We start from the raw sequence: 56,996 nt of genomic DNA, 5'->3' as shown, positions 1-56,996 counted from the left end.
GAAGCTAACCTTAACTACATTACCTTCTATAGTCCCATTAGCTTGCCATGTGGAATTAGAATCCCTAAATTTGAATAGTACTTTAGCCGTGTATTGAGATAGATCAGTTTCATTTTTCACGACAAACTCAAATCCAGCATTGTTCTTATCGTGTGAGTAGAATTGAATATTTAAGTCTTTTGTTCCACGTCTACTAGGAGTATTAGTTAAATTTGTTCTGACTAATTTTTTCATCTTCTCTATCTCCTATTTTTTATTGGCAACTTGGCAAATCTATTAAATAAAGTTTCTATCTTACCATTACCACCGATTTCTGCGTAACTCTTATATAAACCACTTAATTCTGATAAATCTTCACTTGTAGTATATCCACGTTCTATTGCCTCGCTAAATTCTTTATGTAACCTGAAAGACATGATGCTTTTATTTGAGTTCCGATTATGTAGTCCTATTTGTGTTACTTCATCGACTTTATCTTGCGTGTTCTTTACTTCCATACTTACCTTATCAAGTTGCTTTTCTGTTTTATCCTGCGTGCTTTTTACTTCGCTACTTAGCTGTTCAAATTGTTTTGTGATTTGTTTGTTGCTATTGTCAAACCATATCTTAACTAAGGGAATAATAGCTACTGTAAAAAGCTGCAATATAAATTGCAAAATATAGTTCGTCATTTAGACTACCCCGTAAAAAAGAACATGCTATAATGCATGCTCTTCTTTTCTTTCTGATTCAGTATTATCTTTTGGTGCTTCGTTAACTGTTGGTATTGGAGTGACTACCTCTTTTGGTACTTCCTCCACTTTAGGTTGTTCACTTACTGGAGCAGAAGCAACAACGACTTCTTTTGGTGCTTCAGTTACAACTTCTTTAGGTGTGGCCACTTCTTCAACTGCCTTAAGTTCTGCTTCTTTTCGCTTGAACTCCTCAACTGCTAACTTAACCATTTCACGTAAGTTTCCAAAGTTAGGAACTTGTTCTAAAGTTTCAACCTCTGTAATAACCATTCTCATATGAGTTTGTACTAAATAATCATCTTGTTTAAATTTTGCACGTTTAAAACTAAATTTCATCTTAATTAACCCCCTCGCTGTGTGATATAGTGTTGCTACTTTCTCCGTTATTTTCATGTTCTTCTTCTCCTTCATCGTTTTGTGATAATTGTTCCATGATTGTTTGAACTACTTTTGTTAATGCTTCATCTAATTGTAATTTAGTGATGTAACGGTTGTTATCATCTGCCAATTGTTCTTTATTCTCAGTACGTTCAAAAGTGATTTCCTTATACTTAGTTGGTTCAGCACTTGGAACCCACTCAGTAACACTTGTATGTTCTGCGATAACTTCATATAGTTTGCCATCAAATTTAAACTTATCACCTACTGAATAATCCGTGTTAACTTCGTAACTATCAAATGCATTGATAATTTTATCTTTATTTGTTGATATCGTCTTAGGATCTAACACGTCTAAAAGTAACGTCATCAGTACTTTATCATTACCTTTATTGACCTTAGCAAATAGTTTAGTTAATGCTTTTTCACGTTCTGTAACGTCTTCTTTATTCCCTGCTAAAATTCCTATTTGTTTATTCAAGTTAGCATATTCAGCAACTAGTGCTGGAGTTGCCTCTCCTGTGTACATTTGAACGGCAATTTGTTTTCTAATTTCTTCTAGTGTCTCTGCGTCACTAGCAGTTGCAAATTTCCCTGGTAATTCAATATTACCGTTGAAATAAATACCTCCTGTATTCATATTAAAATATACGTTCACACTCTTATATCCACCTGCCGTTGGGTTAGGTTGTTTTACTGATATTTCTAGTGCCATATTATTCTACCTCCTCGTGTTTTGGTTCTTCTACTTTAGTTTCTTTTAATTCTTTAAGTTCTTTCTCTTTAGCTTCTAGCTCATTAGTTAAGTTATTGTAAGCTACTTTATAATGAGCTAATTGCATTGTTTTTTCACTTAATTCTTGTGCGATTAAGTCTATTGGTTGTAATTGATTATCCATTGATTAATTCCTCCAATTTGTTTTTTAATTTATTATTTTCTTCTGACAATTCTTGTACTGCTTTAATTAGATAAGGTATGGTGTCATAGTAACTAATTCTCAAATAATCGCTATACGATTGCTTAGAATCCATATCTTTAACAACAAGGCTTTCTTCTACTGATTGAACTTGTTGAGCTATTGCACCGATTTTTTCGAATTTATTATCTTTCTTCCAATTAAACTCAACCATTTCAATTTTATTAAGTAAATCTACTGCTTTAACTTTAGTTGGTTTAATATTAGTTTTAAATCTTTTATCAGATACTGAACTTTTTACTCTGTTAATTTGCGACCACCAAATAACAGTAGTTTTAGCTCCGTTACTATTCGCATCTCCTTGAATATCTTGACCGTGAGTATCAAGTCTGGCATTATACACATGTAATCCACCATAAAATGTAGCTGAATTTTTACAATTCATTCTACCTTGTCCATCAACCCACCATGCATTTGAACCTGCTCGATTCCAATTGTTCCCCCATGCTGCCCAAATTTGAGCACCGCGTGTTCCAATGTTGTGACCTGGGTTTAATCCACAGTTGAAGTTGTTAGAACCTGTAAGCCAAAAGTCTCCAGGTTGGTTCGGGTTCTTACCAATTCTGAATCCTCCTATATCTCCTGTATATGCTGAAAGCCAGTCAGTATCTAGTTGAGTAGCTGATATTTTAACAGTTTGTAAAGATTTGATAAAAGCATCTTGTGCCCAAAGCTTACTGATGAAAGCTTTGTGAGCAACAAACTCTTGAATCATTGCATCATCTACAAGTAAGTTATTAACCTTTACTGCCTTAGCAGCAATAATTTCTGAAGTGATACTGCCTGCCTTGTGGTGACCAGTTTCCAATGTTTCAGTTTTAATTTGTCGCCCTTCGATTGAACCATCGACTATTAGTTCTGCTGATTTCTTCTTGTAGAGTTCTAACCCCTTAATTGTCCAACTTGAAAAATCATTCCACGCTGATTGATGGATACCAAAAGCGTAATGTTTAACTTTTTTCCCAGCGGTCTTTTCAAATTTTAAGGTTGCTGTCCTTTCTTCACTCCATGCATAGCTATTAATTGGGAACATTTCAGTAAATCCCCAACTTTGACTGTTATCTGTATATGTAACATATATATGTATTCCTATTCTTTGCTTACCTCTTCCATTGCTAGAAAATTTTGCTTTGAAGTAAAATTCTGCTCCATCACTTAAATCTTCCTTGATATCATCGGTAATGAAAGTATCACGTTCACTACTTGTTATACTTTCTCGTTGGTTCACTCTTACTAGATTCTCATTAGATGGTGTGATTACTAATTTATCAGTTATAGCGTTAATACTCTCTGGACTAACAGAAAGCATACTTGCAAGATTTCTTCCATCGAACACTTGATTTGAACCAAAATCAATCTTATCAGCACCTACTCTTAGTTGTGAGTGCCTTACAGTATCGTTTAACGTGCTAGTAACTGTATTTAAAGTTTGATTAGCAGTTTGTTTCCATGTGTTTAATTCGTTGACATTTTGTTCTACATCTTCGGGTGCAGGTGTCCAGTCAGTGTAGATATTGCCCACTTCAATTTTGCATTTTTTTGTATGTGCTTTACAACTTCTCGCTCCATCTACTCTAATTTCTAGATTCCAATAGTTATTTTTAACCATTTCTGAATTTAATACTACTTCAAATTTAGCAACTCTATAATTATCTCCAGTTGATAACTCTCCTATATTTTGAAAAAAAGGTACCCCAGTAGCACTCCATTCAGTAACATCTCCTAATCCTTGAAATTTTGCGGTCATAGAATTGTTGTTAAATCTTACTACATTATCAATAGAGTACTCCATGCTAACTAGTAGTTTATCTCCTGCTTTTAAACCATCTGCTAACACTGTATGAAGTGGTATTCTAATATTTGAACCTATTCCCGATTCTACACTTATAAAATCTCCCCAGTCTTTAGTAGTTTTTAAAGCTCTATTTCTCCCACCTACACTAGTTGGAATACTATTTCTAACATTACTAATTTCACGACTAAAACTATTAGCTGTTTCTTGCACTTTGTTTTCAACTACAGAAGTAGTTGCATAACCTTTTTCGTTAACCCAACTTTCAATGCTACGTCTTGCAGCAGTCAGTTGGTTAGCTGTGTTATTTTGTGCCCAAATTTGCAAATTAGCTGTTCTTGCTCCATCTTGATTTTTGTAATTCTCTAACGCTGATAGTTGGTTGGTTATACCTCTGGCACTCTCTGTAAACTTGCTACTAAATTCTGTGTTCTTAACAAAGCCTTTATTATCAATTATTCTATTGATTTCAGTTCTTTCACGGCTTAGTTGACTAGCTGTATCACGTTGAACCCATTGTTTCAAGCTTTCAGTTCGTGTTCCATCTTGATTTTTGTATTCTTCTAAAGAACTAATCTTACTTGTTAAGCCGTTTACTCCTTTAGTAAACTCTGCCTTAACAGCGTTCAATCCATCTTCATTTTTCTTTTTAACGGCTGTAAATTCTCTTGTTATGCTATCTTGCAGTTCTGTAACCTTGCTTGTAGCACCGTTAACAAGTCCTCTAAGTTCTCTAACTGTTTCATTATTAGAAATATCTTGAATGTTGTTAACTCTATCAGTTAGTGCTTGAATTTGCTTTGTTGCTTCAACTCTATTTTTGCTTATCTCTAAGTTTGTAGCTTGGAATTGCCTGTTGTAGTTTTCTACAGTGGTTGATACTTGGTTTCTAAACTGATTGACTTTTTCGTCAAAAGCTTCACCCATTTTTCGGATTTTTTCTTCGCTAGATAACAAGGCTTTTTCATATCCACCTTTTACCTTATCTTCAATAACTTTAGATTTCTCATTAAAGTATCTGTCAAATGCTGCGTCCTGTTCGGCAACTAAAGCATTTATTCTAGCAATTACTGAATCGTTTTGTGCTTGTAGTGTTTCTATTTTAGCTGAAGTACTATCTGTGAAGCTACTTCTACCATCTCCCACTTCTATCTCGTGATTTTCTTCAAGGATAACATCCCAAATTACCTTAACTACTTTCGCATTTTCATTTAATATTCCCAACTCGCTGTAATAAACTTTTAATCTGTCGCATAAATCTATCTGTTCAAGTGCTGGGTTATCAAATACTCCCTCAACTTTTGATAAGTCCTGGTAGTTGATCTTTAAGTTAGTTTTTGGCACTCCTACATTATTATTTTTAATGTAACTTTTGGCTTTGCTTCTTAACTGCTCTACTGTTTTTAAATTTTCATCGCTTGAAAAATCAACTTTTAAAATTCTTCTGTGTGTGAATTTATTTAAGTGTGTGCTATCAAGTAGTATTTCTGGCAATGTTATTAATTGCTCCCTGTTGTTATCATCAGTATATTTTTTAAAAGGAAAAACTGAAGTATAAGTTTCAAGTATTGATTGCTCTTGTTCTAAGTCTAACAAGTTTTTACCATAAGCAATTATCGTTGGGTTATCAATTCCCATGCTTTTATGAAGTGTAATATTTAAGTTATCAAATTCATATTCTCCACCCCAAACATCAAGAATTGAACCTGCTTTACCTCCTAATGCGTCACGGGCGTTTTCAATGTTTTCAACTTTCCATGTAGTAGAATTTAACGTGCCAATATCAGATTGAACGAAGAACTCTTCACGACTATCTAACAAGTTATCTCGCCACGCTGTCAAAGCACCCATAGCACTAACGTTAGTAAGTGTAATATCTGGTCTGATGGCATTCATTGTAGTTTTAACTTGTGAAATATGTTGGCAGTAAATTTTAAATTCATTTTGTGTTTTTGTGATCTTTGAAATTACAAAACGTTGATTTTTAGTTCTGTAACCTGCGTCACTTTTTATATACATTCCCTCTTTGATTTTATCAACATCTTTTCCGTTGACTGGATAATCAAATTCAAGAATGTATATCCCGTTTTTTTCTCTACTAACATGGCATTTAGAAGCGTCAGATAAAACTGACACCCCCAAATGTTCAAAATTAGTTTCATTTGCTTTGTATAAAATAGGATAAGCCATTAAACTAGCGCCTCCCATCTTGGGGTTATTTCAACAACAAATGAGTTGTTATCCCATGAGATTCTGTTATCTCCTATTTCAAGGTGTGGAAATGGATATGTGAACACTTTATCGTACTGCGGTTCCTTGTTGTCCCAATGAGCGGACTGCGTTTCACAGTCGATTACAATGTGTCCACTAACTCCTTTCAACCTAAATATTTGAGAATTAATATTCAAATTAATATCTCCTGTTCCTCTTAATTTAATAAGTGGGTTGGCTCTTCTTCGTTCTGGGTTTCTTAGTATTTGACCGTTAGAAACTGTTATCTTATTAAGTCCTGTTTTCAAGTATTTAATAGGGTGTAATTTAAAATTTAAGATACATTTTTTCTTACTTGTTAATGTTCCCTCAATTTTAAATGTTTCATAAAAGTACGCTTTATAAAGATACTCACTATCCCAACTCAAGCCAAAATCATACCATTTTGGATTAATGTTAATTAGATAGTCATTTAATTTATTGATTATGTTTTGGACGTCAGCTTTTTCATCATAGATTTTAAACGGGAAAGTACGTTCAACTACTTTCAACCTTTTATTATCTTTGATTTTCGCACCGTTTACACCGTCTATTTCAACTAAATCTACAGTTTGAGAAGAAGATTCCAGTTCTATTTCATCTACTAATCTTAATCCTAATTCTTTTGTGTTTAGTTGGTTGTAAAGGATATATTTAGTTATCATAATCTGTCTTTCTCCTCCTTAATTAAGAATTTTATTTGTTCGTATAGTTTACGAACATCTTCTTCAGAATTTGTACTTAAATTCTCTATATGTAGCAACGCTCCAAAGTTGCTTGTTTTGTTGTTAGTAATGTTATTACTACTTCCACCTGCTGTTGCAAATGATGGACCACCTTTGAAACTTAACATGTTCTCAGGCACAAAGTTAGGTTTGAATTTGTCAATTGCACGTTGATAAACGTCGAACGCTTTATCTAATGCTGGCATGTTCTTAACCATACCAGTAGCAACCCCACTTGTTAAGTGGTGACCTGTTCTTTTTTGTGTAAGCCTTGATGGTGAGTGAATTTGAGCCTTAGCTCTCAACGCTCTGTCAACTTCGTTAATAATTGCATTTGCTGCAGCAGTAACCGCTCCTAAAGCTGAATACATACCTTGAGCAACCCCATTACTTACCTGTGCTCCCACATTGTAAGCAACTGGCACTATACTTTGACCTACGCTTTGAACAGTATTTTTGATACTTTCCATAGCTGAACGAACGTTACCCTCGTTACTTCTTAACCCATCAGCAATATTTCTTCCTGCTTCTTCACCTGCTCTACGTCCCTCTTGTGCCATTTGTGAGGCTGTTTGTTGGAGTGTAGATATAAATTGTTGGCATGTACTTTGAATAGATCCTAAGGCACTATTCATAGCTGAAGAAATGGCACCAGCTAACCCGTTCATCGCTCCACTAATGCTTGCAACCATACCAGATACTGTCGCTCCAACTGATGAAATCGAAGTACCAATTTGATTAATCTGACCTGCTACGCTAGTGGCTGTACTTCCAACTTGTGATAATGCACTAGTTAAGCCACTAACTACACCAGTTAATGCTCCAATTGAAGCTGAAGTTGTACCAAAACTTACTGCTAGTGACGAAAGCACAATACCAAATGCGCTAATCGATACAGTAACAGAACTTACTGCTGTTCCTATGCTTGTTATTTGACTATTGAAAGCACTGATTGAACCACTGGCAGTCATAAGTCCAGCTAGTGAAGTAGTAATGTTAGTACTGAATAATTGAACGGCTGTTGAAGTTGTAATCAAGATAGGTGGTAAGGCATTTAATGAAGTAGTTAAGCTTGTTATTAATGTTGGTAAGGCAGTAAATGCTCCTTGAACAGAAGTTGCTGCTTGACCTAACATTGATAATCCACTTGCCATTGTTTGCATACCAGCTCCAGCCGTTGTCATTTCTCCAGCGTGAGCCGTTATTGCACCTACTCCAGTTGCCGTTGCTGTTAATGTAGCAACTAAATCTCCTAAGCTTAAATCAACAAGAGTTTTAACACCCTCAGCAAATAATCTGAATCCGTTACCTGCTTTTTCTGCTGATTCACCAATACTTTGAATCACGTTTGCCACTCCATCAAGTACTGTTCTTATTGAGTTACCTATTGAATCAATAACTTCTTTAATTCCATCACATACAGTTTTAACTGCGTTACCGAATTTTTCAAAAGCTGTTCCAACACCCTCTAATACTGATTTTATTGAATTACCTACTGATTCAATCACGGAACCTACACCCTCAAGAGTTGATTTAATAGCATTACCAACAGAATCAATAATACTTGCAACACCTTGTAAGGCTGATTGAATAGCAGTTCCAACCGAAGTAATTACAGTACCAACTCCCTCAAGAGCCAGTCTTACACCATTTCCAAAACCAGTAAAGGCTGAACCTAACCCCTCAAGCACCGACTTAATGGCAGTACCTACAGATTGAATTACAAATCCAATTCCCTCAAATACTAACCTAATTCCATTACCAACACTTTGAATTGTTGTACCTACTGACTGGATAACCGTTCCTATTCCCTCGAATACCGACTTGATAGCAAGTCCCACCGATTGAATGGCATTACCTAATCCAACAAGAATTTGTGAAATTCCAGTACCTAATGCAAGAATTACTTGAGATACTGCACTTCCTAATGCTTGAAAGACCTTAGCAACTCCATCTCCTTGAGTTCCTAAAAGTGCAAGTCCAGCGCATACCAGAAGAATAGCAGCACCTAATGCAAGCCACGTTGGTGGTGGCACTAGAGCAATTGCACTTGCTAGACCTCTAAAAGCAATTGATAATCCAGTTCCAATACCTTGCGCAGCAGTTGAAATTCCAGTACCTAAAGCAGTAAGAACGGACGGAACACCGCTCAATGCTGTTTTAATTCCAGAACCTATTCCTTTAGCTGCAGTACTTACTCCTCTACCTGCTGATTCTAGCAATTTGCCAAAACCACCAAATATTTTAGACAATGTTCCTTTAGATCCACTCGCTTTTTTTGTGACTTCATCTAAGGATTCAGTAGCGTTTTTCTTGAATAGCTTAAATGGATTAAGACTTTTAATTAAGTCAAGACCTCTCATTGCTAATTTTATTGCTTTGAGAGAGCCTACAATAGCTAACAATGAGTAAGCAATGGCACTAATTACACTTGGAGGAAGTGAAGCTATTAATTTAGCAAAACCACTTACTACCTTAGCAACTACATTGACAATCAATCCTAGAGCATGTGCAAAGGTGCTAATTGCTCCGCTATTTGATAGAGAGTTAACAAGGTTTGTAACTGCATTTTGAACATTTTTAAAAGCACTTATCACTGCACTTATTGCTCCACTATCATTTAATCCTTTCCAAAGTTCTCTAGCGACTGTTACTACATTCTTAATTGAAGTTCCTATCCCGTTAATAATCTCTTCAATATCAATGCTTTCTAGAAAGCTTCCTAACTTATCAGCAAAGCTTCCAAAGTCAATTTTCTCTAAAGCATCTGATATCCCTGTGATAGCTCTTATTCCAAATTTGTTAAACTTCTCAAATGCTGGCTGTAGTTTATTAGCTAAACTTTCTTTAGCCCCATCTATTGCTTGATCAATAGTTTTAAACTCAGTTGCCATTTTAGAAAATTCAGCATTATTCCCAACCTTTTTAATTGCGTTGAAGAAATCTTCTGTTTTAACTGTGCCATCTTGAACACCTTTAACCAGCTCTTCAAGAGACATCCCCATTTCCTTGGCAATTGCAGCCATACCTGCAGGAGTTTGTTCAAGCATAAGCTTAAAATCTTGCCACGCCACTTTTGGCTTTGCAGCCATTTGAGTTGCTTGTTGAGATAGTGTCTTCATGGCTTGCTTAGGATTTTCTGCCGCTGCTGCTAAACCACCAAAACCAGTTACAAGTTTATCAGTTTCTTTTATTCCCACTGCAGCTAACTGCGAATAGGTTTGAGCCATATCTGATGCGCTATATATAGTCTTGGTGGCATAATCTTGTAAGACCGATTTAGCTTGTGCTATCTCTTCTGAAGTCTTACCAATCATTGACATGTTGCCTTCGAAAGTTTTCCACGCTTTAGCTGAGCCGTTTAATTCAGTCACCATTCCTCGTATTCCGTTAGAAATACTACTGATTCCTGCACTTATTCCAGCACTTACTAAATTAGCTCCTAACACACTTTTAAAGACAGATCCTGCTTTATTCCCAGCACTTTCCAGGCCATTCAAAGCACTTTTTAATCGTCCGATACCTGATGTGGCGCCTTTCTCATTTAAGTCAACATCTATTTTAACTTTACCTTCTGCCATATATTAACCTCCTTTCTTTTAAACTAATCATTGATAGGAAGTTCATACTGACGTTGTAGTTTTCGCATGTGCTCCTTATATTCAGAACTATCATGTTTTGACGGTTTGTAAGACCTAATCTTTACAACTTCCATAAATTTAGTATTATCTGGAAGTCCATTTAATAAGGCGTTAAACTTTCTCCAATGCAACTTACCTTGCATTTCAATTAAATCAATATTGTATGCTTGTAAAAAAGAAGCAAAAATATAGTCTGAATCGTATTTCAAACTATATAATTGCTCCTGTTCTTCTTCTGTTTCCTTAACTGGCATAGGGTTGCCAGCTAAATCATATTCTACTGAATTAAATTCTTCATTCTTGATATGCTCTTTTATTACCTCGTCTAAAAATAAAACTACGTCCTCTATTGAGTATTTCTCAAATGATTCACCCGTTAACATTAATAAGGCAAAGTGTGGTTTCTGATAATCTTCAAGATCACTAGAATTAAGCATATCAAACAACCTAATTACATTATCAAAGCTAAGATTAAGCTTATAAACTTCTCTACCAACGATTAATTCATCTTCTAATTTATAAGCTAAATTAAGCATGATTAATATCTAGATACTTGATAAAATTATCGGCTGTGAATGAATTTTCCATTTCATCAGCAATACCTTTAATCGTTTGAACTGCTGCTAAAAATGTAGGAATACATGATCTACCGCATGCATCATAAACACGGTTAAAAGTATCTTCATCAAATAATTTCACCCACAAATCTTTCGCTAAATCTTTAACAATTTTTAAATCGGAAGGAGTTCCACTCAGATTTGATAATTTTTCTTGTAACTTTTTAGCATAATCTTTTAATTCTACTAACTTCTCTACATTTTCATCACTTACCACAAATCTAAGTTCAAATTCTCCAAAATCAACTGGAATTACATTTTCAAATTTCTTAATTACTACCATGCTTATATATCCTCCTAAATTATGCTACCGCAGTTTGTTTCGGTAATGTTGTCCATTTAATCGTACATTCAAAGTTTTCAAAGTCACTTGCGTCACCGTCTCCAGCTTTAATCTTAGATACGATTGCTACTGCTTCCCACGCTGTCTTACCGTCTGAAGAAACAACCTTGAACCACACTTTTCTTTCATCACCAACTTTATATTTAAGGTCAGCAATTAGTTTTTGTGCGTCATCTTCTACATCGAAGTTCCCCTCAAATGAAAAACCAGCTTTAACTGATTTTACAGTTTCTTCTGGTGTACCGTCTCCATCGTACCATGCTACATCGTCAGTATCTTCGTCTGTTTCATCGTTAACAGTTTTAATGTATTTTGCTAACAGTTTATACTGTTCTTTTGTTGGTGCTGTTGTAGCGTTTGCCTTATCAAAAGGTGCTACAAAATGTTTTCTCAATGCGTTCTTTTGTCTAGCCATTTATTAAATCTCCTTCAATTTCTAATTTTGCGACTATACGTAAAGTATAGATAAAATAATCTTGTTCATCACGTCCATTTATGGCTGGCTTACCAACTTCAAGATCTAAAAATTGGTAAGTACCATTTTTACTAGGTAATTTCAAAAATAATTCAGATAAAGCAGCATGAACAGTCCACATTATAGTATTAGCTTTTTGATTATCCGTGCTTTTTACAGCTATTTCAAACGGCAAGCTAATCTCCCGTGTTTTATCCATAAATAATTGCTCCACTCTACCTCCAGGAATTAAATTAATCACTAAATCATCCGATTCTATAAAGTAATCTAATCTAGCTTTTAAAGGTAATTCTAAGGAGTTAACAAAATCACAAAGTACGTCTTGAAAATCAATATTATTAATCATCTGATCCCTAATCCTTTCTTAGCTACTTCTTCCCATTTCTTCATGTTGCTATTTGAAGCTTTTTCGGTCCATTTACTACCAGTTCCAGGAGTTGTATATTTTCTGAATGTGACAATACCATTAGTCCCATAGAAATGTGCTCTAGCATATACTGTATTCCATGCTACTGAACCATTACTAGCGTGTCCACTAGCTCGTAAATAACCCTTACCATCACTAGGGATATACTTTTCACTATCCATCAACACTTGATTAGCTACAGCATTTCTTGCTAACATAACATTCCCAGGTCCGAATTTCTTTTCTAACGGCGTTAAATCATACTGTACTTTTATCGACATCTAAATCACCGTTAATTCATAAGAGAATACTTTATTTCCTAAATAATTAGTTTCAAAACTAATTACCTTATATTCTCCATGCTTATCTCTGATGTTAGCTTGTAACCAACTATCATCAACAACAACATTATTAAATTTGGGATAAATAAATAAGGTTCCCGATCTGTTCCTTGTGATATTTGTTAAGTTTTGCGTGTTTGTAGACTTATCTAAAGAACTTCTATCAAACCGCACAAATTTTATTTCAAACGGTTCTTTATAAGTGATCTTCCCCCATTTGTCTTTTTCACCTGCTAAACTCACTTCTACAGTATCAGTTAAAAAACGCTTATTTATCATAATAAACCCCTCTATAACCGAACCCAACGCTTTTTAGTAAGTTTATAGTGTCTAATGCTAAATTGTATTTACTAGCTTCAACCTTAGCTGGACTACTTCCACTACCTCCATAATTAATAGTAGTTCTTCCAATACTCAAACTACCTAATGAATGCTTATCTTCAGCAGTAAGTATTCCAGTTTCATTCAAGTAGCGAATTTGATTAGCAATAGCAAGCTTTACTGCACGCTTTCTAGGTGGGAAATCATCTTCTAAGTTGTTATTTTGATAAAAGTAGTTAGTGTATAAATCTACTGCCATTTCAGCTCTTTGCCTTAAATCTGAAAAATCATCTACTTCTGCAAAACCTAGTTCTTTATAATCTTCTAAAGTAATGTAATTCATTTTTAACCTCCAAAAAAGAGGCCGAATTATTCAACCTCTTTAGCTTTTTTGTCTTCTACTACTGGTGGAGTTTCTTCTTTAACTTCCTCTTTTACTTCTTCTGGAATAATAGTTAAGGCTCCCTCACCTAATGATTTTAAAATTTCTTCAGCACGTTTTTCTGAAATATCCAGTTCTGTGCCTTTCTTCACTAGTTCATATGTATCTTTATCTGTGAAATCTCTATTTACTAAGTATTTAACCATCGTTATTTCCTCCTATTATGCTAATGGTGCAGCGCTTGTAACTTTGATAATTGCTTTTTTGTTATCATCAAGAACGAATGTTCCACCTTTAGCAGCAGCTTGAAGTTTAACACCGTCAAAATCTTCAGCTTCTACTGTTCTGGCAGTTTCAATTCCAATGAATGGAATTACAATTCCATCTGGTGAGAAGATTGCAACAACATTATTTTCAAAATATTGTTCAGGCACTACAATTAATTCAATGTTTTTATATTTTACTAATCCGTTAGTATCAATATTTATATTTGAACCTTTTGATTTGTTAGTTGAAGCCATATCAATAATAGCGTTATAAACTTGCGCTCTGATATAACATTTGATAGGTGCGTTAATTTCAGTATTAACTGCATAAACATTAACTTCGTTAAATAGTTTTTGAATGTTAGTTTCATCAAGTTTAGCTAGTTGTTTAGTTTCTCCAGCATTTGCTGATAAGAATTTTCCAATTTTCTTGTTCATTTCTCTAGTTTGAGCTTCTGAGTGTAATCTTAAACGGTCTGCTACTGCTGCGTTTAAATCATTGTTAACTGTGTAACGGTCGATTCCCTCATGAATTGCTAGTGAGTAATCATAGTTTACTTCTGTGTCTGTATAGATTACTTCTTTTAATTCTCCAAAACGGCTTCCTGTTCCTGTTCCTGCTCCGAATACTTTTGTTGAATCAGCATTGTATGTTCCAACTACTACTGGTGTAGCGTTAGTTTTAACCATGAAAGCCTTAGTGTTATGTTGAACACCATCTAATGTTTGAATTGGAGCTAAGGCTCCTGCGAATGCTTTTTGCACGCCGAAAATTGTAGATAACACCTTAGTATATTGCGGTGTATATACTCTTACTGGCAAATTATTGTTATTTGTTGTCATATTTTAAAATTCCTTTCTTATTGTGTATATTGATCTAAAATCGCTTGGAACGGGTCAACTCCTGCTGTTCCGTTCCCATTCGGATTACCTCCAACTGTAATCTGAGGTGTAGTTGGTTGTTGTTCTTGTTCGAATAAGAAAGGTTTGCTTTCTTTTAACGAATTAACCACCTCATCAAGTTTAGGTTTCCCATCTTCTCCTAACTCAACCTTATCAACATCGATAAGCTTCATTAGAACATCGCTATCATGAGCCTTAACATCTTTTAGTGCCAAAGCAATAGCATTTGTTTTATTTATTTGTGCCAACTTATTATCACTATCTACCTTGAACTGATTGTATTCTTCTTGTAATTTCTCTAAAGCCTGTTTAACCTCTGAATTAGCATCATTACTTTTAGTTAAATCTTCAAGTTTAGTTTTTTGTGATTCAAGTTGTGCTTTTAATGTGTCATTCTCTGCAGTTAGTTCTAACTTCACTTGATGTCTTGCTTTCTCCAACCCTGCACCGTACGCTTGCATAATTTTATCGATTGCATCCTTATCAGTTACTCCTGCTTCGACTAACATATCTCGTTTTAAGCTCATAATTTAAGCTCCTTTCGTTTTACGTCCAGTAGACTCTATTTATTTAGCACTGTGACACCGTGCAAGGCATAATAAAAAGACCTTTTAACGTCATGTCTAGGACGAAAATGGAAAAATCAACCAAATTTTCCATTTTGAATTGTATTTTTATATTGAAAATGGAAAGTAAGCGATTTAATTCCATTTTGGCATAATAAAAACACCTAGTAAAATTTACTAAGTGTTTATCATTTTATTTTTATCTAGGAAGTTCAAATCCAGGTGAATTTATTAGTTTTTCAAACATATCTTTTGCTTTTCTTGCCATCAACGGAGCATCCTTTTTGAATTCACAAACTAACTTTCCATCCTTTATTTTATCAACAATATAAGGTTCAAAAATATCAGATAGATAAACGAATTTTTCAAAATCATTCATTTCATGATAGCTATCGTTAAACATAATCAACATCACCTTTCAAAATAATCTTTAACAAATTTTTCTGCGAAAACTTCTTCGGGATTATTATATCTATTTTTAAATGCATAGATACTAATCTCTTCACTAATATTATAACCTTTTTCAACTAAGTTTACAACTAAATCGTGGCTTTCTTTTCTATTTAATCGCAGTATATCACCGTAACTTTTATTAGGATTATTCTTTATTGCGTTTTGGTGTTGATACCAGTGTCCTAATTCATGAACAAGACTGCTGCTTGCTTTATTTGAATAAGCATACATACTTGTTCCGTTTATCTGTTGCTCTTTAATAATCTTGTTATTTTCGGCTAAATCAGCCCTTACAAATAAAGTATTGTCTTTTCTATTATAACTTGCTATAACATACTCTTTACTTTCATTTTTACCAACAATTATAATACTCGGACGTTCTAAACCTTGGATAGATACGTGTAAATTATCCAATACTCTATTAATCTGATTATCATAGTATCTAATAGATTGTTTCTTATTTTTAACTTCTTTAGAGATAAATAATTTATTATATTCACTACCTATTACTTTATTAGTTTTAATATCAACTGTCTGTTCTGTTAATTGTCGTTTAAATTCGGTGCTTTCTTTATTATATCTTATAGGTGTATTTCTTCTATTCTGAATATCTCCTAAAACGGTAGGATTTTTTTCTATAAGACTTTTTCTTCCAGTTTTGAATGTTTTTTCTTTAAGTTTAAGCTTAGCTTGTAGTTCTTTATCTCCTAATTCTTTAGCCAGTATTTGCTTATCTTTGTTAATTCTAATCTCACGATCAAAAGCTTTTAATCTTGCTTTATCAAGAGCGTTTTGTTTTGCTTCATCTTCAGTTAGATTTTGCAAATATTCTGGCAGTTGAGGCTTATAATTCACCCCCACTACAAATGGCGTTAAGTAATGGCCACAGTTGATTCCTAAACAACCTCCTGGGCTTCCATATCCATAATCTGGTAAACTCAGCACTCTTTCACCATTAATTGTCCTTGCAACTCCTTTAGTTACTATTTGATGCTGCAATGGTGCGCATAACTCTCTAGCACTAGATTTGGCGCTGTAATAATAAGTATCTATTCCTAAATCATCTGCAGGCCTTTCTCTCATTTCTCGATAAGTTCTGAAAGTTGTAGTTCTGATTACAGTTTTTGCATACCGCTCAACCGTCCACATTCTTCCTCCCCTATCTCTAAAAGCTGTAAATCCTCGCTCATACATTTTTAAAACCGCTTCTGATAATGCTTTTTCATGAGACTTAGTTCCAGAGACTACTCCAGCTACTGCACTTTCTAAAGTCTGCTTGTAATTCTTTTGTAATGCTTTTGGCATTGTAGTATTGATTAGGTTGTTAACTTCAAACATTGTCTGCTTAGCTAATGAATTTAAGCTATCTTGAACTAACGGATTAGGAGTTGCATCTGATTTTAGAGCTTGAGCCAATTGTTGGTGGCTATCTTGATATATTTTAAAGCCTTCATTAGCAATTACATCTCTAAATACTTCCTCTGCAACCCCACTATATTTAGAAATCAATTTAACATTTTCTTCTGTAATCAAATGCATGTCATTTAACTTCTCTAACTGCCAAACATAAGGATTATCGATTAAATCAACCGTTCCTCGTTGCTTAAGTCTTCTGACTATGTTCTTCATCATTTCCATGGATAATTCATGGAATAAACCTTCTACTTCCTTTGACTTTAACCAATAATTACCATCATTATTCTTTATCTCCATAAATTACTTCATCCGTTTCATCTAGGTTAGGTTGTACTTCTTCATTAATCTCATTTAACATCTTACTAGCTTCTTCATCAGTCACACCAAATACTTTAGAAATCGCATATTGCTTACTAACAATTCCACTTGCTAATGCTTTAACCCAATAATCAAGTTCTGCATTTCTATCAGTAAATACTCCATCATCAAGGTTAACTGAAATATCTTCAAGTTTAGGTATTTCACCGCTATATATTCCATGTGCCTTACCTAACTCACAAATAGATACTACAAGCTCTTTAATTGAATGTTCTACTAGCGACACAATACTGTTTCTTAACTGGAATGTATCTGAGTTTTCACTAACAACTTCTGTTGCTGTCTTCATCGTTTTACCATCAAAACTAAACATTCCACCACTAACACCTACTTGCATTTCAAACATCGCTAATCCTTTGTTAATTGCTTTAATATAATCATCAGCTCTAATAGGTGTAGTTAAATCAACGATTTTATTATCATCTAGTCCACCACCTATTTGAACAAATACATTTTGATCAGTTTCAAATCTTCGTTTTGTTACGAACTTGTTATCTTTACCAGCTTGGAAAGTCATGTTTGTTAAACCATCTGGAACAGCTACTCTTCTTTGTCCCATTTTGATTTCCCACATAAACTCATCATAAGTCCTGTTAATGAAATCAATTGTTGTTTTAGCATTGTCAAATATTGATAATCCTAGAGGACTGTTAATATCTTTATTGTTCATTCCTGGTGTTTTTAAGTAAGTAAATAACGGTCTACTTAATCCTTTAATCACAATGTTTTCTTCGAGATTCTCATATAATTCACTTAACAACGTTTGACTACCTATTGTTTCTGAATTAGTAGATTTATACAATTCATTAGTTATCGTTAAGTCTTCATTATTCCATTCGTGGAACTCAATTAAGGTGTAATAAGTATTAGTTTTACCTTGACTTTTAACTGATTTAGTAATAATTGCTGCACTGCTAACATCTTGCATATTACTTTGAAGCGGTAAAAATACTGGTGCTTGAATGAATGCTATCTTAATAGTCTTGCCATCAAAATAAGGCCTCATTGCCATTCCACCTAACGCTAAACAACTCTCAAGATATCGTTCAAAATTCTTGTTAAATCTGTCATTTAAAAGAATATCGTTAACAAACTCATTAATTGTTTCATTATCAACTGTGATCTCTGCCTGTTCATTATAAACTAAACCTGCTATCTTTTTACAAGCTGTTCTTGCTAATGGTAAGTGATTAAACTTCCTTGTGCGCTGTTCTCCATCCGTATTAAGGTAGGTAACATCGCTAAACTTACTCTGGAAGTATGTTAAATTGTTCTTTATTCGGTTGTATTCTTCAGAAGATACAACTATCTTCGGATGGTCTAATATGCTTGTTAAACTACCTTGCATGGTGTACTTGCTCCTTTTAAAAAAATTCTTAATAATTTGTATAAGCCCCATTCTTGTTACTCCTATACTTTTAATCCTAATAATTTTGCATTATCCAAAACAAAATACTTAAATTCGTCAACCGTGTGGTCATCTTCTTTAATTACTTTCGGCTCAGGTGTCTTGATTGTTTTTTCGTCATACCTGTACATTTTATGCTCTTCAATGAAAATCTTATTATTTTCGTTATCTAAATAAAAAAATCTTCCTTGCGCTAATAAACTTGCAACCATATCAATCATGGTTTGATTTTTTCTTTTTGCTACTGGATTCCATCTAATCCCAAAATCTTTAAAGTACTGATTCCTTAACGCTCCCTCTGCACTATCTATTGTTAATCTAATAGTTGGCACATTATACAGTTCTTGCACGCTAGAAATAAAATCATTAATCATAATAGTTAAATCACTAGGTGCAGCTTTAACAGCTCTTCCTGCAGGAGAATAATAAAACGTATCTAATAGAATTACATTTCCTTTAGCTGTAATACCATAAGCACCGCAAGCAGTCGCACTTTGTTGGTGTCCAGTATCTAATGCATATGATATTCCCATGATTTTATCATTAATAGGTAATTCATGTAATGCGTGAAAGCAAGCCATGTTATAAACATTATTTCCTATTCCCACTGGTTTACCTAAATAAATATAAAGATAATAATCATAGTCATTCTCTTTTATCCTGTTAATATCTGCTAACATTTGATCAGTTACAAACCCTAATTCATCGTTTAAATAACTTGATTCATGCACCAAATAATTTTCAACTGTTTTCATCTCTTCACTCCACTCATTAATCCATGCATAAGGATTTCTAGGTGGATTATAGCTCCAGAAGAATTGCACAAAAGGTATTAATCTGTGTTTCTGCCTCATGAATGTGATGTTTGTTTGGTCGAATTCCTCCTTGCTGTCAAACTCGGCAGCCTCCTCATACCACACAGCAATTATGTTATTAATATCATTTGATTTTAACTTTTGAAAGTCATCTGCACCATAGAAATAAAAGCTTGATCCAGTTCCTTTATGTGTAATTTTAAACGGAGATACTGTACTTTTGAATGAATCTGTTAATCCATACATGTTTATAGCCCAGTTAATTTTATTAAAGACACTATCTCTGATTGTGTTAGCAACTTTTCGGATAACAACCACATTAGCTTTTTCACCTTTAGCAATCATTTTCGACATATCTTTTACTAATTTTAATGCTATTACAGAAGATTTAAAGCTGTTCCTACCACCTTTTAACACATTGTAAGGTACTTTTGAAAGCCAAACATCTTTAAAATGTGGATTCACATTCTTTTGAACATCAAACTTACTCATCTTCCCACCTGTCAACAATTATGATACTTTCAGAAGCGGTTGCGCTTTTCTCTTCTCTTGCTTGATGAATTTTATTTAGGATATCTGCAGCTTTAATTCTGTCTTTTGCACTAACATCAATATAGGTTGTCTCCTGGAAACCTTGACCCCGTCCGATAAGTATTTCTTCTGTTTGTTCGCCTCTCATTACTGAGGTTAAATATTGAATAACCTCTTGCTGCGTTGCTGTCTTCTTAGATTCAATCTCTTTCATCCGTTCATCGATGTAAGATTTTATTCCTACATTTTCCAACAATTTATGACTTTGAGATTTTGCATAATTTACGCTGTATCCTACTTTAATTGCTGATTGCATCGCATTTCCGCTTAAGATGTACTCATCAGCAAATTCTTTTTGTTTAGTTGTTAATCTTGCCAATTTTCCACCTCCAATCAGGCAAAATAAAAAGACAGTCGTTAAACTGTCTAGGAAGCTTTTATGATAGGTGATTTTAGGTAGAGATTTAATACTATGAAAAAAATAAAAAGTTTGCTGTTCACGTCTGCTTATAAAAAATCTAACTAATAACTATCTCTATGAGTCCTCTACCTAAAATCATATAATACTATTATAGCACTTACCTACTTACTTTTGTTTATCTCCTTTTACTTTGTTTTATCTTTTTTTACTTTTTGAAAAAACTTGTCAATTTTAACAGCTTTTAACGCTTCAGAATGTTTTCTATTTCTCGTATTAGCTTCAATTTTTAATAAATGATCAATCTCCAACCATTCCTTGCAATCAAAATATCTATATTGTAATAATAATCTATATTGCAAATCTTCAACGTTTTTAATACAGTCGAATATTTCTCTTTCTGTCTTAACAAGCTCTACAGTATTATCAACAATTTCACGTTCTAAATTATCGATCTCATAAATTAAATTATCCCAACTATATTTGTTGCCACCTTTGATTTGCTCTTTTGCATAATCGATAGGTTTAATATTATGTTTTAACATGGCTCGTCTATCTTTAATCTTTTCTTCGTTAGAAGCTATTAAATGCTTAATATACCATAATTTTGATAAAAATTTCTTTTTCTGATTTGTTTGTCTTTCTTGTCTATTTAACACCATTACTTCCTCCAGTTAATATATCTCTTCAAAGCAACTACCATAAACACCATTACAGATACTAGTGAAATACTAAAAAATATACCTATGATGTAAAGTAGAATGTCGATTATAAACATTGATTTTAATTCCATGTCTTACCTCCCCATCATTCCTTTTAAAAACACTATATCCGGAGTATTAATATTTCTGAATATTAAAATCCCTATTCCAATGATAATTAATGTTATTACTACTATTCCCATCGATTTAAGATTTTTTCTTGAAATTATTTCCTCTTGCCCAAAAATAACCCCCAACATAAAACCTATCATTACAATAAAAAATAATATCTCTAATATAGTATTACAAGTATCATATATAACATACTGTTTTTTTAACCCCTCATATATTTCTGGTGCTTTATCTATACTTAAATTTAATTTTTCTACTACGTTTTTCATTAATTCATCCATACTCTTTTACCTCTTACTTAATTCCATTCTCGCTCTTAAATAGATCCACTTCTTTCTCGATACTTTTAAGAAGCACGGTTTCTTCTTCAATATCTGTTTTATTCTTCACATCTGATCTTTTAACATATTCTTGTAATGCATGTTTTATAATTTGTGCATCTTTATATTTTAATTCTAAATATATTCTGTTAGTCATTAGCAAAGCACCTCAATATATAAATATGCCACATGTTTAACTCTATCTTCTCCAGTCTTCCAACAATTATCACGCTTATATCTTGGTTCATGTTTAATACGTTCTTTTTCTAGAATTTTAATATCTTTGATATATTCATTAGTCGCTAAATTAGTTTCAATATATTTATTAATTTCATAATCTAATCCATAACCATCTCTATCAGTTATTTCTACTACTTTATTAATCATTTTCAATCACTCCTAACTCATTTAATTCTTTAATCATTTCATCTCTGATTTCTTTTAGAATATTCACAATTTTTTGTTTATACTTTTCATTAAAAGATATAAAGTAATCGTCAATACTTATTCTTACACGATTAAAAGGATGTTCAAGTTGTCTTAATTTTAAATCAATTTCTCTAATTTCATTTAATAACCCATTAGCTTTTTCTAATTCTTTATAGTTCATCAGTTTTCACCTCTTCATAAGTAAAATATTCAATCTCATTTGTATTAATTACTTCACGTCCTCCTAAATTTTGAAAGTGACTTTCACTTCTAGCAAAGCACGTATCAAATAACCAATCTAACTCAACATCACTAATTATTAAATTTAGTACTCTACCGCTTTTAAACATTACCATTAAATTATAATTTACAATTTCATCCATTATTTATCCTCCTATAATTTAACTCTTCCACATTTCTTGCACTCTTCCAAACAATGCATGCCTATTTCTTTATAAACGTATTCGTGTATGCAAAATGTTTCTTTCAAAAACTGTTTTATGAATAAGTATATATCTCCTACCATTACCCATAAATCTCCTTCAACTGCTTAAATTCTTGCAACTCTCTTATTCTTTCCTTTTGCTCCTGTATTGTTTGATACTGTCTTATATTTTCAGTACTCAATTTTTCCATGTTTTCACTTGAAATATATACTCCTACCATCAATCCTATTGTGAACATCGCTATTAAAATTGATAATGTGATTAGTATAATTTCAATGTTATTCCAGATTTTTTCTTTCATTTTTAAGCTCCTACACATCTAAATTCACCATTCTCATAGAATCTTTAAAAACATGATTTATATATTTTTTCAAAGATTTTTCAAATTCTAATAGAAAATCTCCATAGTGAAAAGTTACAGCTGTAAAAATTGTTAAACCATAAACTTTATTCACTATTTTCATGCCAAATTTACGATCAACATCATCACACAGTATTCTTAATTCATGAAAATATCCGTTACTTATTATCAATTTTTTCTCAGTCTCTTCTTCTACTTTGTCGTATCCATAAGTTGCTGCTATATGCTTTAATCTTTCATATTTCTCTTTCATATTTCTCTTTCATCTCTTATCCTCCAATTCCGTTCATTTCCGCTACTTTTTTAGTTAATTCTGCTTGTTCATCATAAAGTTTCAACAATTTTTGTTCTAATTTAATTTTTTCCATTTTCAATTCTTTATTTTCTTTTTCAAGCTTTGGATTAACAATCATTGATATTATCAAACCTATCAATATTCCTATAAAGATTAATAATATACTTTCTGGTTCTTTTAACATTTCTACTTACCTTCTTTAACTTTTCTAATTCTAGCTTTTAAGCTTTGTAAGATTTCTTCTTGCACATCCGCTTTACTATCTAACGCTCTCATTACATCTTCATCTCTTGTATCTTGCGTTACTAAGTGATGAATTATTACCTTTTCTTTTTGGCCTTGTCGGTGCAATCGCTTGTTGGCCTGTTGATAATGTTCTAAATTCCATGTCAAACCGAACCAACAAACATGATTTCCACCTTCTTGCAAATTAAGACCATAAGCAGCACTTGCTGGATGTGTTAATAGAATATCTATTTTTCTTGCGTTCCAATCATCTTCATCTTGTGTAGTTTTTAATTCTCTAACTACTAAATTACTTTTTTCTAAAGCTTTCTTAATTCTTTCTTTGTCGTGTTGAAAGTTGTAAAATACCAAAAGACTTCGCCCTTGTAAACTTTCTACTAACTCAAGAAATGAATCTATTTTTGCATTATGCACTTCTGTGTAAATTCCTGAATTATCATATACTGCACCATTACTTATTTGTAATAATTTATTTGATAATGCTGCTGCATTTACCGCTGTTATATCCTCTTCTGCTTCTTCTAGCTCCAGGACAAAATCACGTTCCATTTTGTCATAGTCTTTTCTTGCTTTATCATTTAAAACTACAGGTATTTCATTGTAAGATAAATCGGGAAGTTCTAAATAATCCTCCGATTTCATGCTTATACAAATATCTGATATTTTATTTATGATATGATCATAAACTCCTTCTTTTACTTTATAATCAAAAATTTGACTTCTATTTCTCTTATTAGGTTCCATATATCTATTTCTAAAATGTGTGATATATTTCTCTAATCTTTCACCTTGATCAAGTAAATATATTTGGGCCCACAAGTCCTCCACACCATTGGGACTCGGAGTTCCTGTTAACTCAATCAACCTATTAATCTTAGGAAGCACCATTTTCAAAGCTTTAAATCTCTTACTTTGACTATTTTTAAAACTACTACTTTCATCAATTACAACCGTGTCAAAATACCAATCATTTCTAAGATAATCAACTAACCACGGAATGTTTTCTCGATTGATAATATATAAATCTGCATTTACACTTAAAGCTTTAATTCTCTTTTGCTGACTACCTAATACTAGACTTACTCTAAAATCTTTTGTATGATTCCATTTATCTTTTTCCTTCGACCATGTTCCCTCGGCCACTTTCTTCGGTGCAATAATCAACACTTTATTAATTTGAAATCTATTGTATTTTAATTCCTTAATTGCTGTTAATGTTGATACTGTCTTACCTAATCCCATATCAAGAAATAATCCACACTTCGGAACATTGATTACATGATTAATTGCTGTTAATTGATATTTATGTGGAATAAACTCTCTCACGAAATCAACTCCTCTACTAACTTATCTACCTCTTCTTTATTTTTCACCTTGTAAACTTTTTGGCCTAATTTATTAAAATCTCTCCCCACTAATTTTTGCCTTGCTGAATATCGGCCACCAACAGGCCTTTTTAATTCTACAAAAGCCACAGGTTTATTTTTTAAAATAATAATCCTATCAGGCACACCTGAATATCCAGGAGACTCAAATTTTAAACACAGGCCCTTTTCATCTTTAATTTTTTTTACTAAATATTTTTCAATTTGCTTTTCTGATATTTCCATTTGTCAAAATCATCTCTCAATTTTCAATTTTTAAATTTGTAACTTGTAACTTTATTTTTCCTATATAGTATATAAAACATAGATTTTATAGATATTATAGATTTATATAATCCTATATATTCTATAATTCCTTTATTTTTATAATATATATAGGTTTTAAAGTTACAAATTAATATATAAAATACTTACTATAGTTATTATATCGACGTTTATAAGGTGTAACTTTAGGTGTAACTTTCTACTTTTAAAGTTACATTAGGTTGGTTAAACCCCTGATATAATAAGGTTTTACTTTTTTTCAAAGTTACACCTAAAGTTACACTTTGATTTTTGATTTGTAACTTTCTAATCCCAAAGTTACATTCAAAGTTACAATCTTTTAAATCCTTTTTGAGGGCCGTAATTTCCAAAACGTGTTGTTTTTTCATCCTTAACCCACCCAACAATATTACTAATTATTTGATTTATTTCTTTTGCATCTGTTCTCTTCATAAATCGTAAATCACCTTTTAAGCACTCCTCATATACTTCAACAGCACACACTTTTTGCCTAAATACCATCTGATCTCCTTTATCAAAATCACCAGATAAAATATTTAATCTTGAACTTTTATCAAGTGAATACCAGTTTTCAGTAATAGGTTTATCAAGGTAATCACGAATTAAACCTTCTTTTGCATTAGATTCTTTATGGTGTTCCCGTGCAATATTGGCCAACTCTTCGGCCTCCTTACTAAGTTGCAAGCTTTCACCCATTAGAAATAATGCGTAAGCCTCGGCCCACACCTGGTCAACATCTTTTGGTAAATCATCCCAAACGCTTTTTTTAATCTCACCTATACAAATATCAATTGGCCAAAAACGTCTATTTCCAGTTGGATCTTTTAAAAATTCATCATCATTTGAAGTTCCATAGAAAACACATCTTCTAGGATATTTGCTTGTACGTCTTCCATAAGCTTCCCTGTATATATCTTCTCTTTTACTCAAGAATTGCTTGATTGCATTCGTATCATGCCTATTCATAGCAGTAAGTTCTCCTACTTCTACAATCCAGCTTCCCTGGATAAGTTCAGAAGCTTCTTTACCTTCAAAAGTTTGTAAGCTATCGTTAAACCATTCTTTACCTAATATTGAAAAGAAAGTACTCTTACCAACTCCTTGTGGCCCAGCTAAAATTGTCATTACATCAAATTTAACTCCACCAATTATGGCCCTGGCCACCGCAGCTACTAAACTTTTTCGAATAGCTTCTCTAGAAAATACATTATCAGCTGCACCAAAATAATCAATAAGTAGATTATCTATCCGAGGTACTCCGTCCCACTGTAATGATGTTAGATAACGTTCAACATAATTTATTCTATTGCCGTCACTCACTATTAATAAAGCTTTATCTTGCTTATCCTGGCCCGTTATTTTATAGACTGTTTCAAGATACCTAGAAAAGGAAGCATCGTCCACTTCAGACCAATCTCTATGATCTTTATTTGGGTCATAATGTTTATCCCAGGGAAGCTGGCCAAAAACTAATCCTCTATTGCTAAAAATATCAATCGCAATTTTATCTTTTAAGTTCGGATCATTCTCCAGTATTAAAACTATATTATTAATAGTTTTTTGGATTTTACCTTCTTCACTTCTTTCAAGTTGTGAAAGCCAGTTTAATTCATCTTCAGCTTGAGTATTTTCTTCATCGTTACTTACAATTTTAAAAACATCTTTAGCGTTGGCCACCATTTCACTATTCATCAAAGCTGCTACATTAGCATCTTCAAGAGCTAGTTTTTTCATGGCTGTGTAAGATGGATATTTGCTTACAGGTGTTCCGTCTTTCACATTCTCATCAAGGTTGCTAAATTTGTGTATTCTTATTAAGTCAAAAGCATTAACAAGTTGGCCACAACATGGATCAGTTGCGTGATGTGAATATAAGAATTTATTATCATATAGCACCGCTCCACCAGAAGTACTACCACCTGTGAAAGTATATCTATCAGGAGTGGCCGTTGCTTCATACAAAGCAGGGATAAAAGTTTGGATGGCCGTTGTGATATCATAAACTTTACAAAATGAACCAACTAATCCATTTTTAGTTAATGGATCTTGTTGTCGGGCCAAAAGTTGTTTTTGTTTAGTGTCTTGACCTGGGACGTGTGGCCACGTAGAAATGTCAGTCCAATCAGCATACATATTAAGTACTCCAAGGCGGCTACAAAATTGACCAGGATAAAACTGGAATATGTACTCACTATCAACTGAACATGATGGATAATACATAAATCTGTTAACTTCAAAAGTAGTTGGATCACAATTTTCAATCCCTAATAAACTACCTAATTTTCTAGCAATAGGTTCATACTCATCTGGAGTACAGCTTTCATCAAGAGGAATAAGCACCCTAAGTCTAGGTGTATAATTGCTGTGTTTTCTCGTAGAATAAACAACAGAAGTACACCCAAGCGAACCAACTCTCTTTAAAATATCGTCAGTCATATTAGGTTGAATATTATCTAAATCCAAACAGACAACATCACGACTGATTATGTTTGTTGCTTTTCTTCGGCCATCTAAAAGCTTAGCACCAGTGAAGCCCCCAACATCTTTTAAATTATCTTGATCCGATTTTTTCATCTTGAGAAATTCATCATATTTCTCTTGTGTTCTAACTGGAGATTTTAAAGTTTCTACAAAGTCAAGCCAACTAATATCTGTATTTTGCCAAATAGTTGCTTTTCTGTGATTTGCTTTAGCAATTCCTAATAATCTATTTGCTTGCACTTTTTAACCTCCTTTCTAATCTTTCATATAATATTTAGTTTCAAATCCAGCACCTTTTAGCACTAATCCAGGAGCCCAAGGAATAGGCTCTGCCAAAATATTATTTACATCTTCTAGTTTTTCATCATCGTAAGCATCTATCACCACTTCATCGTGAATATGCATTACAACGTCATAATTTTTTTCGTACAATCTTAACAATGTTTCCGCTAGGCAATCTCTTGCTATTGCTTGTACAATATTCTCGACTAGCTTTCCTCCATAAGTTGAGTTAACTTCCCATTTTTTAGTAGTCTGGTTAACTCCATAATAATGAAGTGCATCTTTTTCAAATTGATTCAATTTTAGAAAAGGCTTAGGATAATAAAGTGAACGGCCACTAGGTAATTTAATTGATATAAAATCGAGACCATACATCATATCCCATTCACGTTGAATCTCAAGTCCTCGTACATATTGAGTTCCGTTGCCATTCATAGCTTGAATTACAGCATCTCCAACGGCATACCACAAGCGAACAATGTTCTTATTAGCTTCTCTCCAACGAACTTTAATATCCGTAAGTTCTTCACTTGTAAGGCCCATTCTATCAGCTCCCATTGCTATTAAAGCTGATTCACCGCCTTGATATCCTAATGCTAATGTTGCTACTTTACCACGTTGCCTTAAGCTATATTCAGGATTACCTTTTGAGATTTTATCGATCGGTACATTAAACATCTGACTTGCTGTTGCTTCGTAGATTTTACCATGTGTTGCAAATACTTCATTAACCCACTCTTCACCTGCTAACCAAGCAATTACACGTGCTTCAATGGCGCTAAAATCACTTATTATAAACTTATCCTTACTAGCAATAAATGCTGTTCTTACTAATTGGCTTAGAGTGTCAGGCACATTACCATATAGAAGTTTTAAAGCTTCATAATTACCAGCTTTTGCAAAATTTCTAGCTGTGTCTAGCGTATCGATGTAGTTTCTAGGTAAGTTTTGAACCTGCACTAATCTACCGGCCCAACGACCAGTCCTGTTAGCTCCGTAAAACTGTAACAGCCCTCGAACTCTATCGTCCTTACACATCGCATTTTCCATAGCTGCATATTTACTAACACTAGTTTTTCCAAGTTGTTGCCTTATCTCTAAAACTCTTTTAACTTTCAACGGTAAATTATCTCTTGATAACAAATCAGAAATAACATCTTTTGTTAATCCGTCAAGTTCTTCTCCTAATTGACTTTCAACCCAGGTTTTAAGTTGACTAACACTATTTGGATTTTCAAGTTCAGTGATTTTAAAAGCTTCCTCTGTTAAATTATTAGTACTTTCAGAATCAATAGAAAGCACACCATTTACAAGAGCTCTATCCACCATTACTCCGTTAGCGTTCATTAGAATATCCATTTCCCAAAGTTTTTGCTCTTTTGATGGAACTTCAAAAGCTTTTATATACTGAAATATTTCATATTCTGCTTCTACGTCCTGCATATTATATTCACAGTATAGTTTCCATTTCTCTAAATCGTGATGCGGATCATTCCAAGTCCTACCCCCGTTAGTTTTAGTAGGTTTACACGGAACTGAGAAATATTGAATTAATCTACTTCCAGTTGTCAATTTCTTCTTATCTTCAGCAATACCTATTGCCTTACCAGTCATTCCTAATCCAGCAGGCAACCCTAAATAAGTAGCGTGCATCATTGTGCACCTCCACTGAGATATATTAGTCTCATATCCAGCCCTATTTAAACAGTACCACTCAAAAGCAGCATTATATGCGTGCTTAATACAATCTGGATTATTTAATAGAGCAACGATATCATCAGGAATTTTCTCACCTTGTTTTAAATCTACCAATTTAACTTCCGAATCATTAAGTTTGTAAGAGAATAGCAAAATTTCAAAGTCTTCAGATTGAGCATATTTGTAAGCCCCGCATTTAGAAATATTCACACTACTTCGTGTTTCAATATCAATACTTAAATGTTGCATATAGTCCTCCTAAAAATTTAGGGGGGACTAACCCCCCTTTAGTAATTTATTAATATTAAAGTGGAAGTCCAGTTAACGGATCTACACCAAATGAACCTTGTTGAGTATGTTGTTGGTATTGAGTTGTAGTTTGTTGATACTGCTGTACAGGTTGTGATTGTTGCGGATTAGTGAATGGATTAGTGAATGGATTAGGATTTGATGTACCACCTAACGCTGTAAATACTTTATCTGCAGATACTGGAGCACCACCTAAGACTTCACCATCTCTAACTTTTTGAATGTGAGTTAGTCCGAACCCTACACCTTTTTTCCCTGTATGCAGGTAAGGGAAAACATTAATAGCTACGTTCGCATACACTCCAGAATAAATTTCAGATTGATTTAGGATAGGTTGGACATTTTGATCTACAATTTGAGGTTGTCTATCTGCATTTGCACTTGCAGTAAAAACCCAACAACCTTTACATTCATCTCCGAAAGGTGTTCCATCTTGCTTCACACCATCACCATCATGAATAGGAGTAGCAACTACAGGAGGCATTACACCGTTCCATTTCTCATTTAATCCCTTTTGAGCTGCAGCTTGAATTGCTGCATCTAATCTTTGCTTACTATTTAAATCACTTTTCGGTAATAAGATTGTAGTGCTATATTTTGGTGGTAAATCTGAATTGTTTGAGAAAGGTTTGAATACGTTTACATAACTTAATCTCACGTTTTGTACTACTGCTGTTGTTTCATTTGTCATAATTTTATAATCTCCTTAATTTCTGTTTAATTTAATGGTTTAAAAATGCTTGTCGCATTTACAGTATTTGTTATTGAAGGTCGTTTATCATTTTCAAACACTAAAGTAGGCTTACCTTCACTGGTAACGACCATATCACCTACTAAATTGTTAAATTGTTCTTTTCCAAGGGCTTTTTCTAGTTTGGCCAAAGTCAACGGTACTTTATCAAAGATTATTGCTTCATCAATACCGCCGTCCATTAATTTCTTAAGAGCCTCATCTTGATTAGTCCAAGAGCGTGAAGTTCTACCAGCTACTGCTTTTAGTCCCTTAACATCTTCACCAGTTAAGCATAGATTCAAGGCATAAGCTTTTAAATCGTTAACCCACTTCGCTATGTCTTCACCTCTTGAGATATATTCGAATAGCTTATCTCTAGGAATTTCATTAGGATTTAAGTGTATTTCTGATTCAAGAGATAAATTATTCTCCGCCCTGGCCGAACAAATATCACGGGCCTTACAGAATTTACAAGCCTTAGCCGACGGGACTAATTCACCTGTTCCACTTAGAGCCTTACTTGATTGAACGTTGAAATAATCACCCCATAATAACAATTCTGTTAGGTCAACTTCCCAACTTGAATAGTTACTTAATCGTGGTTGCACTATGTTCATTTCAATTTTTTTGATATCATAAATTAAGCTAAATGAATTGTAAGCACCAAGTGCATATAAGATTAATTGTTCATTTTTCTCAGCAGAGACTGGAACCCCCTTACCATATTTCAAGTCGATTATAGAAAGTGTAGATCCGTGAATTAAAATACAGTCACAAGTCCCAAATCCTCCAGGAACCCAACTAGAAAAATCTACTCTTTTTTCAATCTCAATATAAGGCTTAGATGGAAAGCTTAAAGCTTTTTCTTTTATAAAATCAACATAATTGTCTGTGAACCCATCCATTTCAGCTTGATATAATTCATCTTCTTTTATCTTTTTAACTGCCGCATTAAGCTTTCTCTTACCAAAGCCTTTTGAATCTAAATAATGCTTTAGTTTTAGTTCACTTAATTCATGTGCCAACGTTCCTTCTTTTGCATAAACAGACTCAGTGTCTGGAATACCTTCCTCCATTTGCACGCTACCAGGACAGGTGGCCCACCTACTGGCACCACTAGCACTAAGCTTTGCGTGAGCCCTTTCTTTATGGTTAATCTCAGTCATTAGATAGCCGCTCCTAATTCTCTTAATCTCAGTGCAAAAGCTCCGTATTGTTCAACAGGTAATGTTGTAAGGGCTAGTGAGTTAAACTCTTGTAATAAGCCTTGTAAAAGTTGAATTTTACCCGCTTGAACTAAAGTACTTGATGCACGTTGTAAGTCTTCCAAAGTATAGGCTTTTTCAGCAACAGGTACAACGGTTTGTACAGTTTGTTGAGTTGGTACTGTTTGCTGAACAGTTTGTGTTGGTCCAGTTTGTACTGTTTGTACAGGTGCAGTTTGTACTGTTTGCTGAATCGTTTGTGTTGGTAATTGAGTTTGTTGCACAGGAGAATCTTTAAAAGCCTCCACATTAACTGCTACATTCTCAACTGCATTTCCATATCTTGCTATAATTTCATCTAATAAAAGGATATCCTCCTTATTTGTGATTAACACATTTGCATTTACTATTAATTTCATTTTTTAATCTCCTATTTTAAATCTTTTAATAATCTTCTACCTTCTTGAATATACTGAATTTTTATATTGTGATCTGTACATTCTTGAATATTTTCTATAACAACGTCAACTAATTTCTTCAAATATCCTCTTCTTGAGAACTCTTCTGAAGAATGGTTATAATCTTTCAAAAATGCTATGCTTTCCAAAGCTGTATATTTACCATCTTCGATTATAATTTCACCATTATTTTTTAATCTGTTTAAAGGCATTCTCATTTTGTCATAAGGAAAACCTAAATTATTAATTAGTTCATATCTACTGCATCCAGGATTAGAATATATGTAATTTCTAATCGCTTGAGTTAAATTAACTCCAGTATTCTTCCTCATTCTTAAACTCCTCCATTTCATAAACTTTATTATTTAGAATGTCAATAACTTCTCTTATCTTTCTACGTTCTAATGATTCGAAATTTGCATAATCTACACAGTCTGCAAGCTTGTTTCCTGTGAATCGTAAATCTGCTATGATATCTGAGTATTTTTTATTCTCCATTTTCTTCATCTCCTAATTTATCGATAAAATCAGATATAACAGACTTAAATATCTCTCCACCATCTATCATTACACAATTTATATTTCTATTTTTTAAAAACTCTTTCTCTTGAGGAGTTAATAGAGAATTTAACTTATCAAATACCGCTATCTCTTCAGAACGCTTTCCACTTGCTTTTAGTCCTTCTAAATCATTCAACCAAAATTCACAGTATCTTATTATCTTCTTGATGTCGTCCTGCGGTTCATCATGTTTCTTGTTTGCTCTTATACCATATTTCAAGATGTTAGCTTGACACACACTGCCAAAGTCTGCCACTACATCTTGAATTAAATCTATTGTTTCAATTCCACCAGCTATATAGTGGTTCGGATTAATATTATCTTTTGTCACTTGATTTTTCCTCCTAAATATGTTATTTTTAAGTTGTATATTTTTGTAAATAGTCGTTGTTTTAAACGGCTATTTTTTTATATCTTCTTTTCTTCCTTCACTCTTATCATTAAATCAATAAGCTCTTTTTTAGGAAGTTTAATTAAACTTTTATAGAGTTCTTCAATTTCATTAATATCATTACCATAAAGTAACTTATCAACACTAGTATTTCCCATGATAGCTATTTTAGTTAAAGCTGCTTCTGGTGGAAGTCGAAAACCTTGTTCCCAATCAGACACACTACTTTTACTAGCTTTAACCTTTTCTGCGAATTCAATCAAAGTTAAAAAGTTACGTTTCCTAATAGTTGAAATACGTCGCCCAACTTGCTTTTTGTTGATATTTTCATCCTGGTTTCTTTTCATCTTAATACCCCTCTTTTTGTCGTTGGATATTCACTAATGATTTCTTTTTATAAGCTTCAAATAAATCTTCAAAACTGTAATAAATCATTGCGATATTTAAAATTAATTCAATAGAAAATCCTACTGACTGCTTGTAAACTGTATTGTGTACTCTTTTTGAGAATAACTCACCATGTTCAATCTCATTTCTCATTAATTTAATGTGTTGATCATTATTTCTATTTAACACAGTTGCACATCTATCAATTTCAAAATGTTTCTCATCGTCATTTAATAACGATAATGCGAACGCTAGACAATCAGCTAGTTCATCTAGTTGTTTCTCAACTGGTGTCTTATGCTTTTTCCAAATTTTGAAAAATCCGATAGCGTTATACCACTCATGGAATTCTTCACTTAAGGCTGTTATTATTTTTTCTCGTTGCCATGTTTCCATGTGTTTATCTACTTCATGTTGAATAATTTGTAATTTTACTAACTCATTAAATAATTTTAAATTTTCCATTTAATACGCTCCTTTCATTTCGTTTAAATCTATATCTAATGCATTTGCTAACATCACCACATAATCAAATTTCAGTGATAGATTAATTTTATATCTGAAACTATAAATTATCGGAGCTGGAACACCGCTCATTAAACTTAGTTCGGTTGGCTTTATTTTTAATTCTTCAATTCTATCATTCAGTTTTTTTCTGAAATAATCACTAACTTTATTATTCTTCTTCATAGTCTTCAAACAACTCCTTACCACGTTCATCAAGTGTGTAAAACGGTAATAACGTTGCTCCTAGTAGAAATGATAATATTGTTTGCCACTCGATATTGCTTAATACAAGTGTACACATTGCAACAACAATACAAGTCCAGTAGTAAGTGTTGAATTTTCTTTTCCTTAATTTATCCATAGATTAAGCTCCTTTCTTTTGCGAATCGTTATATAGATGTAAAAACATCTCAACCCTTGCATAATGATATTTTTTTAAACGTTGATTAACTATACGAATTAAATCATAAGAATTTTCAAGTTTCATAATCTCAGGTTCAATTTTCTTTAGCATATATTTAGAAATATTAATCTTGCTTGGTAAATCTTTTTCATAAACCCAAAACTTTCGTTCAGCTAAAAACTTCTCATAAGCTTCATCTTGTTCAGATGTGTTAAACTGCATTTTAATCACCTCCTATCTAAATTATCCCCTCGGCTTTTAAGATGTATTCAATTTTTTCAATTCTTTCTTTTGGTGTTCTCTTTCCTTTTAAAATATCGATTGTATAAGGAACAGAAATACCAACCATGTTAGAAAGCCAAGTTATTGTTTTCTTTTTAAGTTCTAATTTATACTTTACCTCTCTATAAAACTCCTCTGACATACTTTCACCCCCTTTAGATTTTTTGATAAAATTATTGGATAATATATTGACTTTTTTTATCCAATATGCTAAAATTTAAGCATAGCTAAATAGACAAATAAATAAAACTATATCCTTAGTATTACTAACGTTTGCCGACGTTCTTTTTATTAAAATGTTTATTAGCTAAATAACTAGCTTAACTAAAGTATATTATATTTTTGGATAATTGTCAACAGTTTTTTATCCAAAAAGATAAAGTATTTTTGTTGTGCTTTCGAAATGAGGTGAAAACCATGGATATGCTCTTAAAGATAAAACAATTAGCGAATCAAAAAGGTATTACTATATCAGAATTAGAGCGCAGAATAAACTTATCTAATGGGCAAATTGGAAAATGGAGTAGACAGACTCCAGGAATAGACAAAGTTCAAAAAGTCGCCGACTACTTCAACGTATCAGTCGATTACCTGCTGGGCAGAGAGAAACCAGAAGAAGATTTATACGAACAACAACTAGTCGCTATGTTTAGAAAACAAACAGACGGGATGAACGATTCACAAAAAGAAAAGTTCAACAAATCACTAGACAAATTATTTTCAGTCGCAGAAGCTTTACTAAGTGACGAAGATAGTTGGAAAGGAGATTAATGAAAAAACACGAATACAACATCGTAAGCAAAGACAGGTATTTACAATATCGACAAAAAGCATACGAAATACTGGGAGAAATAGGACTTGATCCAAAACTAATCACATACAAACACATAATAAATCACTTTAGAAAGAAGTACAATATAAAATTTATTCTATTTGACGTAGAATATCCAGAATTTGGAATACAACCAAAAATAAATGATTACTTTGGGAGGCTGCTTAACACAAACATAGTCCAAGGAGTCGATATGGAATTTATTAAAAAGTGTTCAGGTATAATCATCCCCAAAAAAGACAAATACGTAATAATGATAAATCAATCTTCAGGGTATTTAGAAAGAATCATATTCACTGTATTGCATGAATTAAGTCACGTTCATTGTCATTTACAAGGGAATATTAACAGAGCATTCATGTCACTTAATAACGATATGATAGTAGGTGAATATCCAAAAGAAATGCAACCGTTCGAAGATGAAGCAAATATAGTAGCCTCTATTCTATATTTACCTGATGAAACTATAGTAGACCTAATAACAAAAGGATATAGCTTTGACGAGATACAAAAAGAGGTAAAAATAAGCAATACAGCTTTATTCAACAGACTTCGTAACTTTCTAATCTATAGAGATATATCACCATATGATGCTACTAATTTCGTAACAACTTTTAGAAATGGAGCACAAATAAGAATATAAAAGGAGCTATTATAATGAAAAGAAAAATATTATTAAATTCACTTATCGCAGGAGCTATATTAATTAGCGGATGTTCAAGTAGTAAGGAGGAGAAAAAGGAAGAAAGTAAAACAGAACAAACTCAACCTAAAGAAAAACTATCAGTTGAAAATATTAAATATGAAAACAGAAAAGATCCAGATATAAAATATGTTAGCTATGGAATAGTTAAATTAACTCAAGATGAGTGGAATAACTTAACTCCAGAAAAAATCAATACATTTATCAAACAATGGGTAGAAAAAAGAGATGCTTACCATCAAAAATCATTGATTATTTATAATGAGTCGACTAAAAAAGCTATAATAGCATTAGGTACTGATGAGATAATCAACTATAGACCATTTGAAATAAATGTGTCTCAAAAATCAAAATTTGATGTTTCTAATCCATCAGCAACAATGTTTGTTTGGAGTGACAAAGAAAAATCATATAATCATATAGAGTCAAAAGCTAAATTAGATTTAACTAAATAAAAGTATTGCTATTTGCAACACAAAATAAAAAACTCTCTGCACCCCGCCAAGAGTTAGAGAGTTTTTGGCAATCTTAAAAAAATTTAAGATGTGGAGCGAACCTCGCTCATTTAACTAATATTATACCATACACATCTTAAGTTTAACAAGAAAGGATGTGTATTTATTATGCAAAAAAGACAACTTCCAAATGGAAAATGGCAGTTCACAGAAGGATATAAAGATAAAGATGGAAAATACCGACGTATCACAGTAATTAAACCTAACAAAACACGAGCTTCAGAAAAAGAAGCATACGAGGAATTACAAGAGAAAATTAAAGAAAAATTAGAAGATAAAATAGAGTTAAAAACTATCGGATATTATAAAAATGAATTTTTAGAGATCAAAAAGAACGCTGTGAGTATTAACACTCTGAATTCTTATGAGATTTGCCTTAAATTACTAGAAGATGATTTATATCTCGATGATATCACAAAATTAAAATATGAGAAAAAACTAATCGAATATAGAGAAATGTATTCTCCTGGTCATGTTAAATTAATTAAAACTATCTTTAACATCTTCTTTAAATTTATTAAATCTTACTATGTTCCAACATTTGACATCAATCTAGAATATACCTTATCTAAAGAAGATAAATTCAAAGAAAAACAAAAGATTAAATATATAGAGACTAATAAAATTCCAGAAGTGTTAGAATCAATCGCCCACCCTATTACTAAAGATTTTGTAACAGTTCAATTACTAACAGGCTTACGTGTTGGAGAATTGTTGGCAATTACTCCAAAAGATATTGATATAAAAAATAAGACGCTTAGTGTAAACAAAACAAAACACACTTCAGGAATCTTCACATCACCTAAAACTTTATCCAGTGTTCGTATAATTGAAATCGACGATAGAACCTTAAATATTTTAATGCGATATATCAGTGCTTCAGAGACTTTATTCAACACTAATATTTCAACACTTAATTACAACTTAAAAAAAGTAAAACTATCTACACATATGTTCAGACACACTCACGTTGCTTTATTAGTAGAAGCTGGAGTGCCGATTAAAGTTATTTCTGAGAGATTAGGTCATTCAAAAATTGATACTACTCTTAATATTTACACTCATGTAACTGAAAATATGAAATTAGATCTCAGAACAAAATTAAATAACCTTTGCGCAGATATTACGCAAAAATAAAAATAAGCCTGTTAGACCTCTATTTAACAGGCTTTTTAATATTATAATAAATAATACTCTATCACTAACTTCAGCTACTAATCTGCCTTCTCTATCAAAGTTACACACTTAATCCAAATAACTTATAAAACTCACCTTCCCTATACATCAAGTCATCAAAAGAACCATCTTCAACAATGACTCCTTCTTTCATAAAGATAATTCTATCGTATTTTTTTAAAATAGTTTTATTCAACTTATGTGTGACAACAAGAGCTGTCAAATCTTGGATTTTCAAGATTGAATTTTCAATTTCAGTAGTAACTTGATTGTCCAAAGATGAGGTAGCCTCATCCAGTAATAAGATTGGTGTTTTACGAATTAAGGCACGTGCAATACTAAGTCTTTGTTTTTCTCCACCGGATAGATTCGCTCCATTTTCACCACATAAAGTTTGTAGACCCAATTCATTTTCTAAAAGATAATTTTCTAACCCAGACTGCCGTACAGCTTGTTTTATATCATCTTCTGCGAAAGGTTGATTAAGGGTAATATTCGCACTTAACGTATCATCAAAGATATAAACATCTTGTTGAACTACAGTTATTAAGTTATACAGACTCTCTGACGAAATATCTTGCAAATCTTGATTATCAATTGAAATATTCCCACTTGTTACATCATAAAAACGCAATAATAGATTGAGTAAAGTTGATTTCCCACTCCCTGACATACCTACGATTGCAATTTTTTCTCCCTTTTGAATATCCAAAGATAAATTATTAAAAATCTTTTCTTCAGCATTAGGATAAGAAAAATCTATATTTGAAAAAGAAATTACATCATCAAAATATTCTTTCCTTTTACCAGTTTGAAGTTCAACTGCATCTTTTACTTCAAATGAATTCAGTGTAACCTGACCTTCACGGAGTTTACTTATTCCCATACCAATTTCATTTAACGGCATTACTACAAAATTTACTAATTGAACAATAGCTGTTACACTCCCAATTGTGGTACGACCATCAAAGACAAGATACATTCCTCCACCAAAAGCTACCAAAAAAACAATCATCCCTGAAAGCTGAGAAATTACACTAGCCAAAACATCAAATTTCCCTTTTATATAATAAATTTCATCCAATTTTTCACTTTCATAATTGTAATCCTGACGGATAGCTTCTTTCACGTTAAAGCTTTTAATAACCAGAAATCCTGCTAGAATATCTTTAATCTTAGCTAAATACTTCTGATCAGCAATAATAGCACTATTTTGTAAAGAAGCTAACTTTTGTCCAATAATTCCTGAAATTATCATTGGAATAATGCTGGCAATGATAACCAATAAAGTTAAAAACCAGTTACCTATAAACATGGCTATTAGCGAGAAAATCATCAAAGAAAAGTTTTTTGAAATATTAAAATACTGGTACAAATAGTCTTGCTCAATTTTCTTCATATTTTCAGTCAATATAGAAATATATTTTCCTGATTTATCCTTAGAAAATTTTCTATAATCCTTATCTAAAATTGATTGAAACACCTTGTTTTTATATCTTGACATAATTTCTCTAACAAGTTTATTTCTCAATCGAAGAGATATGAAATTAAGACCAGCATAGGCGAAAATAACAGCAACGCCAACTAATACAGCTTCAGTCAGTGCTTTTCTATTTTGGGACAGTCCACTATCAATAATACCTTTAATAGAATAAGCAAAAGCAATATTAATTAAAGGGACTAGCATATTAAAGATCATGAAAGCATAATGAAACTTTTTATGGTCCTTTATCAATTGTTTCATTCTTAATCCACCTCATAATTATTAAATTTTATTTAGAAAATGCGACATAAAGTATTCTTCTAAGTCAATATTTTCTCTCATAATTTCCTTCATAGAGATTTGTTCAATCATTTCTCCATTTTTTATAACACCAATCTTATCTGCTATCTGTGAAATTTCGGATAAGATATGACTTGAGATTAATATTGTAATTCCATGCTCCTTAGAAAGGAGCAGCAAAAGATTTCGAATTTCTTGAATTCCTATTGGATCCAAACCATTGATTGGTTCATCTAAGATTAATAATCTAGGTTTTGTTAAAAAAGCCCTAGCTAAACCGAGTCGTTGCCTCATTCCTAACGAAAACTCTTTTACTTTTTTAGTAGTATTTTTTAATCCTACCATACTTAAGACACTTATTATGTCTGATTCATTAATATTTTCCCCCATATACTGAGCATGAATTTTCAAGATTTCTTTTGCAGTACAGTTTTCATAAAAAATTGGTGTTTCAATAATACTACCAATCTGACTTAGAATTTCCTCTCTGTGTTCTTGTAAATTTTTCCCGAAAATTTCAATACTACCAGATGTAATAGTTGATAAGGTCAACATACATTTCATTAAAGTTGTTTTTCCGGCACCATTGGGACCTAAAAAACCATATATTTCTCCTTCAGCAATTTGAAGGTTAATACCACTCAAAATTTCCTCCTTATCAATAGTTTTAAAAAGTTCTTTTATTTCAACAACATTTCTCATTTCTATACCTCTCTTTCTATATCCAACTTCCAATACTAAATTCATTTCCTTCAGGAATATAAATATCAACTTGTATAGTATCTTCTTGTAAAGTAATTATCAAAGAACTATTACTTATTTTAGCCATTTCACTTTATTCCTGAAAAAATTCATTCCATTAAATTAATCTATAACTACTTGATATTAATATCTTTTCTTGAAATATTATAAATTGAAACTGAAGCAATAATTATACTTATGAAACTAGCAAAGATTAAAAACAATGGGTTGTCAACAAAGTTATTAGTTAAACTCCCTGGGGTTGCATTAGATAGTAATGCTGCTAAGCCAAGTCCTGAAAGCATTGTTATAGGTGTTGAATACTTAATCATACCTATAACAAAAGGTAATACCCCGATTAATACTGTCCCAAACGTAGTTCCGACTAAATTAATTAATTGATTAAGTACTGGGATATAATTTGATTCAGTTAAAACCGCGATTAATTTAATTAACAATTGAATAACTAAATGTGCAGTAAAATGAGCAATAAATGATATTAAAATTACCGATATAATTTTTCCCCAGAGTAATTTTATTTTAGAAATAGGGTAAGAAAACAACTGAAAAATTGTTCTTTGTTTAAATTCATCAATAAAAACTATAGACAATAAATAAGCTTCAAAAATTAAAAATGCTGCTTTTGTAAATAAAGATGAAAACAACGATGCTGCAATTGCCCAATTTCCCCATTTATCAGTAATTCTAAAATTATTAGAACTCTGTCCTACAAATTCTCCTAATTTATTATCCGTACCCAGCCCCATGATAATAATTCCTGTAACACCTGATACTATCAATATAGTAACAAACCAAGCCAACAATAATTTAGATTTCGAAATCTTATTGATTTCAATCTTAATAAGCGACAACATAGATTTTTTCCTCCTAAAAGTAAATATAGTTCATATTATTTAAACTGTTCTTAACACATATTTAAAATAATCATTTTAATAAAATAACACTATTGCACATACCTACGGTATGCCAGAAACAAAAATATAAACATACTACTGGTATGTAAATGGGGTTTTTAATAACATACCTGAGTATGTTATTTTTAAAATATCAAATACTTAAAATATATTTGTAAAACAATAACTGATTAAATCGATAAAAAGTTATTACTAACAAGAATATAATAAGACTATCTATTTAACACCTTTTAAGTGGTCAAATAATTGGAAAATTACCTCCATCATTTCATCAGAAATCAAGTGCACTCCTAGTCCATCAAAAGAAAGTTTAATGAATTTCATTTTTCTCTTCAGTTCCTCTACTGAATAAACAGAAATTTGGAATCCAATCCAAATATTCAAAGTTAAAACAATCAAATCAGCCAGTTCTTCTGGATATTCTGTTTTAATTGATTCATCTTTAACACCTTCGTAAACTCTTTCTCTAATTTCTGGTAAAAAATCAGAAAATAAACTTAAATACTGTTCTCCTAACAAACGTGGACTTCTTAACTTTATCGAAGCTGAATATACAAGCCTTTGTTGTTCAAAATTAGAGAAAGCATCCATCAAAGAATTTTGTATTTTTTCTAACCCAGTATCTCCCCTCCAATTATAATTTAGAATTTCTTGATTATTTTCTTTAATAATTGATTGTAATATCTCCTGTTTCGATTCAAAATGATGATAAATAACACCTTTCGTCAATCCACCTAATCCATTTATTATATCTTGTATTGAGGTATTATCAAATCCCTTTTTTAAAAATAAATCTTTAGAAACCTCTAGTATTTTTTTTCTAGTTTCATGTGGATTTCTATTCCTTGCCATAATATCTCCTTCCTATCATACCAACGGTATGTAACCTCATTATAATCCACTAAACTAATAATGTCAAGTTTCTTATTATCTTTTCATCACTCGAATACACAATCAATAAATTTACCAATAATATTTTTTCTCGCTTAGATATCTCTCTTTTTGTTCTTTAGAATCACGATGATTCCTATCTCCTAGTAATTCATCAGTTGATGATACTATAGGATCAATCCAATCGGCTTTAGCTCTAATCCAGTTAATTTCATCATCACTAAGTTTACCAACCTCTTCTAATCGATTAGCCATTACCCTCAAATCATTTGCTTTTTGAAAATCATCTAACATATTAAGCAGAGATAAAGTTCGTTTTTTCTCTTCATCAATCCTCTCTTGTAATTTTCTTTTGATTTCCATCTCTTCTGCATAACGACGTGCGGCTTCTTCTCGTTCAATCCTCAAGTTTTTAATTTTATAATATTCCTGGTAAATCATAATGATAATTTCTGGTATTGATTGCTCAATCGTAAACTGCTGAGTATCTTTAATATATTTCCCATTCATTATTTTAAAACGAAATTTACCATTAGGAATATAATCATACTTTCTTATTCTAGGTTTACTGGCATATGTGTCATATCTCTTACTATCATTGTATTCAGCGAGTTTTTTTGCTTCTTCTTTAGTTAGTTCATGATTTACTTTATCTGTCAATTCTATAATCTCAAAACTAACAATATCTTTATTAATTTTAATATCCCAATCTTTTGTGACATTATCTCCAAGTTTTTCAATAATAGTGACAAGTGTATTTAAAAAACAATATAAGCGAGGAAGTGAACTTAAAGGAATATCTTTTACAAACCTTGGTTTCTCCAGATTATTAAACCTATGCCTAGAATCAAAATACGGATATGTTGCTGCCTTTTCTCTTTTATTCCATTCTTCTATACTATCTCTTAAATTCGCTACAGTTTTATGAAGTCTTTTATTTGAATGATGAGTTTGCTCTGAAATTACTTCAATAATACGATCAACCTTAGTTATTTCTAAAAATGACAATGAATTTCTAATACTATCAACATCTATTGTAAAAATATCTATAGAATTTTCTTTAGGTGTTTCTTCTTTTTTCAAGGTATTTTTTAACTTACTATTTTTTAAGCTCTTTCTATAAATATGAACTTCACTAATTTTATTTTTAGGTAGGGGAATTATAAAATCAGTTAAATCTTGCCCAGTTTTTTTCCTGTACCAATAACCACTCTTAGGAATTGGAATATCAGCTTCTCTACACTTATTTAGTAAATCAGAGTAGTTTAAATCATATTTTAATGAAACCTGCTTAGCACTTATTTCCCAAATTTCTTCGTAGAGTTCTTCTCTAAAAAATGTTTTTATCATCTTCATATAAATCACCTTTACCTTTACCTTTATACTTTATATCCTTATCTTTATATTTTCCTAGCGAAAATGCATATTCAAAAACTTCTAATTCTTCACTTCTGTATTTTCGCTTAATATAAAAAGTAGTTCTTGTTTTAAGCTATTGAATTCATCAATAATTTTATCCAAACTCTTTTCTATATTCTCAACACGTATTTCAGATAATTTCCCATTGTTATAAGAAATCATTCTTTCAGCAATAATATGATAAGACCAACTTTCTGTAAAACGTCTATCTTTTTCTTCATTATGAATAGCAAAGCCTATAGGAAGAAGATTATTTCTTAACCCTAAGGCGACTGCCTGAGAACTTATTCCCAAATAATCTCCCGCTATTTTTAATGTTATCTTATTTAATTTTCTAATATCCTCATCACTATACTTAACCATTTAATATCACCTATCTTTTATCTTACATTATACTTAACTTTAGTTTTTAATATTTTCCCTTGGTAAATCAAATTATCATACTTGGTGTAATCTGACTCTCCATAATATATTTTTATCATATCTTAGATCATAAATTCTTTACCGTTATCCATTTTTACTTTTCTCCAAGTCATTGTCATATCAGCATTAAATTTAAACGGACTATTCTTCTGAAGTACGTTCTATAACTTTTTACAGTTTAATACAAAGTGTAGCTATATAATCATTTCCATAACGTGATAATCTATGTCTTTTGTCACACGATTCATAAAAATCTATCATAGCAAGACCGTTTTTTAGTTGTCCTCTAATCTGCGTTTCTAAGGTATGACTAAATTCATAGCCATATTCTGGATTTATAGTTATCTTACCTTCTTTTTCAAGTTCTTTTGAATTAAACGGTATTGAAAACTTTAGAAGTAATTCCTCATCAGGTTTATCCCATACAATATCAGCATCGTACATGTATATCCAAGGATTCATAAATCCAACCATTAGCAATCCACCTTTTTTCAATACTCGAGAGGCTTCTTTATACATGTTTTCTAAATCTTCGATATATACATTTGAAACCGGATTAAAAACAATATCAAAAGTTTCATTTTCAAATGGAAATGGTTTTGTCATATCACCTTGAACTGTGTTGATTTTTAAGTCTTCTCTTTTAGCAACCATCTCATCTCTTTGCAATTGCGATTTAGAAAAATCCATTATGGTTACATCATAACCTTTTATAGCAAAAACTGGGCCTTGCTGACCACCACCACAAGCTAAACCTAATATCTTTTTTCCGTTTGCTTTTTCAAACCATTCTTTTGGAACTTTTTTCCCAACAGTTAATGCAACAGAAATTGGATTATTTCTAGCTTCTTCTAATTCTTCATGTGTCAATGGCTCAGTATAGGCATTTTTTACATTATTCCATCTATCTTCATTTAATTTTATATAATCGTTCATCTTATAATCCCCTCATAATTTTTTAGATGTGAGCTATCGTTAAAAAGTGTCAGATATATTTTTATTTACGGTACTCCTCTATTTTGTATCTATATTCATTCAAAAGTTCTTTTGAATAAATTTTTTCACTCTTTGAATTTCTAACTTCTTTCCAAAGAATAGCTGCAACTTTTAACTTATTGGAATAATTATTGCTAGCTTCATCTGCGCAAAAATCTTTCAGAAATTGATTCCACTGACAAGCAGAATTATCATACTTTGCATAATCTGATTCTCCATAATATATTTTTATCATATCTTGAATTGTAAATTCTTTATCGTTATCACTTTTTACTTTTCTCCAAGCCGTTGCCATATCAGCATTAAATTTAAACGGGCTAACTCCTGTTACAGCTGAAAAATAATCTCTAAATTTTTGGTTAAAGGAAAATCCACATTCTAGCAATGGCGTATTTAAAGATATTACTTCGGCATGTTTTTTATTTACTTTCCTTGTAGATTTTTCTATTCTATTCCCCTTGAAATATTGTTCAATAATATAGTTTAATTCTTTCTTTGTACATCTATACTCTAGTCCAAGAGACTTACATATTTGCGAAAGTTCTTCTCGATACCAATAGTACTTGTTAAATTCCTCAAATGATTTTAAATCTTTAAAACTAGGCCTATTTTCTACCACACACTCACCTCCAAAATTTCATGTATATATCACTTTTCAGCTTTAATAAACTTTCTTTATTCTATTATTATACTATATTACTTGGAATTCATAAATCATAAAAATATAGAACAAGACTCCTGCCTTACATCCCCTATTTTGTCAAAACTATATATTCTTATTTTATCATTTTCATATTATTATATTTTTTGAGATTAAATTTGATTATATAATCTCACATGATATTTAATTATATAATATTGTAAGGTATTATAAATATGCTAAGTTAAAAAACGATGACCCAAAAAGTTAGATATCTCCTATCTAATTTTTTGAGTCAATGCAATATAGGTATAATATTTATGTTATTAATCTATCGAAATAATGCTCGTGTCGACAAATCCAAAAGAAAGATTCTCATCAAAGTAGAGAACAAAATCTACTTTTTTGCCGTTAGATTAGCAATCAAAAAGAAAGTTTACGTTAATTTCCCTTTTCTCCCTTGTATTTTTTCCATTTATGGCTTACTTGCAATTTTTTTGATGGGCCTTTATTTTTTTTATAGCCCAATCATAATGACTAGAAGTAGCACTGACAAAATAAGATCCCAATGTACTCCCACCAACCCATTTATAAACTTTTTTTGAAAATAATTCTTCATTTGTAAAGTTTTCGGCTAGTTTCAAAACATCTTTATGAGATTTTTGTAAAGCTTTTGTCGCATCTTCCAGAGACGTATTCTGATGCTTTTTCCAAAATTCTACATTCATATCACCATAAGTTCTCCAGTTATATGGTTCAGGAATAAATGATTTCTCTTCTCCCTTTTGATTGAAATGTACCCAATTCAAAACAAGTTTATGCCATTCATAGAGATGAATTAAGATATCTCTTAAGTTTTTATCTCTTCTCCAATGAGCTTCTTTTTTCTTTTTATCTTTTGAAAAATCAAAAGGTGTATTTAATTCCTCACTCGTCATATTTGAAATAAGTAAGTTTAACTTTTCATAACTTTCCTTAGCAACTATCATTAAATCATTTTTTGTCGTTGGTCTTGGCACAATTAATCCCCTTTCTACAAAATACTATATTATTTTCTTTTGTAATTTTCTTCTATTAATCACCTTTCACAAGCAACGTCTCATATTCAGCGGTTCACTATTACCTCATCACTACCGCTCTGCGATAACTATCTCATAAAGCATTCATAATTAATGGCTTCGGTCTACACACTTGTCATTAAAACAACTGCTTCAACATGGAACGAGTGAACACTAAGTATGTCAAGTAGTTGCGTTCGTATGTGGGAACATATCTATAAACCTTTTAACGATAAGTAGGGTTATCGTTAAAAGGTATTACCTAGACAAACTGGGATTTACTTAGTCGACAGCCACTCTCCCTTTGATAGACAGGTTATGTGTTCTGTGCGAAGAATACCTTCAAATGCACATAGAACGTTTTCTTTTGTATGATGATAACGGAAACCACATTTTTCCTGAACTCTCTTTGACTTTGTATTGCCGTCAAAATAACCGCACCACATTTTCTCCAGATTCAGGTCATCAAATCCATGTCTCATAATCTCACGAACTGCTTCTGGTATCAGACCCTGACCCCAATACGGAACTCCTATCCAGTAACCAATCTCCGCCTCAGTATCAGGAATACCTTTACCACTTACAGAGCCGATCATCAATCCTATGCTACCCACTGGCTGCATCGTTTCTTTTAAAACTATGGCGTATGTCTCAGGTGCTGAAAAAACACTTTTTATAATCTCCTTGCTATTTTCAACACTGGTATGTACAGGCCAACCTGCAATCGGACCAACCTCTGGATTACTGGCATACTGAAATAAATCATTTGCATCACTTTCTTCCCATGGACGAAGAATCAATCTTTCCGTTTCTAAAATCATTTTGTCCTCCTTAAATTCAAATTTGTCTTTGTTTAAAAATAAATTCCATTATATAATTCCATAAACTCTTTAGCAAACTTTGCTACAAGTTCATGATCAAGTGCAGTTGCTAAGGTTTCTACATTTTTATTAGCAGTTGGTGTCCAATTATATGATCCGTGCATTACATAGTCCATATCTATGATACAAAATTTATCATGCATACGGTTATACCCTCTATTTCCCCATCTCGGAATGACCACAACATCGAACTTATTTTCTTTCAATTTTGAAATCATATTTTTATTCGAGTCTTCCTGCGAAACTATTATTCTTACATTTAATCCTTGCTTCTTTTTCGCTAATAACTCTTGATAAATAGCTTCATTAGAAAACCATGCAACAGCTGCCCAAATTATAAATTTAGCATCTCTAATTCCCTGAATCACTTCATCTTGAATTGCATCAAAAACTACATTATGCTCTGTTACTTCGTCTGGTGTATCAATTACCTGTGGACGTATTTCAACGTGATATAAAGCATAATCATCAGATTCCTCATATACATACTCTACTAACTCTTCTAGAATCTTCTCATTTTCTTCTGCGATTTCTAACAAAGGAACCGGAACTCGTAATTCCACAATCTCCCAATGTTGATAGGAACGCCCATGATTTGCAAATTCATATTGTGGAACAAAATTTACTCTTGCTCTGCCTATTAACCTCAACAGTTGGTCTCTTGATTCAATTGTTCTGTATTTTCTATCATATTTCAATACTTCTATCAGAGTCTTAATGAAAGCACTTCTATCCATTAATATCACCTCTCTTTATATATTTACCACTCTTAGTTCTTTTATCGTTTGGTTTTTCAGCGTCTGCAGGAATATCCCAATATAATCCAATCTTTATGGCACCAGGTACACGTCCCTATATGCAGAGGATTAGTATACTTGTTTCTTAGTTATATTATAATGTTAATTAGGCTATTTTACAATTGTCAAATTTATAGCTGGGTGCCAGTGGGTGCATTTTTTCTTATTATCCATTCTCTAGTGTCAACTCTAGGCTATGGATATGTTCCCGCTCAACCTTATTTTCTCTCAAATAATAAGGCTTACTCTAAGCTATCGATACCTTTTAACGATAGCCTAGAATAAGCCTTTATTTTCTATATTTTATTTACTTAGCGGGTGCAACTCTTGACATCAATACTACACACTCAACATGGTACGTCCCTGGGAACATATCTACAGGTTGCACTGAACCTAGTTTATAACCTAGACCGCTCATAATTTCCATATCTCTAGCTAATGTTGCTGGATTACAACTAACATAGACTATTATTTCTATATTCATAGCTGCAAGATCACATAGGAAACTTTCCTCACATCCTTTATGTGGTGGATCCACAATAATTGCATCTAATTTCACATCTTGTGAGATTAATTTTTTAATTACATCCTCACTCTTACCTAGTAAAAACTCTGCATTAGTTATATTATTATTTTTAGCATTTTCGCAAGCATCTAAAACAGCCGCTTCTACTATTTCAATACTGTATACTTTCTTAACTTTCTTCGCTGCGAATAGACTTATTGTTCCAATACCACAGTAAGCATCGATTATCGTATCAGTTTCTTTTAATTCTGCAAGTTCCAACGCTTTACTATATAATACTTCTGTTTTAACTGGATTTACTTGATAGATGGAAACATGTCTATAAACCGTTTAACGATAGAATAAGGTTATCGTTAAACGGTATTACCTCGACAACCTAGTATTTATATGTCGCACTTTTTCACAAATTCATGAATCAATTTATTTACAACATGTGGTCTATCAGTGTTCGAATTATGACCAGCATTATCAATCCACTCAACAGGCTTTCCAGATTTTTTCTCATATAATTTCAAATATCGGATACAGGAACCTGCTCGATCTTCTTTACCGCATATCACCATATGTGGACATTTTATTTCATAAGTCAGATTTTTTTCTACTGCTTTTGCCAAGATTTTATATCCATGCCCTACTAGATGAGAATATCTTTTTTTGTTCCCATCATAAACCATCATCATATCCAACATTAATTTTCTTCCGTATTCAGTTGTTGATACGCCTTTCGGTCCCAGTCTCAAAAGTGTTTCCCATGGATAAATTCTATATATTACTTCTACTTTTTTTAATAACCATAATTCTATTACGGTATAATACTGCCTTTGAAGAGGAGCTGAATCAATAGTAACAATACCATTTAGTTTTTCAGAAAATAGTTCTGCATAAATCTGGCCTAGATAACCTCCCATTGATTGTCCAATTAAGATTGGTTGATCAATTCCTTCTTTTATTAATATTTCATACAACCATTTTGCTTCATCAAACAAATCAAAATCAAGGTCAAAAGGATATGATGAAGCATGTCCAGGTGCATCCCAAACCAATACTCTGAACTTTTCCTTAAAATATTCTATCTGTTTGTCAAACAATCTATGATCAGCAGTAAGTCCTGGCAAAAATATAAGAGCGATTCTTGATTGTTTATTAATTTCATTTATCCAATAATGAATCACTCCTGATGAAGTTTCTAGTGTTTTTTCCAGCATTATTGTCCCCCCACAACACTAATTTGTCATTGTTTAAAATAAATCCCATTATATAATTTCATAAACTCTTTGCAAACTTTGCTACAAGTTCATGATTAAGTGCAGTAGCTAAAATCTCCTCACTGTCATTAGCTGTTGATGTCCAATTATATGATACGTTCATTATATAGTCTATATCTATGATACAAAACTTATCATACACACGGTTATATCCTCTAATTCTCCATCTCGGAATAACAACAATATCTAATTCAACAACTCAACTCTCACACTTTTTAGCCTTTTTTCCTTTGAATAAGTTATCGAATAGCGTTTATCCTCCCCTTTAACAAATTAGTTCAATTGTCCAGAAATTTCGATATTGCTTGGTTTAAACAGCTATTAGTTCCTAATCCTTGATATCAATATAACACGCTCAGAGGTTCAAACTTTCTTTTCATATCAAAGCTTTCTCTCCTCATTCTACGAATACTATCACATGAACGGAGCATTCACTTCTACTTTGTTAATGTCTAAGCTCGTACAAGCAGTGTTGCCACTTCAACATGTTGTAATATTCTACTTTTATACTAATAAACAAAAGGCAATAAAAATCATTGTAAAATGATACTGTGGAACGGAAAGATTATCAGCACTTCCAAAAGAAACGACATCCATAACTCCAATTAAAATTACAATTAAAAATTCTCTAACATTAATCATCTAATTAACAAATCGTTACTTTCAATCATGGATAAGCTTATCTAAAATTTAAAATCTTTTTCTTTACTAATTCTATTACTAGCCAATATAGTATAAATTAAATAACCAATAAAAATGATAATAAAAATAACATAGCAGCCAGTCTTTCAACTTACTACTCTTCATATGATAATTTACAAATGTCTTTCCAGCCACTCGATCTTTTTAAAATCCTTATTGTTATTGTGATCATTTCGATAGGAGTCTTGAGAAGAAGCTTTGTAAATACTTAGATACTGCTCTAGACTTGGAAGACGAAAAGTGATGCCTTCAATGTGAATAAGCTCTATATCCGATTCCGAAACTCCTGCAAAATCAGGTAAGGAATCGATACTTCCATATTCAACACTCACTCGATCCTTTTTGAATTCATGCTCATGAATATCTATTAAGACGTAGCCTAAGTCTTTCATCACTTTCATTATCTTGTCCCAGTCATAAATTCTAAGATGATCAGGTACTTCCCAACCTCTAGGGTCACCAGGCACATGAATGTCAATGTCAGACGGCCCCCAATTTTCTTTCGTTCTAAACTCCAATCCCAAAGATCCCATCAATGTCGGTGTAATTCCAACTCGATTTAAATGGAAACAAATGGTTTTAAATTCTTCAAATAATAGACTCATGTTTACTCTAAACCTTTCATATAAATTTTCGTTATCTCTACTTTATTACCTTAAACAAAATCATCTTCATTTTCTAGAGTATATCCAGTTATTTTGGATGCAAATTCTTTTCCTTCTTTTAAGGAACCAAATGCGACTAGATCTTTATAAGAAGGATTTTTATATAATTCCAACATATACATCTCTAATCCTTCTGATTTTTGAACGATTATCCACATTTCACTAACAAACTTACACATTCAACATGATATGTCCCTGGGAACATATCTACAGGTTGCACTGCACCTAGTTTATAACCTAGACCTCTCATAATTTCCATATCTCTAGCTAATGTTGCTGGATTACAACTAACATATACTATCTTTTCTATTCCCATTGAAGCTAAATCTCTTAAGAAGCTTTCTTCACACCCTTTACGTGGTGGATCAACGATAACTGCATCTAATTTCACATCTTGTGAGATTAATTTTTTAATTACATCTTCACTTTTACCTAGTAAAAACTCTGCATTAGTTATATTATTATTTTTAGCATTTTCGCGAGCATCTAAAACAGCCGCTTCTACTATTTCAATACCGTATACTTTCTTAACTTTCTTCGCTGCGAATAGACTTATTGTTCCAATACCACAGTAAGCATCGATTATCGTATCAGTTTCTTTTAATTCAGCAAGTTCTAACGCTTTACTGTATAATACTTCTGTTTGAACTGGATTTACTTGATAAAATGAACGAAGTGAAATCTTGAACTCTATTCCATCTAGAGTGTCAGTTATATAATCTTGTCCGAATAATTTTTCAGTTTTGTCTCCAAAGATTACATTTGTCTTCTTATCGTTAATATTTAACATAATACTAACGATTCTATCATCTAATTTAGATATTTTCTCAACGAATTTATCTAATTTATTAAACTTCTCTTTCGCGACAATACCAACCATGATTTCACTTTTTAGGGTATTTGTTCTGAACATAATATGTCTAATTGCACCTGAGTGGTTATTTTCATCATAAACAGATAAGTTAAGTTCTGAAATTAGACTACGTAACTTGTTCATTAATACATTGTGTTCATCATATTGAATAAAACATTTCTCTATATTAACAACATCATGGCTTCGTGGTTTATAGTACCCCATCTTAACTTCGCCATTAACTTTTTGCACTGGAATCACAGATTTGTTACGATAATGATATCCGTCTTCCATACCTAGTGTATCTAATACTTCAATAGCATCTTTTCCAAGAGCTTTATCCATAACGTTTTGTACTTTTTTCTTCTTAAACTTCAATTGCTCTTCATAGTTCATATGAACTAAATTTGCTCCTGAAGTTTTTGGAATACCGTCAACTCTATTTTTTGAACTTTCAATAATATTAAGAACTTTTCCGTAACCAAGATTTTTCTTTAATTTAATTATCTTAAATTCGATTACTTCACCTTCTATAACATCTTCAATAAAAATCGGAAAATTATCAATTTTAACTACACCAAGTCCATCGTGAGTGTAATCTATAACCTTTCCTTCGAATATATCATTTTTCTGCATAATTCACCTTTCTAAAATAAAAAGAAGAACAGATATAGGAAACTGACTTCCCTACTCTGTTCTCCTACATTTAATATTTATTAAACTATCTTTACATGCTTAAACCAATTACTTTAATTGAATTAACAAACTCAAGATCTTTAATTCGTTTATTTAATTTTTCAATATTTATATCACCCGAACTTAGCTCTAAAGAAATAATTATCGTAGCTTTTGCATTAATCGGCACCGTTTGGTGGATAGTAAGTACACTGCACTTAGCTTCATTAACAACCGATAAAATTTTACCTAATATTCCAGGAATATCATCAACATCGATAGACAATGATAGAATTGATTGTCTTTTCACATCTTGAATCGGAAAAATTGTATCCTTATATTTATAAAATGCACTTCTACTTAAATCAAACCTTTTAGAAGCTTCTAAAATTGATAATTTAGAGTCTTCCTCTAAAGCTTTTTTCATCGCTAATGTCTTCTTTACAGCTTCTGGCAATACATCTTCTCTAATTATATAATAAACTTTTTCTTTATCCACAGTGGCTATCTCCTACTCTACGAATTCAAACTCACCTTTAAGGATCTTAACAGTATCACCATTTTTACATCCTCTTTCACGTAAAGCATCATCTACACCCATAGAACGCATTTGCTGAGCAAAACGTCTAACAGAAGCATCACGGTTGAAATCAGTCATTAAGAATGCACGTTCGATACCAGGTCCACTTACTACATAAGCTCCTGTATCATCACGAGTAATCTTGAATGTTTCATCCTTAGGTTTATGTTTATAAAGAACTCTGTTTTCCATACTTTCTTCTTCAGTATCAAGTTCATATAACATATTTGGATCTGTGTTATCTAGTATGTCACTTATTTTATAAAGTAAGTTATCGATATTACTACGTGTGAATGCAGAAATTTCAACGATATCTACTTCTTCACCATCGTTTTCTAAGTGTTTTTTAAACTCTTTAAGATTGTCACTAGCTACTGGAATATCCATCTTATTAGCTACTACTACTTGAGGTCTTTCTAAAAGTCTCATGTTGTATTCTGCTAACTCTTGATTTATAATTTTATAATCTTCATATGGATCACGACCGTCTGTTGCTGACATATCTACCACGTGTACAATAACTTTTGTTCTTTCAATGTGACGTAAGAACTGATGTCCAAGACCTACACCTTGGCTAGCTCCCTCGATTAATCCTGGAAGGTCAGCCATAACAAAACTTCTGTGGTCTTTTGTTTCTACTACTCCAAGATTTGGCGCTAATGTTGTAAAGTGATAATCAGCAATTTTTGGTTTTGCTTTTGATGTTATTGATAATAATGTTGATTTACCAACAGATGGGAATCCAACAAGACCTACATCAGCCATAAGTTTTAATTCTAATGTAAGATTTCTTTCTTCTCCTGGTTCACCATTTTCAGCGATTTCTGGCGCTGGGTTTGAAGGTGTTGCGAAACGACAGTTTCCACGTCCGCCACGTCCTCCACGAGCTACTACTACTTCTTGCTCATGTTCTACTAAGTCTGCTAATACTTCTCCAGTATCAGTATCACGAATTACTGTTCCTGGTGGTACTTTTAAGTATAAATCTTTAGATTTTCTACCGTGCATACCTTTACTCATCCCGTTTTCACCATTAGGTGCTACGAATTTCTTCTGATAACGGTAATCCATGAAAGTTCTTAGCCCTTCATCAACTATAAATACGACATTGGCTCCACGTCCACCGTCTCCTCCAGCTGGTCCACCTTTTGGAACATATTTCTCTCTTCTAAATGCTACTAATCCATTCCCACCATCACCTGATCGGACGAATATTTTTACCTCATCTAAAAACATAAAAATCTCCTATAAAATTCTCTTTATTTTTCTTAAACTTCAACTTTTAAACTATATAAAATTCAACTCGATAAAAGTTCATATACCATGAACTATTATAACATAATTTTTCCTATGATAATAATATTTAGCGAGATTTCAAACAAAAAAATATACGGCTGCATACACAGCCGTACTTTACTCCACAGGCAGGACTCGAACCTGCGACCCTCTGATTAACAGTCAGATGCTACTACCAACTGAGCTACTGTGGAAAAATCTCTAAATAAAAAAATGGAGCGGGTGATGAGAATCGAACTCACAACATCAGTTTGGAAGACTGAGGTTTTACCACTAAACTACACCCGCATAAATATTTGTTATTAACTTATGTATTAATTATATAATAGATATTATTGTTTGTCAACAACTTTTTTAATTTTTTTTTATTTTTTTTGAAATTTATAATTTTGTTAGCTTTACTAAAGAATTCTTTTGAAAATCAAGAAATATCTGTAGAAAAAATAACATTATTTTCATTGGATAATATATAGTATAATAGTTTTTCTTTAATTTGTAAAGGTATTTTTCAAAAATCTCTAAAATTTATTCTAATTTTATAAATTAAGAGAAAACGTAATCACTATATATTGACTAGCAATATCTTATAATATATAATTTTTGTATAGATGTAATTTATTTGGTTAAAATTACTCATTTATAGATTAGGAGAAGAAAAATATGAAAACTAAATTACTATTTACAAGTCTACTATCCGCTTCAGTAGTTCTAAGTGGCTGCTCTTTAATAAAAGGTGAGCTAGTTAGACAAAGTAGATCTGCAGCGGAAAATAAAGCTAAAACAGAAGATAAAGCTAAAACAGCAGATAAAACTACAACAGAAAATAATACTACAACTACAAAAAATCAAAACTCTACAGATAAAGTATACGGACTTAATGAAGAATGGATTGTAGATGGTCAATGGAAACTGAAAATAACTGAGGTTAAAACTACTCCAGACAGAAATAAATATAGCAAAGCACAAGTAGCACAAGTAGTTATCATAAAATATACTTATGAAAATTTAGGATATAAAGATGAATACCAAGACCTATTTTTAATACCTAGAACAGTTGTTGATAGTGCAAAAAAAGTTTCTGAAATTTATCCAGTTAGATCTTCAAAATATCCAGAACCTACTCCAGTTGGTGCAATTTCAGAATCTACCGTGGGCTACGGTTTAAGTATGGAAAGTGATAAAATTAAAGTTTATTTCGAGCAATTCGATCATAATACTAAAAAAATGCAAAAAGCTACTTTTGAAGTTCCTGTAACTAAATAATACAATAAAACAAAGAGGTTTGGTATACAAAAAAATATAATGTATATCAAACCTCTTCTTTTTAGCATAATTAATTATATTTATAAAACTACTTACCTATCATATTTTGAATTTATTAAGAATTAAAGCTTTGTATAGAACAAAATTTTATAGTTATTCCCCTTTTAATTCCGTATACTTTTTATTCGTTCCAAAACTTTCTTTAATTGGATATTTTTTAGAATTAACAACTATCTTATCAGCTATAATCTTTTCTACATCAAGATTTAAATTATCTGCGAGCATAAAAGCATAAATAAAAACATCTGCCAATTCCTCTTTAATTTGTGGTAATTTTTCTGATACAGTTTCCTCAGATGATTTCCATTGAAATAATTCTAATAATTCACTAGATTCTAAAGAAATAGATATCGCTAAATCTTTCTCATTATGAAATTGTCTCCAATTTCTATCATCTCTAAAGTTATTTATTTTCTTTATAATTTCTTTCATTATTCTTCACCTCAAATTTATGGTTGTATACTAAATCCGGGGCATGGAAAAATTCC

At 32.1% G+C, this 56,996-nt stretch carries 71 protein-coding genes, 2 tRNA genes and 1 pseudogene (1 of these 74 running past the window's edge); 5 read left to right on the top strand and 69 right to left on the bottom strand.

Annotation, left to right across the window (positions count from 1 at the left end; all coding sequences use genetic code 11):
• The 48 genes from O3884_RS01055 to O3884_RS00820 all read right to left on the bottom strand — a co-directional run.
• Positions 1–234, bottom strand: the 5' portion of a protein-coding gene (locus O3884_RS01055) for a hypothetical protein (RefSeq protein WP_371451180.1). Its footprint begins 1,467 nt before the window's first position; 234 of the gene's 1,701 nt are visible here — the first part of the coding sequence; it begins with the start codon at positions 232–234; its stop codon lies beyond the left edge, outside the window.
• Between the two features lie 5 nt (positions 235–239).
• On the bottom strand, positions 240–671 hold the full coding sequence (locus tag O3884_RS01050; RefSeq protein ID WP_294683735.1) for a hypothetical protein: 432 nt from the start codon (positions 669–671) through the stop codon (positions 240–242).
• A gap of 27 nt (positions 672–698) precedes the next feature.
• Positions 699–1,070 carry a hypothetical protein gene (locus tag O3884_RS01045; RefSeq protein WP_371451179.1) on the bottom strand — a complete coding sequence of 124 codons (372 nt, stop codon included), beginning with the start codon at positions 1,068–1,070 and terminating at the stop codon, positions 699–701.
• A gap of 1 nt (position 1,071) precedes the next feature.
• Positions 1,072–1,827, bottom strand: coding sequence for a carbohydrate-binding protein (locus O3884_RS01040; RefSeq protein WP_371451178.1), 756 nt, complete (start codon positions 1,825–1,827; stop codon positions 1,072–1,074).
• Position 1,828: 1 nt separating this feature from the next.
• Positions 1,829–2,011: a hypothetical protein gene (locus O3884_RS01035; RefSeq protein ID WP_371451177.1), complete on the bottom strand. Its 183-nt coding sequence runs from the start codon at positions 2,009–2,011 to the stop codon at positions 1,829–1,831.
• Positions 2,004–6,071 carry a phage tail spike protein gene (locus tag O3884_RS01030; protein ID WP_371451176.1) on the bottom strand — a complete coding sequence of 1,356 codons (4,068 nt, stop codon included), beginning with the start codon at positions 6,069–6,071 and terminating at the stop codon, positions 2,004–2,006. The genes O3884_RS01035 and O3884_RS01030 overlap by 8 nt, the downstream gene beginning before the upstream one ends.
• Positions 6,071–6,796, bottom strand: a complete 726-nt coding sequence (locus O3884_RS01025; RefSeq protein ID WP_371451175.1) for a hypothetical protein — start codon at positions 6,794–6,796, stop codon at positions 6,071–6,073. Before O3884_RS01025 ends, O3884_RS01030 begins: the two co-directional genes overlap by 1 nt.
• On the bottom strand, positions 6,793–10,437 hold the full coding sequence (locus O3884_RS01020; RefSeq protein WP_371451174.1) for a tape measure protein: 3,645 nt from the start codon (positions 10,435–10,437) through the stop codon (positions 6,793–6,795). Before O3884_RS01020 ends, O3884_RS01025 begins: the two co-directional genes overlap by 4 nt.
• A 23-nt stretch (positions 10,438–10,460) precedes the next feature.
• Positions 10,461–11,033 carry a Gp15 family bacteriophage protein gene (locus tag O3884_RS01015; RefSeq protein ID WP_371451173.1) on the bottom strand — a complete coding sequence of 191 codons (573 nt, stop codon included), beginning with the start codon at positions 11,031–11,033 and terminating at the stop codon, positions 10,461–10,463.
• The gene (locus O3884_RS01010) at positions 11,026–11,397 is read right to left on the bottom strand and encodes a hypothetical protein (protein ID WP_371451172.1); all 372 of its coding nucleotides are present in this window, start codon (positions 11,395–11,397) and stop codon (positions 11,026–11,028) included. The genes O3884_RS01015 and O3884_RS01010 overlap by 8 nt, the downstream gene beginning before the upstream one ends.
• A 19-nt stretch (positions 11,398–11,416) precedes the next feature.
• Positions 11,417–11,872, bottom strand: coding sequence for a phage tail tube protein (locus O3884_RS01005; RefSeq protein WP_371451171.1), 456 nt, complete (start codon positions 11,870–11,872; stop codon positions 11,417–11,419).
• Positions 11,865–12,278, bottom strand: a complete 414-nt coding sequence (locus O3884_RS01000) for a minor capsid protein (protein WP_371451170.1) — start codon at positions 12,276–12,278, stop codon at positions 11,865–11,867. The genes O3884_RS01005 and O3884_RS01000 overlap by 8 nt, the downstream gene beginning before the upstream one ends.
• On the bottom strand, positions 12,275–12,619 hold the full coding sequence (locus O3884_RS00995) for a minor capsid protein (protein WP_371451169.1): 345 nt from the start codon (positions 12,617–12,619) through the stop codon (positions 12,275–12,277). The genes O3884_RS01000 and O3884_RS00995 overlap by 4 nt, the downstream gene beginning before the upstream one ends.
• On the bottom strand, positions 12,620–12,958 hold the full coding sequence (locus tag O3884_RS00990; protein WP_371451168.1) for a putative minor capsid protein: 339 nt from the start codon (positions 12,956–12,958) through the stop codon (positions 12,620–12,622). It lies immediately after the preceding gene.
• Positions 12,948–13,343 (bottom strand): head-tail connector protein, encoded by a 396-nt coding sequence (locus tag O3884_RS00985; protein ID WP_371451167.1) that lies wholly within the window; start codon positions 13,341–13,343, stop codon positions 12,948–12,950. Before O3884_RS00985 ends, O3884_RS00990 begins: the two co-directional genes overlap by 11 nt.
• Before the next feature lie 26 nt (positions 13,344–13,369).
• Positions 13,370–13,588 (bottom strand): hypothetical protein, encoded by a 219-nt coding sequence (locus O3884_RS00980; protein ID WP_371451166.1) that lies wholly within the window; start codon positions 13,586–13,588, stop codon positions 13,370–13,372.
• A 15-nt stretch (positions 13,589–13,603) separates the two neighbouring features.
• Positions 13,604–14,491: a phage capsid protein gene (locus tag O3884_RS00975; protein ID WP_371451165.1), complete on the bottom strand. Its 888-nt coding sequence runs from the start codon at positions 14,489–14,491 to the stop codon at positions 13,604–13,606.
• A 17-nt stretch (positions 14,492–14,508) separates the two neighbouring features.
• A complete protein-coding gene (locus O3884_RS00970) occupies positions 14,509–15,078 on the bottom strand; it encodes a phage scaffolding protein (RefSeq protein ID WP_371451164.1) in 570 nt (189 codons plus the stop codon).
• Between the two features lie 238 nt (positions 15,079–15,316).
• Positions 15,317–15,520, bottom strand: coding sequence for a hypothetical protein (locus O3884_RS00965; RefSeq protein WP_371451163.1), 204 nt, complete (start codon positions 15,518–15,520; stop codon positions 15,317–15,319).
• 8 nt (positions 15,521–15,528) lie between these two features.
• Positions 15,529–17,283, bottom strand: a complete 1,755-nt coding sequence (locus O3884_RS00960) for a phage minor capsid protein (protein ID WP_371451162.1) — start codon at positions 17,281–17,283, stop codon at positions 15,529–15,531.
• A complete protein-coding gene (locus O3884_RS00955; RefSeq protein WP_371451161.1) occupies positions 17,267–18,712 on the bottom strand; it encodes a phage portal protein in 1,446 nt (481 codons plus the stop codon). The genes O3884_RS00960 and O3884_RS00955 overlap by 17 nt, the downstream gene beginning before the upstream one ends.
• A gap of 62 nt (positions 18,713–18,774) precedes the next feature.
• Positions 18,775–20,079 (bottom strand): PBSX family phage terminase large subunit, encoded by a 1,305-nt coding sequence (locus tag O3884_RS00950; RefSeq protein ID WP_371451160.1) that lies wholly within the window; start codon positions 20,077–20,079, stop codon positions 18,775–18,777.
• Positions 20,072–20,497, bottom strand: a complete 426-nt coding sequence (locus O3884_RS00945; protein ID WP_371451159.1) for a terminase small subunit — start codon at positions 20,495–20,497, stop codon at positions 20,072–20,074. Before O3884_RS00945 ends, O3884_RS00950 begins: the two co-directional genes overlap by 8 nt.
• 227 nt (positions 20,498–20,724) lie before the next feature.
• Positions 20,725–21,198 (bottom strand): DUF1492 domain-containing protein, encoded by a 474-nt coding sequence (locus O3884_RS00940; RefSeq protein ID WP_371451158.1) that lies wholly within the window; start codon positions 21,196–21,198, stop codon positions 20,725–20,727.
• A gap of 134 nt (positions 21,199–21,332) precedes the next feature.
• Positions 21,333–21,650: a hypothetical protein gene (locus tag O3884_RS00935; protein WP_371451157.1), complete on the bottom strand. Its 318-nt coding sequence runs from the start codon at positions 21,648–21,650 to the stop codon at positions 21,333–21,335.
• 13 nt (positions 21,651–21,663) lie between these two features.
• Positions 21,664–21,846 (bottom strand): hypothetical protein, encoded by a 183-nt coding sequence (locus O3884_RS00930; protein ID WP_371451156.1) that lies wholly within the window; start codon positions 21,844–21,846, stop codon positions 21,664–21,666.
• Positions 21,846–22,076 carry a hypothetical protein gene (locus tag O3884_RS00925; RefSeq protein ID WP_371451155.1) on the bottom strand — a complete coding sequence of 77 codons (231 nt, stop codon included), beginning with the start codon at positions 22,074–22,076 and terminating at the stop codon, positions 21,846–21,848. The genes O3884_RS00930 and O3884_RS00925 overlap by 1 nt, the downstream gene beginning before the upstream one ends.
• Positions 22,069–22,299: a hypothetical protein gene (locus tag O3884_RS00920; RefSeq protein ID WP_371451154.1), complete on the bottom strand. Its 231-nt coding sequence runs from the start codon at positions 22,297–22,299 to the stop codon at positions 22,069–22,071. Before O3884_RS00920 ends, O3884_RS00925 begins: the two co-directional genes overlap by 8 nt.
• Positions 22,289–22,501 carry a hypothetical protein gene (locus O3884_RS00915; RefSeq protein WP_371451153.1) on the bottom strand — a complete coding sequence of 71 codons (213 nt, stop codon included), beginning with the start codon at positions 22,499–22,501 and terminating at the stop codon, positions 22,289–22,291. Before O3884_RS00915 ends, O3884_RS00920 begins: the two co-directional genes overlap by 11 nt.
• Positions 22,502–22,643: 142 nt before the next feature.
• Complete coding sequence (locus O3884_RS00910; protein ID WP_371451152.1) at positions 22,644–22,865, bottom strand: hypothetical protein; 222 nt, start codon at positions 22,863–22,865, stop codon at positions 22,644–22,646.
• A gap of 10 nt (positions 22,866–22,875) precedes the next feature.
• Positions 22,876–23,178, bottom strand: coding sequence for a hypothetical protein (locus O3884_RS00905; protein WP_371451151.1), 303 nt, complete (start codon positions 23,176–23,178; stop codon positions 22,876–22,878).
• 16 nt (positions 23,179–23,194) lie between these two features.
• On the bottom strand, positions 23,195–23,404 hold the full coding sequence (locus O3884_RS00900; RefSeq protein WP_371451150.1) for a hypothetical protein: 210 nt from the start codon (positions 23,402–23,404) through the stop codon (positions 23,195–23,197).
• A gap of 2 nt (positions 23,405–23,406) precedes the next feature.
• Complete coding sequence (locus tag O3884_RS00895; RefSeq protein ID WP_371451149.1) at positions 23,407–24,792, bottom strand: DEAD/DEAH box helicase; 1,386 nt, start codon at positions 24,790–24,792, stop codon at positions 23,407–23,409.
• Positions 24,789–25,076, bottom strand: a complete 288-nt coding sequence (locus O3884_RS00890) for a PDDEXK family nuclease (protein WP_371451148.1) — start codon at positions 25,074–25,076, stop codon at positions 24,789–24,791. Before O3884_RS00890 ends, O3884_RS00895 begins: the two co-directional genes overlap by 4 nt.
• Positions 25,077–25,445: 369 nt before the next feature.
• Entirely contained in the window at positions 25,446–27,857 is a 2,412-nt protein-coding gene (locus tag O3884_RS00885) for a virulence-associated E family protein (protein WP_371451147.1), read from the bottom strand.
• Positions 27,858–27,872: 15 nt separating this feature from the next.
• The gene (locus O3884_RS00880) at positions 27,873–29,846 is read right to left on the bottom strand and encodes a DNA polymerase (RefSeq protein ID WP_371451146.1); all 1,974 of its coding nucleotides are present in this window, start codon (positions 29,844–29,846) and stop codon (positions 27,873–27,875) included.
• A 55-nt stretch (positions 29,847–29,901) separates the two neighbouring features.
• Complete coding sequence (locus O3884_RS00875; RefSeq protein ID WP_371451145.1) at positions 29,902–30,597, bottom strand: DUF2815 family protein; 696 nt, start codon at positions 30,595–30,597, stop codon at positions 29,902–29,904.
• Positions 30,598–30,623: 26 nt separating this feature from the next.
• Positions 30,624–31,805 carry a DUF2800 domain-containing protein gene (locus O3884_RS00870; RefSeq protein WP_371451144.1) on the bottom strand — a complete coding sequence of 394 codons (1,182 nt, stop codon included), beginning with the start codon at positions 31,803–31,805 and terminating at the stop codon, positions 30,624–30,626.
• Positions 31,805–32,263 (bottom strand): hypothetical protein, encoded by a 459-nt coding sequence (locus O3884_RS00865; protein WP_371451143.1) that lies wholly within the window; start codon positions 32,261–32,263, stop codon positions 31,805–31,807. Before O3884_RS00865 ends, O3884_RS00870 begins: the two co-directional genes overlap by 1 nt.
• 11 nt (positions 32,264–32,274) lie before the next feature.
• Positions 32,275–32,634: a hypothetical protein gene (locus O3884_RS00860; RefSeq protein WP_371451142.1), complete on the bottom strand. Its 360-nt coding sequence runs from the start codon at positions 32,632–32,634 to the stop codon at positions 32,275–32,277.
• Entirely contained in the window at positions 32,612–32,800 is a 189-nt protein-coding gene (locus O3884_RS00855) for a hypothetical protein (RefSeq protein ID WP_371451141.1), read from the bottom strand. The genes O3884_RS00860 and O3884_RS00855 overlap by 23 nt, the downstream gene beginning before the upstream one ends.
• Complete coding sequence (locus O3884_RS00850) at positions 32,790–33,194, bottom strand: DUF3310 domain-containing protein (protein WP_371451140.1); 405 nt, start codon at positions 33,192–33,194, stop codon at positions 32,790–32,792. The genes O3884_RS00855 and O3884_RS00850 overlap by 11 nt, the downstream gene beginning before the upstream one ends.
• Positions 33,195–33,271: 77 nt before the next feature.
• The gene (locus tag O3884_RS00845) at positions 33,272–33,601 is read right to left on the bottom strand and encodes a helix-turn-helix domain-containing protein (RefSeq protein ID WP_371451139.1); all 330 of its coding nucleotides are present in this window, start codon (positions 33,599–33,601) and stop codon (positions 33,272–33,274) included.
• Between the two features lies 1 nt (position 33,602).
• Positions 33,603–34,106, bottom strand: coding sequence for a dUTP diphosphatase (locus O3884_RS00840; RefSeq protein ID WP_371451138.1), 504 nt, complete (start codon positions 34,104–34,106; stop codon positions 33,603–33,605).
• Positions 34,107–34,331, bottom strand: coding sequence for a hypothetical protein (locus O3884_RS00835; RefSeq protein ID WP_371451137.1), 225 nt, complete (start codon positions 34,329–34,331; stop codon positions 34,107–34,109).
• Positions 34,318–34,509 (bottom strand): hypothetical protein, encoded by a 192-nt coding sequence (locus O3884_RS00830; RefSeq protein WP_371451136.1) that lies wholly within the window; start codon positions 34,507–34,509, stop codon positions 34,318–34,320. The genes O3884_RS00835 and O3884_RS00830 overlap by 14 nt, the downstream gene beginning before the upstream one ends.
• Before the next feature lie 3 nt (positions 34,510–34,512).
• On the bottom strand, positions 34,513–34,773 hold the full coding sequence (locus O3884_RS00825) for a hypothetical protein (RefSeq protein WP_371451135.1): 261 nt from the start codon (positions 34,771–34,773) through the stop codon (positions 34,513–34,515).
• A 16-nt stretch (positions 34,774–34,789) separates the two neighbouring features.
• Entirely contained in the window at positions 34,790–34,975 is a 186-nt protein-coding gene (locus tag O3884_RS00820; protein ID WP_371451134.1) for an XRE family transcriptional regulator, read from the bottom strand.
• Positions 34,976–35,250: 275 nt separating this feature from the next.
• On the opposite strand from O3884_RS00820, the gene O3884_RS00815 reads away from it, so the two are divergent.
• From O3884_RS00815 to O3884_RS00800, 4 genes are all read left to right on the top strand, one after another.
• Positions 35,251–35,604: a helix-turn-helix domain-containing protein gene (locus O3884_RS00815; RefSeq protein WP_371451133.1), complete on the top strand. Its 354-nt coding sequence runs from the start codon at positions 35,251–35,253 to the stop codon at positions 35,602–35,604.
• A complete protein-coding gene (locus O3884_RS00810) occupies positions 35,604–36,308 on the top strand; it encodes an ImmA/IrrE family metallo-endopeptidase (protein ID WP_371451132.1) in 705 nt (234 codons plus the stop codon). The genes O3884_RS00815 and O3884_RS00810 overlap by 1 nt, the downstream gene beginning before the upstream one ends.
• Before the next feature lie 14 nt (positions 36,309–36,322).
• On the top strand, positions 36,323–36,823 hold the full coding sequence (locus O3884_RS00805) for a hypothetical protein (protein ID WP_371451131.1): 501 nt from the start codon (positions 36,323–36,325) through the stop codon (positions 36,821–36,823).
• Positions 36,824–36,991: 168 nt separating this feature from the next.
• Positions 36,992–38,020 carry a site-specific integrase gene (locus tag O3884_RS00800; RefSeq protein ID WP_371451130.1) on the top strand — a complete coding sequence of 343 codons (1,029 nt, stop codon included), beginning with the start codon at positions 36,992–36,994 and terminating at the stop codon, positions 38,018–38,020.
• Between the two features lie 100 nt (positions 38,021–38,120).
• Here O3884_RS00800 and O3884_RS00795 read toward each other — a convergent pair whose 3' ends face one another.
• From O3884_RS00795 to O3884_RS00700, 20 genes and pseudogenes are all read right to left on the bottom strand, one after another.
• A complete protein-coding gene (locus O3884_RS00795; RefSeq protein ID WP_371451129.1) occupies positions 38,121–39,803 on the bottom strand; it encodes an ABC transporter ATP-binding protein in 1,683 nt (560 codons plus the stop codon).
• A 21-nt stretch (positions 39,804–39,824) separates the two neighbouring features.
• Complete coding sequence (locus O3884_RS00790; RefSeq protein ID WP_371451128.1) at positions 39,825–40,544, bottom strand: ABC transporter ATP-binding protein; 720 nt, start codon at positions 40,542–40,544, stop codon at positions 39,825–39,827.
• Between the two features lie 173 nt (positions 40,545–40,717).
• Positions 40,718–41,458 carry an ABC transporter permease gene (locus O3884_RS00785; RefSeq protein ID WP_371451127.1) on the bottom strand — a complete coding sequence of 247 codons (741 nt, stop codon included), beginning with the start codon at positions 41,456–41,458 and terminating at the stop codon, positions 40,718–40,720.
• Positions 41,459–41,734: 276 nt separating this feature from the next.
• Entirely contained in the window at positions 41,735–42,370 is a 636-nt protein-coding gene (locus O3884_RS00780) for a TetR/AcrR family transcriptional regulator (RefSeq protein ID WP_371451126.1), read from the bottom strand.
• Between the two features lie 111 nt (positions 42,371–42,481).
• Entirely contained in the window at positions 42,482–43,765 is a 1,284-nt protein-coding gene (locus O3884_RS00775) for a cellulose synthase (RefSeq protein WP_371451125.1), read from the bottom strand.
• An 81-nt stretch (positions 43,766–43,846) separates the two neighbouring features.
• Positions 43,847–44,191, bottom strand: a complete 345-nt coding sequence (locus O3884_RS00770; protein WP_371451124.1) for a hypothetical protein — start codon at positions 44,189–44,191, stop codon at positions 43,847–43,849.
• Between the two features lie 231 nt (positions 44,192–44,422).
• On the bottom strand, positions 44,423–45,187 hold the full coding sequence (locus O3884_RS00765) for a class I SAM-dependent methyltransferase (RefSeq protein ID WP_371451123.1): 765 nt from the start codon (positions 45,185–45,187) through the stop codon (positions 44,423–44,425).
• Between the two features lie 61 nt (positions 45,188–45,248).
• Entirely contained in the window at positions 45,249–45,866 is a 618-nt protein-coding gene (locus O3884_RS00760; RefSeq protein WP_371451122.1) for an SAP domain-containing protein, read from the bottom strand.
• A 503-nt stretch (positions 45,867–46,369) separates the two neighbouring features.
• Complete coding sequence (locus tag O3884_RS00755; protein WP_371451121.1) at positions 46,370–46,906, bottom strand: ClbS/DfsB family four-helix bundle protein; 537 nt, start codon at positions 46,904–46,906, stop codon at positions 46,370–46,372.
• 317 nt (positions 46,907–47,223) lie between these two features.
• Complete coding sequence (locus O3884_RS00750) at positions 47,224–47,766, bottom strand: GNAT family N-acetyltransferase (protein WP_371451120.1); 543 nt, start codon at positions 47,764–47,766, stop codon at positions 47,224–47,226.
• A 32-nt stretch (positions 47,767–47,798) separates the two neighbouring features.
• On the bottom strand, positions 47,799–48,563 hold the full coding sequence (locus O3884_RS00745) for a phospholipase D-like domain-containing protein (RefSeq protein WP_371451119.1): 765 nt from the start codon (positions 48,561–48,563) through the stop codon (positions 47,799–47,801).
• 367 nt (positions 48,564–48,930) lie between these two features.
• Positions 48,931–49,461, bottom strand: a pseudogene (gene rlmD, locus O3884_RS00740) (23S rRNA (uracil(1939)-C(5))-methyltransferase RlmD); the annotation flags it as partial.
• 71 nt (positions 49,462–49,532) lie between these two features.
• Positions 49,533–50,354: an alpha/beta fold hydrolase gene (locus O3884_RS00735; RefSeq protein WP_371451118.1), complete on the bottom strand. Its 822-nt coding sequence runs from the start codon at positions 50,352–50,354 to the stop codon at positions 49,533–49,535.
• An 875-nt stretch (positions 50,355–51,229) separates the two neighbouring features.
• Entirely contained in the window at positions 51,230–51,721 is a 492-nt protein-coding gene (locus tag O3884_RS00730) for a phosphoribosylanthranilate isomerase (protein WP_371451117.1), read from the bottom strand.
• Positions 51,722–51,771: 50 nt separating this feature from the next.
• Positions 51,772–51,960, bottom strand: a complete 189-nt coding sequence (locus tag O3884_RS00725) for a hypothetical protein (RefSeq protein ID WP_371451116.1) — start codon at positions 51,958–51,960, stop codon at positions 51,772–51,774.
• Positions 51,930–53,270, bottom strand: a complete 1,341-nt coding sequence (gene rlmD, locus O3884_RS00720) for a 23S rRNA (uracil(1939)-C(5))-methyltransferase RlmD (protein WP_371451115.1) — start codon at positions 53,268–53,270, stop codon at positions 51,930–51,932. Before rlmD (O3884_RS00720) ends, O3884_RS00725 begins: the two co-directional genes overlap by 31 nt.
• A gap of 91 nt (positions 53,271–53,361) precedes the next feature.
• Complete coding sequence (locus O3884_RS00715) at positions 53,362–53,808, bottom strand: ACT domain-containing protein (RefSeq protein WP_314160314.1); 447 nt, start codon at positions 53,806–53,808, stop codon at positions 53,362–53,364.
• A gap of 12 nt (positions 53,809–53,820) precedes the next feature.
• Complete coding sequence (obgE, locus tag O3884_RS00710; protein WP_294683152.1) at positions 53,821–55,125, bottom strand: GTPase ObgE; 1,305 nt, start codon at positions 55,123–55,125, stop codon at positions 53,821–53,823.
• A 180-nt stretch (positions 55,126–55,305) separates the two neighbouring features.
• Positions 55,306–55,379, bottom strand: a tRNA-Asn gene (locus O3884_RS00705).
• 20 nt (positions 55,380–55,399) lie between these two features.
• A tRNA-Gly gene (locus O3884_RS00700) sits at positions 55,400–55,473 on the bottom strand.
• A 372-nt stretch (positions 55,474–55,845) separates the two neighbouring features.
• Between O3884_RS00700 and O3884_RS00695 the strand changes: the two genes are divergently transcribed.
• Positions 55,846–56,448 (top strand): cell wall-binding protein, encoded by a 603-nt coding sequence (locus tag O3884_RS00695; RefSeq protein ID WP_371451114.1) that lies wholly within the window; start codon positions 55,846–55,848, stop codon positions 56,446–56,448.
• Positions 56,449–56,601: 153 nt separating this feature from the next.
• On the opposite strand, the gene O3884_RS00690 is transcribed toward O3884_RS00695, so the two are convergent.
• Positions 56,602–56,940 (bottom strand): MazG-like family protein, encoded by a 339-nt coding sequence (locus O3884_RS00690; RefSeq protein WP_371451113.1) that lies wholly within the window; start codon positions 56,938–56,940, stop codon positions 56,602–56,604.
• Positions 56,941–56,996: the final 56 nt, after the last annotated feature.

Source organism: Gemella sp. 20925_1_85 (assembly GCF_041433735.1).
Lineage (GTDB): Bacteria > Bacillota > Bacilli > Staphylococcales > Gemellaceae > Gemella.
The sequence above is the reverse complement of the archived record's forward strand: the minus strand, read 5'-3'. Positions and strand labels throughout refer to the sequence as shown.

What these genes read in the sequence shown, in the direction of transcription:
- O3884_RS01050 (WP_294683735.1), bottom strand. Translation starts at nt 671, where the DNA reads ATGACGAACTATATTTTGCAATTTATATTGCAGCTTTTTACAGTAGCT.
- O3884_RS01045 (WP_371451179.1), bottom strand. Translation starts at nt 1,070, where the DNA reads ATGAAATTTAGTTTTAAACGTGCAAAATTTAAACAAGATGATTATTTA.
- O3884_RS01040 (WP_371451178.1), bottom strand. Translation starts at nt 1,827, where the DNA reads ATGGCACTAGAAATATCAGTAAAACAACCTAACCCAACGGCAGGTGGA.
- O3884_RS01035 (WP_371451177.1), bottom strand. Translation starts at nt 2,011, where the DNA reads ATGGATAATCAATTACAACCAATAGACTTAATCGCACAAGAATTAAGT.
- O3884_RS01030 (WP_371451176.1), bottom strand. Translation starts at nt 6,071, where the DNA reads ATGGCTTATCCTATTTTATACAAAGCAAATGAAACTAATTTTGAACAT.
- O3884_RS01025 (WP_371451175.1), bottom strand. Translation starts at nt 6,796, where the DNA reads ATGATAACTAAATATATCCTTTACAACCAACTAAACACAAAAGAATTA.
- O3884_RS01020 (WP_371451174.1), bottom strand. Translation starts at nt 10,437, where the DNA reads ATGGCAGAAGGTAAAGTTAAAATAGATGTTGACTTAAATGAGAAAGGC.
- O3884_RS01015 (WP_371451173.1), bottom strand. Translation starts at nt 11,033, where the DNA reads ATGCTTAATTTAGCTTATAAATTAGAAGATGAATTAATCGTTGGTAGA.
- O3884_RS01010 (WP_371451172.1), bottom strand. Translation starts at nt 11,397, where the DNA reads ATGGTAGTAATTAAGAAATTTGAAAATGTAATTCCAGTTGATTTTGGA.
- O3884_RS01005 (WP_371451171.1), bottom strand. Translation starts at nt 11,872, where the DNA reads ATGGCTAGACAAAAGAACGCATTGAGAAAACATTTTGTAGCACCTTTT.
- O3884_RS01000 (WP_371451170.1), bottom strand. Translation starts at nt 12,278, where the DNA reads ATGATTAATAATATTGATTTTCAAGACGTACTTTGTGATTTTGTTAAC.
- O3884_RS00995 (WP_371451169.1), bottom strand. Translation starts at nt 12,619, where the DNA reads ATGTCGATAAAAGTACAGTATGATTTAACGCCGTTAGAAAAGAAATTC.
- O3884_RS00990 (WP_371451168.1), bottom strand. Translation starts at nt 12,958, where the DNA reads ATGATAAATAAGCGTTTTTTAACTGATACTGTAGAAGTGAGTTTAGCA.
- O3884_RS00985 (WP_371451167.1), bottom strand. Translation starts at nt 13,343, where the DNA reads ATGAATTACATTACTTTAGAAGATTATAAAGAACTAGGTTTTGCAGAA.
- O3884_RS00980 (WP_371451166.1), bottom strand. Translation starts at nt 13,588, where the DNA reads ATGGTTAAATACTTAGTAAATAGAGATTTCACAGATAAAGATACATAT.
- O3884_RS00975 (WP_371451165.1), bottom strand. Translation starts at nt 14,491, where the DNA reads ATGACAACAAATAACAATAATTTGCCAGTAAGAGTATATACACCGCAA.
- O3884_RS00970 (WP_371451164.1), bottom strand. Translation starts at nt 15,078, where the DNA reads ATGAGCTTAAAACGAGATATGTTAGTCGAAGCAGGAGTAACTGATAAG.
- O3884_RS00965 (WP_371451163.1), bottom strand. Translation starts at nt 15,520, where the DNA reads ATGTTTAACGATAGCTATCATGAAATGAATGATTTTGAAAAATTCGTT.
- O3884_RS00960 (WP_371451162.1), bottom strand. Translation starts at nt 17,283, where the DNA reads ATGGAGATAAAGAATAATGATGGTAATTATTGGTTAAAGTCAAAGGAA.
- O3884_RS00955 (WP_371451161.1), bottom strand. Translation starts at nt 18,712, where the DNA reads ATGCAAGGTAGTTTAACAAGCATATTAGACCATCCGAAGATAGTTGTA.
- O3884_RS00950 (WP_371451160.1), bottom strand. Translation starts at nt 20,079, where the DNA reads ATGAGTAAGTTTGATGTTCAAAAGAATGTGAATCCACATTTTAAAGAT.
- O3884_RS00940 (WP_371451158.1), bottom strand. Translation starts at nt 21,198, where the DNA reads ATGGTGTTAAATAGACAAGAAAGACAAACAAATCAGAAAAAGAAATTT.
- O3884_RS00935 (WP_371451157.1), bottom strand. Translation starts at nt 21,650, where the DNA reads ATGGATGAATTAATGAAAAACGTAGTAGAAAAATTAAATTTAAGTATA.
- O3884_RS00930 (WP_371451156.1), bottom strand. Translation starts at nt 21,846, where the DNA reads ATGACTAACAGAATATATTTAGAATTAAAATATAAAGATGCACAAATT.
- O3884_RS00925 (WP_371451155.1), bottom strand. Translation starts at nt 22,076, where the DNA reads ATGATTAATAAAGTAGTAGAAATAACTGATAGAGATGGTTATGGATTA.
- O3884_RS00920 (WP_371451154.1), bottom strand. Translation starts at nt 22,299, where the DNA reads ATGAACTATAAAGAATTAGAAAAAGCTAATGGGTTATTAAATGAAATT.
- O3884_RS00915 (WP_371451153.1), bottom strand. Translation starts at nt 22,501, where the DNA reads ATGGATGAAATTGTAAATTATAATTTAATGGTAATGTTTAAAAGCGGT.
- O3884_RS00910 (WP_371451152.1), bottom strand. Translation starts at nt 22,865, where the DNA reads ATGAAAGAAAAAATCTGGAATAACATTGAAATTATACTAATCACATTA.
- O3884_RS00905 (WP_371451151.1), bottom strand. Translation starts at nt 23,178, where the DNA reads ATGAAAGAGAAATATGAAAGATTAAAGCATATAGCAGCAACTTATGGA.
- O3884_RS00900 (WP_371451150.1), bottom strand. Translation starts at nt 23,404, where the DNA reads ATGTTAAAAGAACCAGAAAGTATATTATTAATCTTTATAGGAATATTG.
- O3884_RS00890 (WP_371451148.1), bottom strand. Translation starts at nt 25,076, where the DNA reads ATGGAAATATCAGAAAAGCAAATTGAAAAATATTTAGTAAAAAAAATT.
- O3884_RS00880 (WP_371451146.1), bottom strand. Translation starts at nt 29,846, where the DNA reads ATGCAACATTTAAGTATTGATATTGAAACACGAAGTAGTGTGAATATT.
- O3884_RS00875 (WP_371451145.1), bottom strand. Translation starts at nt 30,597, where the DNA reads ATGACAAATGAAACAACAGCAGTAGTACAAAACGTGAGATTAAGTTAT.
- O3884_RS00870 (WP_371451144.1), bottom strand. Translation starts at nt 31,805, where the DNA reads ATGACTGAGATTAACCATAAAGAAAGGGCTCACGCAAAGCTTAGTGCT.
- O3884_RS00865 (WP_371451143.1), bottom strand. Translation starts at nt 32,263, where the DNA reads ATGAAATTAATAGTAAATGCAAATGTGTTAATCACAAATAAGGAGGAT.
- O3884_RS00860 (WP_371451142.1), bottom strand. Translation starts at nt 32,634, where the DNA reads ATGAGGAAGAATACTGGAGTTAATTTAACTCAAGCGATTAGAAATTAC.
- O3884_RS00855 (WP_371451141.1), bottom strand. Translation starts at nt 32,800, where the DNA reads ATGGAGAATAAAAAATACTCAGATATCATAGCAGATTTACGATTCACA.
- O3884_RS00845 (WP_371451139.1), bottom strand. Translation starts at nt 33,601, where the DNA reads ATGAAAAGAAACCAGGATGAAAATATCAACAAAAAGCAAGTTGGGCGA.
- O3884_RS00840 (WP_371451138.1), bottom strand. Translation starts at nt 34,106, where the DNA reads ATGGAAAATTTAAAATTATTTAATGAGTTAGTAAAATTACAAATTATT.
- O3884_RS00835 (WP_371451137.1), bottom strand. Translation starts at nt 34,331, where the DNA reads ATGAAGAAGAATAATAAAGTTAGTGATTATTTCAGAAAAAAACTGAAT.
- O3884_RS00830 (WP_371451136.1), bottom strand. Translation starts at nt 34,509, where the DNA reads ATGGATAAATTAAGGAAAAGAAAATTCAACACTTACTACTGGACTTGT.
- O3884_RS00825 (WP_371451135.1), bottom strand. Translation starts at nt 34,773, where the DNA reads ATGCAGTTTAACACATCTGAACAAGATGAAGCTTATGAGAAGTTTTTA.
- O3884_RS00820 (WP_371451134.1), bottom strand. Translation starts at nt 34,975, where the DNA reads ATGTCAGAGGAGTTTTATAGAGAGGTAAAGTATAAATTAGAACTTAAA.
- O3884_RS00815 (WP_371451133.1), top strand. Translation starts at nt 35,251, where the DNA reads ATGGATATGCTCTTAAAGATAAAACAATTAGCGAATCAAAAAGGTATT.
- O3884_RS00810 (WP_371451132.1), top strand. Translation starts at nt 35,604, where the DNA reads ATGAAAAAACACGAATACAACATCGTAAGCAAAGACAGGTATTTACAA.
- O3884_RS00805 (WP_371451131.1), top strand. Translation starts at nt 36,323, where the DNA reads ATGAAAAGAAAAATATTATTAAATTCACTTATCGCAGGAGCTATATTA.
- O3884_RS00800 (WP_371451130.1), top strand. Translation starts at nt 36,992, where the DNA reads ATGCAAAAAAGACAACTTCCAAATGGAAAATGGCAGTTCACAGAAGGA.
- O3884_RS00795 (WP_371451129.1), bottom strand. Translation starts at nt 39,803, where the DNA reads ATGAAACAATTGATAAAGGACCATAAAAAGTTTCATTATGCTTTCATG.
- O3884_RS00790 (WP_371451128.1), bottom strand. Translation starts at nt 40,544, where the DNA reads ATGAGAAATGTTGTTGAAATAAAAGAACTTTTTAAAACTATTGATAAG.
- O3884_RS00785 (WP_371451127.1), bottom strand. Translation starts at nt 41,458, where the DNA reads ATGTTGTCGCTTATTAAGATTGAAATCAATAAGATTTCGAAATCTAAA.
- O3884_RS00780 (WP_371451126.1), bottom strand. Translation starts at nt 42,370, where the DNA reads ATGGCAAGGAATAGAAATCCACATGAAACTAGAAAAAAAATACTAGAG.
- O3884_RS00775 (WP_371451125.1), bottom strand. Translation starts at nt 43,765, where the DNA reads ATGAAGATGATAAAAACATTTTTTAGAGAAGAACTCTACGAAGAAATT.
- O3884_RS00770 (WP_371451124.1), bottom strand. Translation starts at nt 44,191, where the DNA reads ATGGTTAAGTATAGTGATGAGGATATTAGAAAATTAAATAAGATAACA.
- O3884_RS00765 (WP_371451123.1), bottom strand. Translation starts at nt 45,187, where the DNA reads ATGAACGATTATATAAAATTAAATGAAGATAGATGGAATAATGTAAAA.
- O3884_RS00750 (WP_371451120.1), bottom strand. Translation starts at nt 47,766, where the DNA reads ATGATTTTAGAAACGGAAAGATTGATTCTTCGTCCATGGGAAGAAAGT.
- O3884_RS00745 (WP_371451119.1), bottom strand. Translation starts at nt 48,563, where the DNA reads ATGGATAGAAGTGCTTTCATTAAGACTCTGATAGAAGTATTGAAATAT.
- O3884_RS00735 (WP_371451118.1), bottom strand. Translation starts at nt 50,354, where the DNA reads ATGCTGGAAAAAACACTAGAAACTTCATCAGGAGTGATTCATTATTGG.
- O3884_RS00730 (WP_371451117.1), bottom strand. Translation starts at nt 51,721, where the DNA reads ATGAGTCTATTATTTGAAGAATTTAAAACCATTTGTTTCCATTTAAAT.
- O3884_RS00725 (WP_371451116.1), bottom strand. Translation starts at nt 51,960, where the DNA reads ATGTGTAAGTTTGTTAGTGAAATGTGGATAATCGTTCAAAAATCAGAA.
- rlmD (WP_371451115.1), bottom strand. Translation starts at nt 53,270, where the DNA reads ATGCAGAAAAATGATATATTCGAAGGAAAGGTTATAGATTACACTCAC.
- obgE (WP_294683152.1), bottom strand. Translation starts at nt 55,125, where the DNA reads ATGTTTTTAGATGAGGTAAAAATATTCGTCCGATCAGGTGATGGTGGG.
- O3884_RS00695 (WP_371451114.1), top strand. Translation starts at nt 55,846, where the DNA reads ATGAAAACTAAATTACTATTTACAAGTCTACTATCCGCTTCAGTAGTT.
- O3884_RS00690 (WP_371451113.1), bottom strand. Translation starts at nt 56,940, where the DNA reads ATGAAAGAAATTATAAAGAAAATAAATAACTTTAGAGATGATAGAAAT.